51 protein-coding genes are annotated in these 49,775 nt (G+C 70.7%); 25 read left to right on the top strand and 26 right to left on the bottom strand.

Annotation, left to right across the window (positions count from 1 at the left end):
* Together VGV13_12005 and VGV13_12000 are read right to left on the bottom strand one after the other, a co-directional pair.
* Nucleotides 1-934 (bottom strand): branched-chain amino acid ABC transporter permease (locus VGV13_12005; GenBank protein ID HEV8641814.1); only part of this gene is annotated, 934 nt, incomplete at its 3' end.
* The gene (locus tag VGV13_12000) at nt 927-1,805 is read right to left on the bottom strand and encodes a branched-chain amino acid ABC transporter permease (protein HEV8641813.1); all 879 of its coding nucleotides are present in this window, start codon (nt 1,803-1,805) and stop codon (nt 927-929) included. The genes VGV13_12000 and VGV13_12005, both read right to left, overlap by 8 nt.
* Before the next feature lie 146 nt (nt 1,806-1,951).
* On the opposite strand from VGV13_12000, the gene VGV13_11995 reads away from it, so the two are divergent.
* Entirely contained in the window at nt 1,952-2,191 is a 240-nt protein-coding gene (locus tag VGV13_11995) for a hypothetical protein (GenBank protein ID HEV8641812.1), read from the top strand.
* Here VGV13_11995 and VGV13_11990 read toward each other — a convergent pair.
* From VGV13_11990 to VGV13_11970, 5 genes are read right to left on the bottom strand one after another with little or no spacing between them, the layout of a single operon-like run.
* The gene (locus VGV13_11990) at nt 2,175-3,395 is read right to left on the bottom strand and encodes an ABC transporter substrate-binding protein (protein ID HEV8641811.1); all 1,221 of its coding nucleotides are present in this window, start codon (nt 3,393-3,395) and stop codon (nt 2,175-2,177) included. The two genes, VGV13_11995 and VGV13_11990, sit on opposite strands and share 17 nt — an antisense overlap.
* Nucleotides 3,392-4,015 (bottom strand): hypothetical protein, encoded by a 624-nt coding sequence (locus VGV13_11985; GenBank protein ID HEV8641810.1) that lies wholly within the window; start codon nt 4,013-4,015, stop codon nt 3,392-3,394. Before VGV13_11985 ends, VGV13_11990 begins: the two co-directional genes overlap by 4 nt.
* A complete protein-coding gene (locus VGV13_11980) occupies nt 4,012-4,548 on the bottom strand; it encodes a hypothetical protein (protein ID HEV8641809.1) in 537 nt (178 codons plus the stop codon). Before VGV13_11980 ends, VGV13_11985 begins: the two co-directional genes overlap by 4 nt.
* Nucleotides 4,545-5,057, bottom strand: a complete 513-nt coding sequence (locus VGV13_11975) for a hypothetical protein (protein ID HEV8641808.1) — start codon at nt 5,055-5,057, stop codon at nt 4,545-4,547. Before VGV13_11975 ends, VGV13_11980 begins: the two co-directional genes overlap by 4 nt.
* 54 nt (nt 5,058-5,111) lie before the next feature.
* Entirely contained in the window at nt 5,112-5,468 is a 357-nt protein-coding gene (locus VGV13_11970) for a hypothetical protein (protein HEV8641807.1), read from the bottom strand.
* A 127-nt stretch (nt 5,469-5,595) separates the two neighbouring features.
* Between VGV13_11970 and VGV13_11965 the strand changes: the two genes are divergently transcribed.
* From VGV13_11965 to VGV13_11945, 5 genes are all read left to right on the top strand, one after another.
* On the top strand, nt 5,596-8,025 hold the full coding sequence (locus tag VGV13_11965) for a xanthine dehydrogenase family protein molybdopterin-binding subunit (protein HEV8641806.1): 2,430 nt from the start codon (nt 5,596-5,598) through the stop codon (nt 8,023-8,025).
* Complete coding sequence (locus VGV13_11960) at nt 8,022-8,927, top strand: xanthine dehydrogenase family protein subunit M (GenBank protein ID HEV8641805.1); 906 nt, start codon at nt 8,022-8,024, stop codon at nt 8,925-8,927. Before VGV13_11965 ends, VGV13_11960 begins: the two co-directional genes overlap by 4 nt.
* Before the next feature lie 2 nt (nt 8,928-8,929).
* Nucleotides 8,930-9,412, top strand: a complete 483-nt coding sequence (locus VGV13_11955) for a (2Fe-2S)-binding protein (protein HEV8641804.1) — start codon at nt 8,930-8,932, stop codon at nt 9,410-9,412.
* Nucleotides 9,412-10,734 carry a phenylacetate--CoA ligase gene (locus VGV13_11950; protein ID HEV8641803.1) on the top strand — a complete coding sequence of 441 codons (1,323 nt, stop codon included), beginning with the start codon at nt 9,412-9,414 and terminating at the stop codon, nt 10,732-10,734. The genes VGV13_11955 and VGV13_11950 overlap by 1 nt, the downstream gene beginning before the upstream one ends.
* Before the next feature lie 112 nt (nt 10,735-10,846).
* Entirely contained in the window at nt 10,847-13,180 is a 2,334-nt protein-coding gene (locus tag VGV13_11945; protein HEV8641802.1) for a xanthine dehydrogenase family protein molybdopterin-binding subunit, read from the top strand.
* A gap of 22 nt (nt 13,181-13,202) precedes the next feature.
* Here VGV13_11945 and VGV13_11940 read toward each other — a convergent pair whose 3' ends face one another.
* From VGV13_11940 to VGV13_11910, 7 genes are all read right to left on the bottom strand, one after another.
* Complete coding sequence (locus VGV13_11940) at nt 13,203-14,264, bottom strand: DUF4124 domain-containing protein (GenBank protein HEV8641801.1); 1,062 nt, start codon at nt 14,262-14,264, stop codon at nt 13,203-13,205.
* Nucleotides 14,261-15,316 carry a hypothetical protein gene (locus VGV13_11935; GenBank protein ID HEV8641800.1) on the bottom strand — a complete coding sequence of 352 codons (1,056 nt, stop codon included), beginning with the start codon at nt 15,314-15,316 and terminating at the stop codon, nt 14,261-14,263. Before VGV13_11935 ends, VGV13_11940 begins: the two co-directional genes overlap by 4 nt.
* Nucleotides 15,313-16,413: a tetratricopeptide repeat protein gene (locus tag VGV13_11930; GenBank protein HEV8641799.1), complete on the bottom strand. Its 1,101-nt coding sequence runs from the start codon at nt 16,411-16,413 to the stop codon at nt 15,313-15,315. The genes VGV13_11935 and VGV13_11930 overlap by 4 nt, the downstream gene beginning before the upstream one ends.
* Nucleotides 16,401-17,498, bottom strand: a complete 1,098-nt coding sequence (locus VGV13_11925) for a M48 family metallopeptidase (GenBank protein HEV8641798.1) — start codon at nt 17,496-17,498, stop codon at nt 16,401-16,403. Before VGV13_11925 ends, VGV13_11930 begins: the two co-directional genes overlap by 13 nt.
* A gap of 148 nt (nt 17,499-17,646) precedes the next feature.
* Nucleotides 17,647-18,606, bottom strand: coding sequence for a YjgN family protein (locus VGV13_11920; protein ID HEV8641797.1), 960 nt, complete (start codon nt 18,604-18,606; stop codon nt 17,647-17,649).
* Nucleotides 18,607-18,890: 284 nt separating this feature from the next.
* Entirely contained in the window at nt 18,891-19,277 is a 387-nt protein-coding gene (locus tag VGV13_11915) for a Zn-ribbon domain-containing OB-fold protein (GenBank protein HEV8641796.1), read from the bottom strand.
* Complete coding sequence (locus VGV13_11910; protein ID HEV8641795.1) at nt 19,264-20,418, bottom strand: thiolase domain-containing protein; 1,155 nt, start codon at nt 20,416-20,418, stop codon at nt 19,264-19,266. Before VGV13_11910 ends, VGV13_11915 begins: the two co-directional genes overlap by 14 nt.
* Before the next feature lie 43 nt (nt 20,419-20,461).
* Between VGV13_11910 and VGV13_11905 the strand changes: the two genes are divergently transcribed.
* Entirely contained in the window at nt 20,462-21,436 is a 975-nt protein-coding gene (locus tag VGV13_11905) for a Gfo/Idh/MocA family oxidoreductase (protein HEV8641794.1), read from the top strand.
* Nucleotides 21,430-23,193, top strand: a complete 1,764-nt coding sequence (locus tag VGV13_11900; GenBank protein HEV8641793.1) for a hypothetical protein — start codon at nt 21,430-21,432, stop codon at nt 23,191-23,193. The genes VGV13_11905 and VGV13_11900 overlap by 7 nt, the downstream gene beginning before the upstream one ends.
* Here VGV13_11900 and VGV13_11895 read toward each other — a convergent pair.
* The 4 genes from VGV13_11895 to VGV13_11880 form a co-directional block, all read right to left on the bottom strand.
* The gene (locus VGV13_11895) at nt 23,190-23,855 is read right to left on the bottom strand and encodes a cyclase family protein (GenBank protein HEV8641792.1); all 666 of its coding nucleotides are present in this window, start codon (nt 23,853-23,855) and stop codon (nt 23,190-23,192) included. The two genes, VGV13_11900 and VGV13_11895, sit on opposite strands and share 4 nt — an antisense overlap.
* Nucleotides 23,852-25,240 carry a UbiD family decarboxylase gene (locus tag VGV13_11890; protein HEV8641791.1) on the bottom strand — a complete coding sequence of 463 codons (1,389 nt, stop codon included), beginning with the start codon at nt 25,238-25,240 and terminating at the stop codon, nt 23,852-23,854. Before VGV13_11890 ends, VGV13_11895 begins: the two co-directional genes overlap by 4 nt.
* Before the next feature lie 368 nt (nt 25,241-25,608).
* The gene (locus tag VGV13_11885) at nt 25,609-26,832 is read right to left on the bottom strand and encodes an ABC transporter substrate-binding protein (GenBank protein ID HEV8641790.1); all 1,224 of its coding nucleotides are present in this window, start codon (nt 26,830-26,832) and stop codon (nt 25,609-25,611) included.
* A gap of 2 nt (nt 26,833-26,834) precedes the next feature.
* A complete protein-coding gene (locus tag VGV13_11880; GenBank protein HEV8641789.1) occupies nt 26,835-29,159 on the bottom strand; it encodes a xanthine dehydrogenase family protein molybdopterin-binding subunit in 2,325 nt (774 codons plus the stop codon).
* Nucleotides 29,160-29,335: 176 nt separating this feature from the next.
* On the opposite strand from VGV13_11880, the gene VGV13_11875 reads away from it, so the two are divergent.
* The 4 genes from VGV13_11875 (at nt 29,336) to VGV13_11860 (ending at nt 32,373) form a co-directional block, all read left to right on the top strand.
* The gene (locus VGV13_11875; GenBank protein ID HEV8641788.1) at nt 29,336-29,458 is read left to right on the top strand and encodes a hypothetical protein; all 123 of its coding nucleotides are present in this window, start codon (nt 29,336-29,338) and stop codon (nt 29,456-29,458) included.
* Between the two features lie 121 nt (nt 29,459-29,579).
* Nucleotides 29,580-30,218 carry an isochorismatase family cysteine hydrolase gene (locus VGV13_11870; GenBank protein HEV8641787.1) on the top strand — a complete coding sequence of 213 codons (639 nt, stop codon included), beginning with the start codon at nt 29,580-29,582 and terminating at the stop codon, nt 30,216-30,218.
* Nucleotides 30,219-30,242: 24 nt separating this feature from the next.
* Nucleotides 30,243-31,484: an ABC transporter substrate-binding protein gene (locus tag VGV13_11865; GenBank protein HEV8641786.1), complete on the top strand. Its 1,242-nt coding sequence runs from the start codon at nt 30,243-30,245 to the stop codon at nt 31,482-31,484.
* A 4-nt stretch (nt 31,485-31,488) separates the two neighbouring features.
* Nucleotides 31,489-32,373 (top strand): NAD(P)-dependent oxidoreductase, encoded by an 885-nt coding sequence (locus VGV13_11860; protein HEV8641785.1) that lies wholly within the window; start codon nt 31,489-31,491, stop codon nt 32,371-32,373.
* Nucleotides 32,374-32,391: 18 nt separating this feature from the next.
* Here the strand turns inward: VGV13_11860 and VGV13_11855 are convergent, their stop codons facing one another.
* The 5 genes from VGV13_11855 to VGV13_11835 are packed head-to-tail and all read right to left on the bottom strand — an operon-like array spanning nt 32,392 to nt 36,765.
* Nucleotides 32,392-32,592 carry a hypothetical protein gene (locus VGV13_11855; protein ID HEV8641784.1) on the bottom strand — a complete coding sequence of 67 codons (201 nt, stop codon included), beginning with the start codon at nt 32,590-32,592 and terminating at the stop codon, nt 32,392-32,394.
* 13 nt (nt 32,593-32,605) lie between these two features.
* Nucleotides 32,606-33,736, bottom strand: a complete 1,131-nt coding sequence (locus tag VGV13_11850; GenBank protein ID HEV8641783.1) for a DUF1207 domain-containing protein — start codon at nt 33,734-33,736, stop codon at nt 32,606-32,608.
* Between the two features lie 16 nt (nt 33,737-33,752).
* Nucleotides 33,753-34,754: an amidohydrolase family protein gene (locus VGV13_11845; GenBank protein ID HEV8641782.1), complete on the bottom strand. Its 1,002-nt coding sequence runs from the start codon at nt 34,752-34,754 to the stop codon at nt 33,753-33,755.
* A gap of 14 nt (nt 34,755-34,768) precedes the next feature.
* A complete protein-coding gene (locus VGV13_11840) occupies nt 34,769-35,542 on the bottom strand; it encodes an alpha/beta fold hydrolase (GenBank protein ID HEV8641781.1) in 774 nt (257 codons plus the stop codon).
* On the bottom strand, nt 35,539-36,765 hold the full coding sequence (locus VGV13_11835; GenBank protein ID HEV8641780.1) for an ABC transporter substrate-binding protein: 1,227 nt from the start codon (nt 36,763-36,765) through the stop codon (nt 35,539-35,541). The genes VGV13_11840 and VGV13_11835 overlap by 4 nt, the downstream gene beginning before the upstream one ends.
* 135 nt (nt 36,766-36,900) lie before the next feature.
* Here VGV13_11835 and VGV13_11830 point away from each other — a divergent pair, with 135 nt between their 5' ends.
* The 9 genes from VGV13_11830 to VGV13_11790 all read left to right on the top strand — a co-directional run bounded on the left by VGV13_11830 (nt 36,901) and on the right by VGV13_11790 (nt 42,906).
* Nucleotides 36,901-37,155: a hypothetical protein gene (locus VGV13_11830; protein HEV8641779.1), complete on the top strand. Its 255-nt coding sequence runs from the start codon at nt 36,901-36,903 to the stop codon at nt 37,153-37,155.
* 15 nt (nt 37,156-37,170) lie between these two features.
* Entirely contained in the window at nt 37,171-37,554 is a 384-nt protein-coding gene (locus VGV13_11825; protein ID HEV8641778.1) for a hypothetical protein, read from the top strand.
* A 35-nt stretch (nt 37,555-37,589) separates the two neighbouring features.
* Nucleotides 37,590-38,600 carry an ABC transporter substrate-binding protein gene (locus VGV13_11820; GenBank protein ID HEV8641777.1) on the top strand — a complete coding sequence of 337 codons (1,011 nt, stop codon included), beginning with the start codon at nt 37,590-37,592 and terminating at the stop codon, nt 38,598-38,600.
* A 23-nt stretch (nt 38,601-38,623) separates the two neighbouring features.
* A complete protein-coding gene (locus VGV13_11815) occupies nt 38,624-39,415 on the top strand; it encodes an ABC transporter ATP-binding protein (GenBank protein ID HEV8641776.1) in 792 nt (263 codons plus the stop codon).
* A gap of 223 nt (nt 39,416-39,638) precedes the next feature.
* Complete coding sequence (locus VGV13_11810) at nt 39,639-40,406, top strand: ABC transporter permease (protein HEV8641775.1); 768 nt, start codon at nt 39,639-39,641, stop codon at nt 40,404-40,406.
* Nucleotides 40,403-41,176, top strand: coding sequence for an ABC transporter permease (locus VGV13_11805; GenBank protein ID HEV8641774.1), 774 nt, complete (start codon nt 40,403-40,405; stop codon nt 41,174-41,176). Before VGV13_11810 ends, VGV13_11805 begins: the two co-directional genes overlap by 4 nt.
* Nucleotides 41,173-41,490 carry a hypothetical protein gene (locus VGV13_11800; GenBank protein HEV8641773.1) on the top strand — a complete coding sequence of 106 codons (318 nt, stop codon included), beginning with the start codon at nt 41,173-41,175 and terminating at the stop codon, nt 41,488-41,490. The genes VGV13_11805 and VGV13_11800 overlap by 4 nt, the downstream gene beginning before the upstream one ends.
* Nucleotides 41,491-41,527: 37 nt before the next feature.
* Nucleotides 41,528-42,466, top strand: a complete 939-nt coding sequence (locus VGV13_11795) for a TRAP transporter substrate-binding protein (protein HEV8641772.1) — start codon at nt 41,528-41,530, stop codon at nt 42,464-42,466.
* A gap of 113 nt (nt 42,467-42,579) precedes the next feature.
* The gene (locus VGV13_11790) at nt 42,580-42,906 is read left to right on the top strand and encodes a hypothetical protein (protein ID HEV8641771.1); all 327 of its coding nucleotides are present in this window, start codon (nt 42,580-42,582) and stop codon (nt 42,904-42,906) included.
* 81 nt (nt 42,907-42,987) lie between these two features.
* Here the strand turns inward: VGV13_11790 and VGV13_11785 are convergent, their stop codons facing one another.
* Genes VGV13_11785 through VGV13_11775 form a run of 3 tightly spaced genes read right to left on the bottom strand, consistent with a single transcriptional unit; the run spans nt 42,988 to nt 46,094 of the window.
* Nucleotides 42,988-43,890 carry an alpha/beta hydrolase gene (locus tag VGV13_11785; protein HEV8641770.1) on the bottom strand — a complete coding sequence of 301 codons (903 nt, stop codon included), beginning with the start codon at nt 43,888-43,890 and terminating at the stop codon, nt 42,988-42,990.
* Between the two features lie 22 nt (nt 43,891-43,912).
* On the bottom strand, nt 43,913-45,028 hold the full coding sequence (locus tag VGV13_11780) for a Gfo/Idh/MocA family oxidoreductase (protein ID HEV8641769.1): 1,116 nt from the start codon (nt 45,026-45,028) through the stop codon (nt 43,913-43,915).
* A gap of 28 nt (nt 45,029-45,056) precedes the next feature.
* Nucleotides 45,057-46,094, bottom strand: a complete 1,038-nt coding sequence (locus tag VGV13_11775; protein HEV8641768.1) for a Gfo/Idh/MocA family oxidoreductase — start codon at nt 46,092-46,094, stop codon at nt 45,057-45,059.
* Between the two features lie 154 nt (nt 46,095-46,248).
* Here VGV13_11775 and VGV13_11770 point away from each other — a divergent pair, with 154 nt between their 5' ends.
* The 4 genes from VGV13_11770 to VGV13_11755 form a co-directional block, all read left to right on the top strand.
* Nucleotides 46,249-47,205, top strand: coding sequence for a tripartite tricarboxylate transporter substrate binding protein (locus VGV13_11770; protein HEV8641767.1), 957 nt, complete (start codon nt 46,249-46,251; stop codon nt 47,203-47,205).
* 13 nt (nt 47,206-47,218) lie between these two features.
* Nucleotides 47,219-47,671, top strand: coding sequence for a tripartite tricarboxylate transporter TctB family protein (locus VGV13_11765; GenBank protein ID HEV8641766.1), 453 nt, complete (start codon nt 47,219-47,221; stop codon nt 47,669-47,671).
* A 5-nt stretch (nt 47,672-47,676) separates the two neighbouring features.
* Nucleotides 47,677-49,191 (top strand): tripartite tricarboxylate transporter permease, encoded by a 1,515-nt coding sequence (locus VGV13_11760; GenBank protein ID HEV8641765.1) that lies wholly within the window; start codon nt 47,677-47,679, stop codon nt 49,189-49,191.
* Between the two features lie 280 nt (nt 49,192-49,471).
* The coding region (locus tag VGV13_11755) for an aminopeptidase P family N-terminal domain-containing protein (protein ID HEV8641764.1) at nt 49,472-49,775 on the top strand (304 nt) is incomplete at its 3' end.

The raw sequence follows: 49,775 nt of genomic DNA, 5'->3' as shown, positions 1-49,775 counted from the left end.
ACGACCGTGGCCGGAGCGCCCGGGAGAGCCCGAGCAGACCCTTCGGCATGAAGAGCACGATGAGGATCAGCACGAGGCCGATCACGATGAAGTACCACTGCACGTACGACGAGATCTTCTCCTGGAGCACGACGAAAAACGCGCCGCCGACGATGGGCCCGACGAGCGTGCCGATGCCGCCGATCATCACCATGATGAGGAACTCGCCGGAGATGGACCAGTGCATGAGGTCGGGCGTGGCGTAGCCCGCGCGGCCGGGGTAGAGCGCGCCCGCCAGACCCGCCAGCAGCGCCGAGATCACACAGACCCCCCTCTTGTAGCGCTGGACGTTGTAGCCGAGGAAGCGCGCGCGGTCCTCGTTCTCGCGGATGGCGACCAGCACCCGGCCGAAGTGGGAGCCGACGAGCACGCGGCAGGCGGCGTAGGCCAGGGCCAGATACGCGAGGATCAGGTAGTAGTTGCGCTGGGGGGTGTCGATCGCCACGCCGGGCCAGAGGTGGGGGGCGGGCAGGCCCTGGATGCCGTCGGAGCCGCCGAAGGTCTGCGTGTAACGGAAGAAGGTGTAGACGACCTCGGCGAAGACGAGCGTCAGCAGGGCGAAGTAGATCCCCCGGCGGGTGGTGGCGAAGTAGGCGACGATCAGCGCGTAGAGCCCGACCACCAGCACGGCGAAGCCCAGGCAGAGCCAGAGCGAGAGCACGCCCCGCTCGAGCAGCACCGCCGTGGCGTAGGCCCCGAGCCCGAAGAAGGCGGCGTGGCCGAACGAGACCAGGCCCGTATAGCCCATCAGGAGGTCGAGGCTCATGGCCACCGCGCCGAAGAGGAGCGCGTCGAAGGCGAGCAGCATGTAGTACTTCGTCATGAAGGGCGTTAGCGGCAGCGCCGCCAGCGCCGCCAAGACCACCAGGGCGGGCCAGGACCGGGCGCTACTCAAGCACGCCCGCCCGGCCGAAGAAGCCGCGGGGCCGCACGATCAGCACGAGGATCATGATGCCGAAGATGGCGATGGCCACCCGCTGCGGGTTCATCCAGAGGGTGAGCAGGCTCTGGGCGATGCCGATCACGAAGGCCGCGACGACGGAACCACCCAGCGAGCCCATGCCCCCCAGGATCACCACGATGAACGCCAGCAGGATCATCTCGACCCCCATCTGCGGGTAGACGGTGAAGACGGGGGCTAGCAGCAGCCCGGCCAGCGCCGCCAGGGCGGCCGAGCCGGCGAACGTGAGCGTGAACACGCGCGGCACGTTGACGCCGAGCCCGTCCAACATCTCCGCGTCCTGGACGGCCGCCCGCACGACGACACCGGCGCGCGTCTTGGTGAAGAAGAGCCAGATGGCCACCAGCAGCACCGACGCGATCGCCAGCAGGAAGAGGCGGTAGTTCGGGTACGTCATGCCGAGCAGCGGCGTCGAGCCGGTGATGGGCGGCAGGATCCGCCGCATGTCGCCGCCCCATACCTGGCGGGCGCCCTCGCGGAACACCAGGGCCAGGCCGAAGGTCAGGATGAGGCCGTAGAGCGGCTGGCGACGGTAGAGAGGACGCAGGGTCGCGACCTCGGTGAGGGCCCCCAGCGCGCCGACGAGCAGGGGAGCGAGGATCAGGGCCACCCAGAACGAATGCGTGACCCCGATCACCGCGATCCCCGCGTAGGCGCCCAGCATGTACAGCTCGCCGTGGGCGAAGTTCATCACGCCCAACAGCCCGAAGATCACGGTCAGGCCCAGCGCCAGCAGCCCCAGCGCCGCCCCGAACACGAGGCCGTGCAGGAGCTGCGGCAGCAGGACCGCGATCAGATAGTCCACGCCAGTGGTGGCTCCAGGCTTCCGCGGAGGATATCATGGACTTGGCGCGGCCGACCACGAGCCCCGAGCGTATCCGGCGCGAGACTTGTCGAGTTCAGGCGGATCGCTAGCGTTTGAGGTAACAGCGCCTCTTATGAGAACGGGACATGATTGACGCGCAAGTTCTGACCTTCGCGTTGGTGGCCGCGGCCCTGACGCTGAGTCCCGGAGCCGATACGATGTTGGTCGTGCGTAACGTCCTGCGAGGAGGACGTCACGATGGCGTGGTCACGACGTTCGGCATTTGTTCGGGCCTCTTCGTCCCGCCCGCCGCGGACTTTTCTCCACGGCAGGCGGGACATCGGGCCCATCTCGCCGGCGCGGCGCCGATCAGTTCTTCTTCTTGATCTCCCAGGTGAAGCCTTCCACCGGGTCCCGGCCGACCATCGGCGAGCCGATGGTGTCGGGGCCGGCCACGACGGCGATGGGGATGTTCTTGCCACCCTTCACCTGATAGAGGTGCATGTCCATCACGACCTGGTGGTCTTCCTTGCGGATGCACTGGCGGCCGACGTGCGTCCCCTCCAGGCACATGCCCTCCAGGGCCGCGGCCACCTTGTCGGCGTCGAAGCTCTTGACCTTCTCGACGGCCGTCGCCCAGAACATCAGGCCGTCGTAGGCGCCGGCCATGATGTTGGCGTCGACGCCGAACTTCCTTTTGAACTTGGCGTTGAACGCCTGCATGTTCTTGTCCGGGTTGTAGGCCGAGAAGTGGGCGAGCTGGACGAAACCCTCCATGGGCTCGGCGATGGCCGGCAAATCTTGTTGCAGCAGGAAGCAGTCGATGCCCGCCAGCCTGTACTTCTTGGTCATGCCGAAGGAGTGGAGCTGGGTCATGAGGCGCAGCGAGTCGGTGCCGGCGAAGGCCAGGAAAATGACCTCCGGACTCTTGGCGTTGATGTCGCCGAACCACGGGCTGAAGTCCTTGGTGTCCAGCGGCGCCCCCGCCACGCCGACCACCTCGCCCCCGAGCTTCTCGATGGCCGTCTTGAACTGGCGGCCGTCCGATTGCCCCATGGCGTAGTCGGTGTAGAAGATGTAGACGCGCTTGCCCATCTTGGCGAGGATGTACTTGGCCAGGCCGTTGGCCTGCATCCGCGAGTCGGGCTGGTTGGAGAAGTAGTACTTGTGGAACTTGGTCGTGCGCATGAACTCCGCGCACGACACCGCGTTCCAGTGGATCACCTTGTGCTTCTTGGTGACGTCCATCACCGCCATGGTGGCGCCGCTGGAAACGGCGCCCACCAGCAGCTTCACGTCGTCCTGGAGGATCAGCTTCTCGGCCTTGCGCACCGACGGCGCCGGCTTGGTGTCGTCGTCCTCCACGATGACCTCGATCTTGTGGCCGAGGACACCGCCCCGGGCGTTCAGCTCCTCCACCGCCAGCTGGATGGCCATCGACTGGTACTTGCCGTAGCCCTCGAAGACGCCGACCTTGGAGCCCAGGTCGCCGATCTTGACCACCTTCGGCCCCTCGGCCGGGACCAGAGCCCTCGTCCCGCCGAGCACGGCCACCGCCAGGGTGAGTGCGAGCAGCGATTTGACTCTCATGAGTCCCTCCTTGCTGACGTTGACGACGCTTCGATCACGCCCGAGCAGAGCCGGGCGATTTGCTTGAGGGGGGCGCGCATCGTGTCGGGATTGGGCGGGGCCCTCTTCACCGACTCCTCGGCATCCTCGAAGGCCAGGCGGATCGCCGTCGCCGCCTTGGCGTCGTGCTGGGTGACGGCGAAATCGACGAGGTTGTAGTAGCGCCAGATGGCCTCCAGGAACTTCCGGCCGGTGGCCGCGCGAACCTCCAGGGGGGCGCCGGCCTCGGCGAGCTGGCGGTCGGCCTCCAGGGCCAGATCGCGGATCAGGGCGACGAAGAACACCATGAGCCCGCGCTCGGCCGCGGCCGGATTGCCGGCCTGGAGGGCCGCCCGGATCGCCGCGTCGAGGCCGGGCGGCAGCGCGGCGGCCTGGGCGCGTAGCTCCCGGCGCAGGGCTCCCGTCTCGTAGAGCCGCCGGGCCACGTCGAACTTGCGCGCCTGCAGCGAGAACTTGAGCTGCTTGAAGTTCGTGGAGATCTCGTTGTCGCGGGGCGTCCAGGTCCCCACGTGATGCGCCGCCGCCGGCGCCACCAGCGCCACCAGCGCCGCCAGCAGGGCCACGGCCAGGCCGAACGTCATCGCCGCACCAACCTCAGCGCCAGGACGCCGGTGAGCATCCACAGGGCCACGATCGCGGCGCCCCCGAACGGGATCCATACGATCCACTCGGCCAGCGTCTTGCCGCGCTCGATGCCGTAGAAAGGGATGAGCGCGCTCCAGAGCAGGTAGCCCAAGGGATAGCCCGCTCCTCCCACCGTGATCAGCAGGACGATCGCCCGCCGGAGCGCGCCGCCTCGGACCAGCGTCGTGGCCACCATCGTGGTGACGATGATGATCGTGCCCATGCCCTCGGCGTGCAGGTGAAACAGGCGGAGCCCCGCGTCGAACTTCACCAGCGCCTCGTCCAGGATCTGCTCGTCGACGTCCCGGACGCCGACCAACCCGTGCGTGTCGGGGCGCGCCAGCATCGCCCCCCGCGCCCCGCGGGCGAGCTCCAGCTTGAACCTGACCATCGAGGCCCCGCCCACCTCCGCGCAGGCGATGATGAGGACCGCGATCAGGAGCACGGGAACGGGCGGCACGAGCCATGACTCGCCCCGGGCCTCCGTCATGCCGCGCGCGAGTGCCGGCGCCCCAGCACTATGACGAGCCCGACCAGCGCCAGGATGACGGCGCTCCCGAGCGGCGTCAGCACGTACTGCTCGGCCAGCGCCGTGCCCGCGTCGCGTCCCGCCTCCAGCACGGCCACGGCGTAGACGAGGTAGCCGAGCGGGAACAGAGCGCCCAGTGTGAAGAGCGCGTAGAGGAGGGCGCGCATTCGCCGCCAGGGAACGGTGGTCGCGGCCAGGGTGCCGGCCAGCAGGATCACGGGGCCGAGCCCTTCGGCGTGCGTGTGCAGGAACGACAGCCCGGCCTCGGCCGTGAAGACGGCGCGCGATGTCACCTCGGCGTCGTACTCCGCCGCCCCCACCAACCCGTGGGCGGGGGCATTGGCCTTCACCCGCGCCCGGGCGTAGCGCTCGGTCTGCGGGCGCAGCTGCGACATGACGGCGCCGGCGGTCTCGCCGAGCGCGATCATGAGGACCGCGACGAAGACGAGCGCGAGGGGAGGTCGTCTCACGGGCCCCGCTCCCAGTGGGGGGCCGACATTAGCATCCCCGAGGGCCGCTTGTCATCACGCTACTTGCGTGGGTAGTGCCTCAGTGGGCAGCTGTAATTCGCCGCAGGCGGTGAGCCGCGCCGGCAGTTCCGGCACGAATGGCTGTAGGCGCTTGGCCCCCATCTGCCCGGCCGCTTCCCACAGCACGCGGGCCGCCGTCGCGACCGCCGGGCCATACTGCCGCGGGCGGCCGACCGCGCGCCGTCCCGTCCGCCGGCGTGGCGCGTTCGCTAACCGTCGGCTCACGGCTTTGCGGTGATAGCCGGTGACGGCGACGATCTCGTCCAGAAGTGCGCTCCGCTCGGTGCGCGGTAACACCTGGTACCGGCACCGCTGGGCGCCCAGGTACTCCCGGATGCTCGCTCGGGTCACGGTTACCCCCCTTTCGGTCGGTAACCGTACTTCTGCGGCGGACCCCCTTTCTCCGGTAACCATAATTTTGAGGCGACGCGGCGGCTTGACAACCCGCGCGGCGCTGTCTAGCCTCGGACGTTACCGCATGAGCTCCCAGCGCTGGGTCGGCCGCTCCATGAAGCGCGTCGAGGACGCGCGCCTGCTGACGGGACGCGGGACGTTCATCGACGACCACCCGCCCGTCGCCAACCTCTATCACGCGGCGATCGTCCGCTCGCCCCACGCCCACGCGCGGATTCTCGGCTACGACGTGGCCGCGGCGCGGGCCAGGGAGGGCGTGGCGGGCGTGGTCACCGGCGAGGACGTGGCCAGGGCCACCAAGCCCTTTTCGGTCGGCGTCACCGCGCCCGTCCACTACTACTGCGCCGCCACCGACCGGGCGCGGTTCGCGGGGGAGCCGGTGGCCGTGGTCGTCGCCCGCGACCGTTACCTGGCCGAGGACGCGGCGGAGGCGGTCGTCGTCCGGTACGAGCCACTGCCCGTCGTGCTCGACCCCGAGCGCGCCCTCGATCCCGACGCGCCCCTGCTGCACGAGGCCGTCGGCTCCAACCTGGCGGGCCACCGGCGACTGGTCTACGGCGATCCCGATCGCGCCTTCGCGGAGGCGGACGTGGTCATCGCCGAGCGCTTCAAGTTCCCCAAGTACGGCTCGACGCCGATCGAGACCTACGGCATCATCGCCCGCTGGGACCCGCTCGACGGCGTGCTGACGGTGTGGTCCAACTTCATGGGGCCGTTCATCATGCACCCCCTGACGGCCCGCGTGCTGGGGCTGCCGGAGAACCGGCTGCGCTTCATCGTGCCGTCGGACATCGGTGGCTCCTTCGGCATCAAGACGAGCATCTACCCCTACATCGCGCTGATCGGGCTCAGCGCGATGAAGACGGGTGTTCCCGTGAAGTGGATCGAGGACCGCCGCGAGCACCTGCTGGCCTCCTCCAGCGGCACCGACCGCATCGCCTATCGCGAGGTGGCCGCCCGCCAGGACGGCACGGTCCTGGGCATGCGCTTCAAGTGGTTCGACAATGTCGGCGGCTACATCCGCAGTCCGGAGCCCGGCTGCAGTTTCCGCCCCACGGGTAATTTCGTCGGTCCCTACCGATTCCAGGATCTCGAAGTCGATGCGTCGGTGGTGATGACCAACAAGAGCCTCACCGGGCCCAACCGCGGCTACGCCTGCGGGCACCTCTACTTCGAGACCGAGCGGATGATGGACCTGCTGGCCGAGAAGCTGGGCCTCGATCCCGCCGAGGTCCGACGGCGCAATCTCCTCCGGCGGGAGCAGTTCCCCTACCGGACGCCGACCGGTGGCCTCTACGACAGCGGCGATTACCCCGCCGCCCTGGCCAAGGCGCTGGAGATGGCGAAGTACGAGGAGCTGCGGAAGGAACAAGCCAAGCGGCGCGCCGCCGGCCGCTATTTTGGGATTGGCCTGGCGCTGGCCGTCGATCCCTCGGTCTCGAACATGGGCTACGTAGCGACCGCGCTCGATCCGCAGTTTCGCGCCAAGCCCGAGTACCTGCCCAAGTCCGGGGCGGTGGACTCGGCCACGATCAAGATCGACCCGCTGGGGCGCGCCATCGCGATCCTGGGCACGACGCCGCAGGGCCAGGGGCACCAGACCATCGTCACCCAGATCGTCGCCGACGAGCTGGGCCTGCGGCCGGAGGACATCACCGTCGTGGACGAGATGGACACGTTCACGCGCGTGTGGTCGATCTCCTCGGGCACCTACTCGAGCCGGTTCGGCTCCGTCGGCACCAGCGCCGTGGCGCTGGCCGCGCGCAAGCTCAAGGCCAAGCTCCTGGAGTACGCGGCGCACCTGATGGACGTCCAACCCGACCAGGTCGAGTTCCGCGACGGCGCCGTGCGCGTGAAGAGCGGCCAGGGGCCTTCGTACTCCATCAAGGACCTGGCCGGGCGCGCCCACTGGCACACGGAATCGCTGCCCGAGGGCATGGAGCCGGGGCTCCAGGCCACGGCGGTCTTCGGCTTCAGCGTTTCCAAGGCGGTCGACGCGGAGGATCGCGTGAACTCCTCCAACACCTACGGCTTTATCGCCGAGGTGATGGCCGTGGAGGTCGATCCCGAGACGGCGGCGATCGAGATTCTCAAGTACGTCACCGTCCACGACGCCGGCACCATCATCAACCCCATGATCGCCGAGGGGCAGATCTACGGCGGGGCCCTCCACGGGTTGGGCGGCGCGCTCTACGAAGAGCTCCGCTACGACGACCACGGCCAGCTCCTCACCGCCACCTTCATGGACTACCTGGTGCCCACGGCCAGCGAGGCGCCGGTGATCGAGATCGCCCACGTCGTCTCCCCCTCGCCGCTGACGCCGCTCGGCTCCAAGGGCCTGGGCGAGTCCAGCTCGATGACGGTGCCCGCGGTCATCGCCAATGCGGTGAGCGATGCGCTGGCGCCGCTCGGCGTGAGAATCAGCGAGCTGCCGATGACGCCGACGCGGCTGTGGGAGCTGATCCAGGAGGCGAGGGCGAAGCAGAAGATATGAAGCCGCCGAGGTTCGACTACCACGCTCCCACCAGCGTCGACGAGGCCCTGAGCCTGCTCGGGCGTTACGGGGGCGACGCCAAGCTCCTGGCCGGCGGCCAGAGCCTCATGCCGCTGCTGAACTTCCGCCTGAGCCGCCCGGCCGCGCTGATCGACCTCAACCGCATCCCCGCCCTCGCCTATATGAAGGAGGCGGACGGGCAGGTGAGGTTCGGGGCGATGACGCGCCAGCGCGCCGTGGAGTTCTCCCCGGTCGTGCAGGCACGGCTGCCGCTGCTCCAGGAGGCCACCCGCTGGGTCGGTCACCTGCCGATCCGGACGCGCGGCACCATCGGCGGCTCGATCGCGCACGCCGACCCCTCGGCCGAATATCCGGCCGTGCTCGTCGCGCTGGAGGGCGAGGTCGTCGTCCGCGGCCCCGGGGGCGAGCGGACGCTGCGCCCCCAGCAGCTCTTCCGGACCTACCTGACGACCGGCCTGGAGGCCGACGAGATCCTGACCGAGGTCCGCCTGCCCGCCATGCCGGCCGGCGCGGGGTACGCGTTCGAGGAGTTCGCGCGCCGCCACGGCGACTTCGCGATCGTGGGCATCGCGGCGATGGTGGTCGTCGAGGGCCGGCACTGCCGGAAGGCCCGGCTGGCCACGGCGGGAGCCGGCCCGGTGCCGGTTCGGCTCCGCGCGGCGGAGGAGATCCTCGAGAAGGACGGCGTCGGGGACGCAGCCATCGACGCCGCGGCGCAGAGCGCGGGGGAGCTGGTGGAGCCCGACTCCGACATCCACGCCTCGGCGGACTACCGGCGACATCTGACCCGCGTGCTGACGGCGCGCGCGCTCCGGCGGGCTGTCGTGCGAGCCGCAGGACGGCCGGGGGCTGGGGTCCCCGCGTCCGAGGCGAGCCTATGAAAATGACGGACGGAGTCACGGTGCGCCTGACCGTGAACGGGGCGGCCCGCGAAGGGCGCTGCGAGCCCCGCAAGCTGCTGGTGGACTTCCTGCGCGAGGACCTCGGGTTGACGGGCACGCACGTCGGCTGCGAGCACGGCATCTGCGGCGCCTGCACGATCATGCTCAACGGCGAGGCGGCGCGCTCGTGCATCATGCTCGCCGTTCAGGCGGACGGCGCGGAGATCATGACCGTCGAGGGGCTCGCGCAAGACGGCCAGCTCCATCCGCTCCAGGAGGCGTTCCGCGAGCACCATGGCCTGCAGTGCGGCTTCTGCACGCCCGGAATGCTCATGACGGCGCTCGACTTCCTGCGCGTCCACCCCGACCCGACGGAGGCGGAGATCCGCGAGGGGATCTCGGCCGTGCTGTGCCGCTGCACCGGCTACCAGGGGATCATCAACGCCGTGAAGGCCGCCGCGCCCGTCCTCCGCCGCCCGCGCTGATGTCGAGCTATCTCGAGCCCGAGATCGAGACCGCCTCCCGCAGGATGCTGGGGCGGCTGCAGGAAGAGCGCCTGCGGGCCCAGGTCCGGCATGCCTACACCAGCAGCCCCTTCTACCGCCGCAAGCTCGACGCTGCCGGCATCCAGCCCGAACAGATCAAGACCCTGGCGGACCTCCAGCGCCTGCCCTTCACGACCAAGGACGAGCTGAAGCAGGACCAGGCCGAGCACCCGTTGTGGGGCACGCTGCTGGCCGTCCCCTTCGAGCAATGCCTGCGCGTGCACATGACCTCGGCCACCACCGGCCGGCCGCTGGCCTTTCTCGACACCCGAGAGGACTGGTACGGCTTCTATCATTCCTACGCCCGCTCCCTCTACGCCTTCGGCGTGCGCCAGGCCGACGTGGTGATGGCCGCGTTCTCCTACGGCCCCTGGATCGGCTACTGGTCGGGCTTCTACGCCGCCCAGGATCTGGGGGCGCTGGTCTATCCGGCCGGCGGCCTCTCGACGGAGCAGCGTATCGACACGCTCCGCGCGTACCCGATCACCGTGCTGGGCTGCACGCCCTCCTACGCGCTCTTCCTGGCCGAGCAGGCGCAGAAGAAGGGGATCGACCTCGCCAAGGAGACGAAGATCCGGATCACCTGGCACACCGGCGAGCCCGGCGCGTCCATCCCCGCCACCAAGGCCAAGATCGAAGCGGCGTTCGGCGCCCGGGCCTTCGACCTGCCCGGGCTCACCGAGATCGCCGCTTGGGGCTTCGAGTGCGACGCGCGGGCCGGCCTCACCCACGTGCACGAGGACTACTGCTATCCGGAAGTCCTCGACGAGCACGACCGGCCGGTGCGGCCCGGCCAGCGCGGCGAGCTGGTCTTCACGAGCCTCTACCGCAAGGCGATGCCGCTCATCCGCTACCGCACGCGCGACATCGTCCAGCTGGCCGACCGCCCCTGTCCCTGCGGACGGACGCTGGTGGCCTTCGAGGGTGGCGTGCTGGCGCGCCTGGACGACATGAAGAAGGTGCGGGGGATCATCGTCTACCCGCGCCGCATCGAAGAGATCGTGCGGGCGCGGCCGGGCGTGGACGAGTTCCAGATCGTCTTCCGCCGCGTCGAGGGTCTCGACGACATCCTGGTGCGCGTGGACCCGGCGCCGAGCCTGGCGCTCGACGAGCGCACGTGGCTGGCCGGGGCGCTGGCCGACGATTTGCGCGTGGGCCTGGGCATCCGCGTCAACGTGGAGACGACCGAGCCCGGTGGCCTGCCGCGCTGGGACCACAAGGCCCGGCGTGTCCTCGACGAGCGCAGCGAGGTCCCATTCTGACCTGTGCGGTCGAGCGCCGGCTTGGCCGGCGCAATCGAATCCTGGGGGAGGTCTCGGAGGGGGCCGTCGCGCCCCTGCGGGCGCGCCTGTGAAGTCGCCCCCTCCGAATGAAATGATCGGCGCGCCGCTGCGGCGCCGCGAAGACGTCCGCTTCCTCACCGGACAGGCCCGTTACGTGGCCGACCTCGAGCTGCCGCGCATGCTGCACGTGGCCTTTCTCCGCAGCCCCCACGCCCACGCGCGCCTCGTCGGGATCGACGCGGCCCGGGCCCGCGGCGTGCCGGGCGTGGCCGCGTGCCTGACGGGAGAGGAGCTCCACCGCCACGTTCGCCCGCTCCGGGCGCCCTCGCGGATGAAGGACTACCGGCCGACCGACTTCCCCGCGCTCGCCCTCGGCAAGGTCCGCCACGCCGGCGAGGCCGTGGCGGCGGTCGTTGCGGAGAGCCGCTACGACGCCGAGGACGCCGTCGACTTGATCGAGGTGGAGTACGCGCCGCTCCCCGCCGTCGCCGAAGTCGGCGTGGCGATGGCCGAGGGGAGCCCGCTGGTGCACGAGGACGCCGGCAGCAACGTGCTCCTCTCGCGCGCGTTCGGGCAAGGCGACGTGGAGACGGCGCTCCGGGGGGCCACGGCGGTCGTCGGCGATCGCTTCCGGTTCCATCGCCATGCCGGCGTGGCCCTGGAGAACCGCGCCTGTCTGGCCGGCTTCGACGCCGGCAATGGAGCCCTGACGCTCTGGACGTCGACGCAGATCCCCGGCATCGTGCGCGACGCCCTGGCCGAGCTGCTGGCGCTCCCTGCCCAGAGCGTGCGCGTCGTGGCGCCCGACGTGGGCGGCGGCTTCGGGGTGAAGACTGTGCTCTACCCGGAGGAGATCACGGTCGCGGTGCTGGCGCGCCGGCTCGGCCGGCCGGTCAAGTGGGTCGGTGACCGGCGCGAAGATCTGCTCAGCAGCACGCAGGCCTGGGACGAGGTCATCGACGCCGAGCTGGCCCTCGACGCCGACGGCGCCATCCGCGGTCTCCGCGCGCAGGTCGTGGCCGACATCGGCGCCTACTCGATCTATCCGTGGACGGCGAGCATCGAGGTGATCCAGGTCGTGTCGTTTCTGCCGGGGCCGTACCGCGTGCCGCACTATCGCGCCCAGGCCTTCGGCGTGGCCACCAACAAGGCGCCAATGGGCCCCTACCGCGGCGTCGGGCGGCCGGTGTCGGTCTTCGTGATGGAGGCGCTGCTCGACCGCGCCGGCCGGCGGCTCGGCATCGACCCGCTGGAGGTCCGACGGCGCAACGTGATCCGCCCGGACGAGCTGCCCTATCGCTCGCCGTCGGGGATCGTGTGGGACAGCGGCTCCTTCGCCGAGTGTCTCGAGCGCGCCGCCGAGGTCGCCGGCTACACCGGGCTCCGCGAGGAGCAGGAGCGCGGGCGGGCGGTGGGGCGCCGGCTCGGCATCGGGCTGGGGTCCTACGTCGAGCTGACGGGCGTGGGCTCGGCCATTCCCGTCTCACCGGGCGCCGACATCGCGACGGGGACAGAGGGCGCGACCATCCGGGTGGAGCCGGGCGGAGGCGTGACGGCGATCTTCGGGCTGGCCTGCCACGGTCAGGGCCACGAGACGTCGCTCGCCCAGGTGGTGGCCGCCGAGCTCGGCGTGAAGGTGGACGACGTGCGCGTGCTTCACGGCGACACCGGGCTCAGCCCCCATGGCACCGGGACCTACGCCAGCCGCAGCGCCGTGCTGGGTGGGGGCGCCGCCATTCTCGCCGCGCGCGCCGTGCGCGACAAGGCCCTCGCCATCGCGGCCCATCAGCTGGAGGCCAGCGCGGGGGATCTGGAGATCGCCACAGGCGTGATCGGCGTGCGCGGCGTGCCCGACCGCGCCTTGACGCTCGCCCAGGTGGCGGCGGCCGCCTATGCGGGAACGAAGCGCTTGCCGAAGGGGGTGGAGCCGGGGCTGGAGGCGACACGCTTCTATGACCCGTACTTCGGCACCGCCTCCAACGCCACGCACCTGGCCGTGGTCGAGGTGGATCCTGCGACCTGCGCCGTGCGCGTGCTCCGCTACGTGGTGGTCGAAGACTGCGGTCGGATCATCAACCCGCTGATCGTGGAGGGGCAAGCCATCGGCGGCGTCGTCCAGGGCATCGGGGCCGCGCTGCTGGAGGAGCTCGTCTACGCCGCCGACGGCCAGCTTCTCACCGGCACTCTGATGGACTACCTCGTGCCCACGGCGGGCGACGTGCCGGCGATCGAGGTCCACCACGTGGAGCGGCCCTCGCCGACCACGCTGGGCGGCTTCAAGGGCGTGGGGGAAGGGGGAACTATCGGTGCCCCGGCCGCCGTCGCCAACGCCGTGGCCGACGCCCTGGCGCCGCTGGGGATCGAGATCACCGAGCTGCCGGTCACCGGCGAGCGGCTGTTCCGGCTCCTGGCCGCACGGCGCTGAGGGCTGCGACGTCCTTCTGGCGTTACTCCGCCCGCCGCGCCGTGGGACCCCTGAGGGCCGCCGCCGCGCGCTGCTCGGCGATGCGGAGCGCTTCCCGGAGGCTTTCCTCGTAGATCTTCAGCCACCGTACGCCGAGCGGAGACTCGGAGAATTGCGCGTCCTCGGCCAGCTCCTCGTCGGTGAGGCTCCGGTAGGCGAACAGCATCATGGTCACCGCGTAGAACCGCGCCCATTCTTCATTGCGGGGCCGGGTGTCGTCCTCTTCGCCGTTGCGAAAGCGCCCCGTCGACGTCTTGAGCGGGGAGAGCACCCGCGCCATGCTCGCGCGGACGGCGCGGGCCATCTCGACCTGGAACTGCGCGACCTGGCGCTCGCGCTCAAGCCGCTGGATGAGGGCGATGCGGGCGGCGGGCGGGGGAGCGTCGGGCAGCTTGGAGACGAACGTCCGGTACTCCTGCTGGCGCGCCGGCGCGGTCAGCTCGGCCTGGAGCTCCGTGATCTTCCGGGAGAGAGGCGCGCGCAACCAGGCCAGCAGCGGCGCCACGTCGTCGGGCTCGACGGTCCGGAGGAGCACCTGGGCGGCCGTGGCGGCCAGCGCGTCCCGGCGAAACGCCTGCGTCAGCGCAGCCCACGCCGCGTCCGGCTGGCTGATCCGCCACCGGTACCGTCCGAACTCACCCCGCCCCGAGTTCGCCAGGTAATCGATCCAGTGATCGAGCCCGGAGAGGTTCATGATCTCCCGGACGGGTATCCCCGGCGCCACGACCTCGGGGCGCTCAGGCTCGGACGGGAGCGCCGACGACACTGCCGGTGGGCCTGACGGCTCGGGATTCGCGGGCGGCGCCGGCGCAGGCCGCGGCGCGGGCACTGGCTCCCTCGCTGGCTCGGGGCGGATGGGCTCGCTCGGGCGGCCCGCCGGTGGGCTCGCCTGCTCTACCGGCTTCGCCGCGCCCGGCGGGGGCTGGTCGGAGTAATGCACGTTCCCCTGCTCGTCCACCCAGCGGTGCGGCTTGCCGTGGGCGCCATCCTGGGCCACGAGCACGGCGGCGGTCACGAGGCCGAAGAGGAGCGCCCGACGCGTCATGGCTGAACCGCCTGCTCGAGCGCCGCCGCTTCGTTCGGCTGACCGTGCTGGCGCAGCCCTTTGGCGATCAGCAGCACCCACTCTCGGTCACTGGGGTAGGCGCGAAGATGCGCCTCCGCGTGGACCCGTAGCTCCTTCCAGCGCTGCTGCTCGGCGAGCGTGCTGATCAGCCACTTCCTGAGGCCGGCGGCGGTGGGCACGGCCTCCAAGACCTGCTCGGTCTGGCGAGCCTGATCTCGCGCCACCGTGACGACCCACGGGAATCCGAGGAAGCCGGCGCGCACCTCGACGCGCACGGGCAGGCCCGGGAGCGCGCGTTCGCGCCGGGGCTGGTCGCGCTGGGCGATCAGCAGCACGCGCTCGACCTGACCGGGCTCCGTCCAGGAGCGGACGTCCGCCCAGCTGATCTGTCCGAGCCCGAAGGGGCCGGTGACCCCCGACACGGCGACGATCTCCGAGCGGTGCTCGACAGCCGGCGACGTGTCGAGGACGCTGTTGGCGGCGAGCGCGCCGACGGCCACGCAGTAGAGGACGAGCATGGTGACCGCCACGCGGTCGAGCGCGCGGGCCAGGCCGCGGGCCGGTCCCCACCGGAAGACGCGATCGCCGACGCGCAGGACCAGCACCCACGCCAGCACGGCCACGCCGGCGGCGAAGAGCGCCAGCAGCACGTGGCCGGAGAGCTCGCCGGCGACGCCGAACACGCGTTGAACGACCGGGTTGCGCATCGGAGTCAGCGCGATCATCCGGAAGATCGGCGCGAGAAGGCTCACGATGATCAGGTTCACCACGAGGAGAAAGATGAAGTTCTCCGCGTGGCCGGCCAGGGGCCGCACGAAGGAGGGCAGCGTGGCCGTGAAGACCCGCCCCACCACGACGAGCACGCTCACCGCCGAGAGCGCCAGCCCCAGCGCCACGGCGAGGAGGAAGCGAGGGCCCGGCAGGCGATAGGTGAACAGGATGCAGGTAAAGTAGAACGTCAGCGCGGAGAGGACCGCGGCCGTGAGGACCCGTATGGAAACGATCCGGCCGACGAAGCCCCGGGACATCATCGTCCGTTCCGGCTCGGCCTGAGCTCGGTCGCCAGGCGCTTGTGCGTCGACGCCCGCTCGCGGTCGCCGAGCGCCTCGGCGGCGCGGGCCAGGCGCTCGTGCGCGCCGGCGAAGCTGGGATCGCGATCGATCGCCTCTTGCATGAGGGCCGCCATGGTGCGGGCGTCGCCGAACCAGGTCATCACGACCCGCTCGACCGGCGCCAGATAGAAGGGATCGGTCGGCGCCGCCGCGAATGCCGCGCGGATCATGCGGTACTCGAGGGCCGGCTCGTGGAGCCGGCCGGCCTCCACCGCGGCCCAGCGGTACGCCTCGGCGTGCCGGGCGTCGATGGCGATCGCCCGCTGCATGGCCCCCAGCGCCGCGACGTACTCGCCGCGCTTGTCGTGGACGATGCCGATCGTCAGGTAGGCGTCGGCCGGGCGATCGCCGGCCGCGATCGCCTGCCGGGCGTAGGTCATGGCGACGAGCCCGCTGGCCTCATCGAAGATGCGCAGGTAGCGATGGAGATGGGCGAGCAGGCACAGAGGCCTCAGGCCCGGGGGCTCGGCGGCGAGGTCGCCGGCGATCTCCAAGAACCGGGACAGCAGGGTGTCGCGGGTGCCCGCGGTGTTGTGGCGCAGGGCCCGGTTGATCGCGTCGATCGCGCGGCCGTGATCGCCGGCGCGGGCGGAGGCGACGGCCGAGAGCAGGAGCGCGTCGACATGGTCGGGTTGGCGGGCCAGAATCTCACCGAAGTGGACGAGTGCCTGGGGGAACTGCCCCCGCTCGAGCTCGATCTCGCCGAGCGTCACGCGTGGCTCCACCGCCGCGGGAACGAGCATCAGAGTGGTGGTGGCGCGGCGCTGGGCCAGCGCCAGGTCGCCCGCGCGCAGGGCCCAGAAGCCCGACTGATCATTGTTGTAGTCGCCCCACACGTGGCCGCGTTGCCCCTGGCGATAGGCCCGCGCGGCCTGGCCATGCTGCCCGCGGAGATAGAGCGCCAGCGCCCGCGGGGTCCGGTAGAGCGCGCTGCCCATCTGGCTCAGGCGCTGGTAGGCGACGCCCCAGCCCACCATGAGCGCGATGGCCAGCACCAGCATCGTCAGGCGGCGCATATCCGCTTCACGTCCTTCCAGTCGCGGTCGGGCAGCAGCTTCACCGGCGGTCCCGCGCTTCGCGCCAGCGCGCGGAGCGCGGCCACGCGGTCCTGGCTGGGCGGGTGAGTGGAGAGGTAGCGCCACATGCCGTTCGGCGCCGCGCGCTCGAGCGGGTGGAGGGTCCGCTCGAAGAAGGCGATCATGCCGGCGGGATCGACGCGCGCCTGGAGAAGCAGGCGCATGCCCTCGGCGTCCGCTTCCTTCTCGGCGCGGCGGCTGTAGTTGAGGGCACCGACGACGCGCGCCCCCTCCAGCGCGAAGGTCACGATGCCGCTGACGTCGCCGGCGATCGCCGCGACCATCAGCCCCGTGGAGGCGTGCTGGATGATCGCGCGCGTCGTGTGGCGCTGGAGGATGTGCTGCACCTCGTGGGCCAGGACGCCGGCCAGCATCTCCGGGCTGTCGGTCATCTCCAGGAGCCCGCGCAGGACCACGATCTGTCCGCCGGGCAGCGCCAGGGCATTCACGTCCGGGCGGTCCACGACGGCGACGCGCAGCCGATAGGGCCCGGCCCCCCGCACCTGCGTCAGCCGGGCCAGGATGCTGTCGATGGCCCGCTGGCGGTCGGGGTTCTGGCAGCGATGCTCGGGCTCCACCAGCCGCGCGAAGACCTCGTCGCCCAGCCGCGCCTCCCACGCCACCGGGACGAACCGGGTGGCGACGCCGGCCGCCGCGGGAATGCCCCAGCGATAGAGGACGGCGACGAGGCCGATGGCGGCGAGCCCGGCGGCCAGCGTCAGGGGCGTTCGGAGGAGTCGCCACCGTGGGTTGTGAAAGCGCCCGCGCCGCGCGGTTGCCGCCGCCCGCACCGCCGTGATGAACGCGACGTCCGGCATGATGAGCGCCTCGGACATCTCGCCTCCGCGCTCGAGGCGGACCGGCTCTCCCGCGTAATGGCCCTGCGTCTGGCGAATCTGGGAAAACAGCCAGCGGCGCGTCACACCGTCCTCGGTCGTGATCTCGAGCCCGGTCGATGCCACGCGGACCGTCGCCCGGCACCGTTGCGCGCTCTGGCCGTCCAGGTAGTGCCCCTGCCAGGTCATAGATCGGAGAGGGCGCCTTCACAGGCGCGCCCGCAGGGCGCGACGGCCCCCTCCGAGGCCTCCCCCAGCGCCGATTGCGCCGGCGAAGCCGGCGCTCGAAGGAGCAGGGTCGGCGCGCGATGCCGCATTTTGGTCGACACAGGATGGGTCATCCGAGATCCAGGTCGGCCTCGAAGAGGCTCAGCAGCCCTTCGCCGGTGGCCGTGGCTCCCTCGGCTTGCTGCCGGATCGCGTCCAGGTCGAGGGCGCCCTCGAGCATCACGTGCCGGCAATTGAAGCGCGCGGTGCGGATCATGGCGAACGGCCAGCCCAGACCGAGGGTGACGATGATCACCAGGAGATTGCCCAGCTTGAGCCGGAGCAGGCGCCCCCCGGTGACGGTGGACCGGAAGCGGGCGCCCAGGAACGAGGTGCGCTCCCAGAAGTACCGGCGCTTGGCGGCGGCGAACCAGAACCAGGCGAAGCCGAACGTCGGCAGCGTCAGGAGGGCGGCGTAGAGGAAGCTCACCAGGAGGTCGCGCCCGTGACCGTCGAAGTCGAACTTCGCCGTGCCGAAGTACGAGTGCCGCATCATGAACGCGTGGTTGCGCGTGGCAAAGACCGGGTAGTAGAGGCCCAGCGTCACCACCGCCAGCAGCGAGCCGACCACGAACACCCGCACGAACTCGGCGGTGCGCCCGCGGAAGGAGAAGTGGATGCCCCGCCACGAGGACCGGCTCAGCCGGTAGCGCCGGGCCCCGGCGCGCGCCACCGGGATCAGCACCAGCACCAGCGCGTAGGCTGCTAGCGACGTCGCCACCGTGACGGGGGTGCTGGCGTCCAGGATCTGCGGGACGTAATTGAGGGCGGTCAAGGGGATTCCGAAGACGATCACGGCCTTGATGAAGCCGAGCAGCAGCTCGGTGCCGCGCCCGTGGAACGTGAAGCGATCGCCCTCGAACTCCGCCTGGCCGAAGACGTATCGCCGCACGCGCACCTTCGCCCAGAAGTAGTAGATGCCCAGCGTGACCAGGGTGAGGAAGACGTTGACGATGTGGATACCGAAGAGCGACCAGCCCCGGCCGTGGAAGACCAGGCGATGTCCCGTGGCGGCGCCCGTCGCCCGCACCGGGCTCGCGACGTCGTCGGTCGCGACTGAGGCGTTTTCCCCATTCGACGGCGCGCGAGTGATGCCGTCTGGGGAAGGGGCCGGCCCCGTTGCTCTGACGTCCTGGCCCATGCGCGGTACAGGGGCAGGCGAGCAATTCGCGGGCCACGCCCTGAGCTGGGGTGCCGGGGCGCTAAGCCGTTACGAAGACGTGGGATTCCTGCGGGTGACCAGCACCAAAAGCCGGCGGGCGGTGACAGCCCGGGAGTGGGGGTGCCAAGAAGACAAAAGGTGCCGGGCGACGCTCAGGCCGGCCCGAAGCCGAGGGCGGTCTGACTGTTCACGACGAGCGGGCGGAACTTCACGGGCAGGCCGACCTGGAGCTTGTCGAGCGGCAGGTCCACGATGCGCCCCAGCAGCGACACGCCTTCCTTCAGCTGCACGACCGCAACGGCGTAGGGCGCCTCCGCCGCGTGGCGGGCGGGCGCGACGCGGATGATCGTGTACGACGCGATCGTGCCCTGGCCGGAGAGCGCCACCGGCTCCCACGCGCGCTGGTGGCAGGACTCGCAGAACTCCTTGGGGGGGATCGCCAGCGCGCTGCACTTGCCGCACCTGACCGCGGTGAGCGCTCCTTCGCGGGCCCGCTCGAAGAAGTTCTTGAGGGTGATCACGGGCTCAGTCGCGGCCAAAGAGACTCACCAGAACGGTGGCGGTGTTGCCTCCCAGCGTGTGGGTGAGGCCGATCCGGGCGCCCTCCACCTGGCGCGGGCCGGCCTCGCCACGGAGCTGCGTGACGACCTCGACGATCTGCGCGGCGCCCGTGGCCCCGATCGGATGGCCCTTGGCCTTGAGCCCGCCGGAGGTGTTGACGGGGATCTTGCCGCCCAGGCTCGTCCAGCCCTTCTCGGCGGCGAGGCCACCGGTGCCGGGCTCGAAGAGGCCCAGGCCTTCCGTGGCCACGATCTCGGCGATGGTGAAGCAGTCGTGCAGCTCGACGACGTCCACGTCCTCGGGCCCCAGCCCCGCCTGGCGATAGGCCGCCGCCGCCGCGCGCTCGGTGGCGGGCACGCGGGCCAGATCGCGCTTGTCGTGCATCAGCATGGAGTCGGACGCGGCGGCCGAGCCGAGCACCCAGATGCCGCGCCGGCGCTGGCGGGCAATCTCCTCCGAGGCCAGCACCACGGCGGCGCCGCCGTCGGTGAACGGGCAGCAGTCGTAGAGCTTCAGCGGGTCGGCCACGTAGGCGCTCCGGAGGACCTGCTCGAGCGTGATCTCCTTCTGGAACTGGGCTTTTGGATTGAGCGCGCCGTGCCGGTGGTTCTTCACGGCGACGTGGGCCATCTGCTCCTCGGTGGTGCCGTGCTTGGCCATGTGGGCGCGCGCGATGAGCGCGAAGACGCCGGGGAAGGTGAGCCCGACCGGCTGCTCCCACACGGCGTCGGAGGCGTAGGCGAAGTACTCGGTCGCTTCGGCGGTGGGCACGTTGAGCACACGCTCGGCGCCGCCGACCAGGACGACCTCGGAGACGCCCGCGGCGAGCTCCATGACCGCGTGGCGGAAGGCCGCGTGCGACGAGGCGCAGGCCGTCTCGAAGCGCGTCGTCGGCACGGTGGGGATGCCGAGCACGGAGGCCGCCTGCGGTCCCGTGTGCAACTGTTTCTCCGTCTCGCCCCCGACGACGTTGCCGTAGTAGAGGGCCTGCACCGCGCTCGGCGGCAGCTCGGCGTCGGCCAGCGCGTCCCGCGCGGCTTCGGCGAACAGCTCGGCAGACGTCCGGTCGTGCTTGCCGAACTTCGTCACTCCGACTCCGATCACCGCGACGCGTCGCATAGGTCCTCCTTGTAACTATTCCAATGATAGCATTCGAGAAATCATGAACGCCCTCATCCTTGTTGGATGCGGCTGGATCGCGCTGCGTCACGCGGCGGCGGCACGACGCCTGGGCCTGCCGCTGATCTTCGCCAGCCGCGACCCCGGCCGCGCGCGGGCCTACGCCAGGCGGTTTGGAGGCCTGGCGGCCTACGGCTCGTACGAGGAGGCGCTGCGCGACCCCCGCGGGCGGGGCGCCGTCATCTGCACGCCTCACGACCGCCATCTGCCCGATGCGCTGCTGGCGCTCAGGTGCGGCCGGCACGTCCTCGTCGAGAAGCCGATCGCCCGGACGTTCGACGAGGCCGACCAGATGATCGCCGCCGCCGCCGAGGCCGGGCGCGTGCTGATGGTCGCCGAGCAGTTCCACTTCATGCCCGCGTTCCGTCGCGTGAAGGCGCTGCTGGAGGCCGGACGCCTGGGCGACCTGCGCGAGATCCATCTCGTCGCCCGCGGGTTCCACGGACGGCAGGGCTGGCGGCTGGACGCGGAGACCGCGGGCGGCGGCGCGCTGATCGACGGGGGCATCCACTACGTCCACAACTTGCGGTGGTGGGGCGGCAGGGTCCGGCGGGTCTTCGCACTCCGCCCGCCCCAGACCGTCCTGGCCCTGCCCGGCGAGGACGCGGTCAGCCTGCTCGCCGAGATGCCCGGCGGGGCCGTCGGCTTCCTCTCCAATTCTCTTGCCGCCCCGGGCCTGCCGAAGTTTCAATGGACCACAGTGACGGGAGCACGGGCGACCTGCTTCGTGGACAATCGAGGGCGCTGGGTCGCGGTGCGCGGAGGCGGGGGCTTCCGGCTGTGGCTTTGCCGCCGCGATATGCGCGGGTACCGGGCGATGTTGTCCGCATTTCGTGACGCGATGGACCGGGGCAAAGCCGACGAGATGGACGGCGCGGCCGGACGTGACGACCTCGCCGTGGTGCTCGCCGCCTACCGATCGATCGCCGAGCGCCGTCCTGTCGAGCTGACATGCTGAGTGAAGAAGCGCTCATCCTCTTCGCCGCGGCCGGGGCCTGCGTGCTCCTCATCCTCGGCGTGCTGGAGCTGATCGCGCCTACGCGGCCGCGCCGTCTGCGGCGGCGCGAGGCCCGGAGCCCCGAACTTCGACGCCGCGGCTACGTGCCTCGCACGCCCGCCGCGAAGCGCGCGGCGCGGGCCCTCGCGGAGCCCGTCAGGGCGCCGGTGAGGCCGGCCGTCGAGGACGCCGGACCGCCGATCGAGCAGCTCCTGATCTCTCAGGCCGAAGCCGTCAAGCCCCGCGCGAGCGCTCTTCCCGCGCCTCCTCCACCAGTGGAGCGGCGGCCCGCTGAGCCTACCACTACTGTCAGGGAATCGCCGATCGCGCCCGCCCGCGCCGTCGAGCCCGAGCCCACCATCGAGCTCGAGCCTGCCGTCGGGCCCGAACCCGCTGCCGAGCCCGAGCCGGCCGTCGCGCTCGAGCGCGCCCTGGAGCCTGAACCCGACGTTGAACCCGCCCTCGATCTCGAAGCCGCCGTGGCAGCCGCCGACGCGGCGCTATCCTCCGAGCCTGAGGCCTGGCTCGACGCGGCGATCACGCCCGAGCCGGAACCCGAGGTCCTGGCCGCGGTGGAGCCTGCCGCGCCCGAGCCGGAGCCTCCGCCGTCGGTGCCCGACCGCCGTTCGCCGGTCGAGAGCTGTTATGCCCTCTACGAGGCCGAGCAATTTCGCGAGGTCGTGACCCAGGGCGCCCTCGCACTCGAAGCGGTGGCCAGCGGCGCGCTGGACATGGGGTCTCCGGACCTCGCCAAGCTCTGGGGTGTCATGGGGCTCGCGCGGCGGGCGCTCGGAGACCATAACGGGGCGCGCATGGCGTTCCAGGAGGCGATCGCCGTGGCTCCCCGCGCGCACCGGGGAGCATGGGAGCGGCATCTCGCCTCGCTGGCGCTGCACGTCGGCCAGCAGCTGCTGGCGCAGGCGCAGAGTCCGGGCGCCACCGACGCCGAGGAGCGCGTGAGCACGCTCTACGCGGCCATCACGTGGTTCGATCGCGGGGTGGCGGCGGCGCCCGGCGACGACGCGCTGCACGAGGCGGCGGCGGCCGCGCGGGCCGCGCTCTGGCCGACCTACGACCAGGTGACCGCCGAGCTGATCCAGCGCCAGGAGTATCACGCGGCCCGGCGGCTGCTGACCGAAGCGCTCACCGACGTCGACTGCCCGGCGGATCTCCAGCAGACGTTCAGCGAGCTGCTCTCGGCCACCCACAGCGGCGAGGTGGGCCAGCTCACCGCCGAGGCGATCCGCCGGATGCAGGAGGGCCGGGAGGTGGAGGCGCTGGCCACGCTCGATCGCGCCGAGGAGCTGCTGTCGACGATCACCGATGACGGGATACCCGAAAAGCGCCGGCAGGAGCTGGAGCGGCGACTCTGGTGGGGCTACACCAAGGTGGGGATCGGCCGGCTGGAGGCGGGTCTGTACGAGGAGGCGCTGGAGCCGCTGCTACACGGGCTCGGCTTCTCGAGCGTCGGCGCGGCACGCCTGGAGGAGACGCGGCGGCCGGTGGTGCACGCCCTGGAGGGGCTCGTCGAGGCGCGGGGCCCGCTCATCCAGCAACTGGCGGAGGACGGTGATCGTGATGCGGCGCTGGCGGCCGGTGAGAAGCTGCGGACCCTGCTGCACGACGCGATGGAGCGCGGCGTGACGAGAGCCGAGCTGATCGGGGCGCTGGTCAAGGCCGACGAGATCTTCGAGCGCCTGGGGGAGCCCGGCGCCTAGACGGTGGCGAAGAACCTCGCCGGCGCCCCCTCGGTGCCCGCGATCTTGTAGAAGGGCGCGAAGAAGTCCACCCGGCGACGGGGCAGCGCGCCGAGGTTGGTCAAGCCCTCCATGATCACCACGCCCGCGCCCAGGATGACCCGGTGCATGGGGAAGTCCTCGGAGCTGAAGTCGGGCAGGCGGGCGCAGTACTCCTCGAAGAAGTCGAAGCCGATGTTCTTGGGGCCCTTGGCCACCAGCCACTCCGCCGACTCGGGCGGGAAGTAGGGCGACTGGGTGAAGTAGTCGGGCCACTTGCCGTACATCTTGTCGGTCCAGTCGGTGCGCAGCAGCACGATGTCGCCCCGCTTCACCTCGTCGGCGCCGCCCCGCCGGAGATCGTCGATGGTGACCGCGTGGTTGGGGCCCACGAAGGAGAGGTCCACGACCAGCGCCTCCCCGATCACCTGGTCCAGCCCGATGTCCGCGGTGGTGATCCCATCCTTATATACGTGCAGCGGGGAGTCGATGTGGGCGCCGGTGTGCAGGCTCTGGCGCACGGTGGAGACCTGCCAGAACCCCGGTCCCCGCCGGTGCGGCGTGATCTCGAGCCGCATGTTGGTGGACGGCGGGCTCATCGTGCTGTCGTTCACGGTGACCGAGAGATCGATGTAGTGCTTCATGACGGGCGTCCCCCTGACGAGCTGAGTTTGTCCACCAGAGCGCGGGCCCAGGCCATGCGGTCGGGCGCCATGACGAGCTTCTCGCCGAACGGCTGACCGAAGGGGCGGGTGGCGTCGATGCCGAGCTTGGCGGTGATGCCGCGGTCGTCGGCGCTGGGGTCGAGCAGGGCGCCGAGGCTGCCGGAGATGATGAGTAAATCGCGGTCGGCCTGCATCCGTGTCGCGACCGCCCACAGCACGTCCGATTCATCGAACACATCGATGTCGTCGTCGACGACGATCACCAGCTTCAAATAATGGTCCACGCCCAGCACGATGGGGATCACGTGCTTGGCCTCGCCGGGCCGGCTCTGCTTGATGGACACATAGGCGATGAAGGAGGAGGTGCCGGAGAGCGGCACGTGGACCCCGGTCACGTTGGGGATCACGCGGGTGAGGGCGTTGGTGATCTCGGCCTCCCGGATGAGGCCGAGGGTCGTGATGTGGTCGCCGGCGCGGCCCGAGCCGATCGACTGGAACCACGGATGCTCGCGCATGGCGATGGCCCGGGCGACGAACACGTGTTCGGTGCTGCGCCGCGAGAAGTAGCCGGTGAACTCGCCGAACGGGCCTTCCGGCTCGCGCGCGTGCGGCAGGATCTCGCCCTCGATCACGATCTCCGCCGTGGCCGGGACGTGGAGATCGATCGTCGCGCACGGCGCGATTTCCAGAGGCTCGCCCAGGAGACCGCCCACCACCTCGAACTTCCCGACGTCCGGCGGCGGATAGGCCAGTGAGCCCATCGAGACCAGCGGGTGGAGCCCGAGGACGATCGCGCAGGGCAGCGGCTGGTTCTTGGCCTCGGCGCGCCGCTGGTACTCGAACATGCGGCGCCGCGAGTGCAGGCTCACGCCCATCCGGTTGCGCCCCTTGACCTGGAAGCGGTGGTAGCCCTCCGTCTCGACTCCGGTGTCGGGGTCGCGTGCCACCACCATCCCCGCGGTGAGATAGCGACCCGCGTCGCCGGGGAAGTAGACGGGAATCGGAAGCGCCCCCAGATCGACGGCGTCACCGCTCAGCCGGCGGTGCCGGAACGGCGGGTCCGGCACGACGACCGGCTTGATCCGCTCCTTGATGCGCCGGGCGTACTCGGCGGCCAGCCTGTTCGCGGGGACGCCGAGCGCGAAGGCCAGCGCGCGGCGGCTGGCTACCACGTTGGCGACGATCGGGATGTCGTAGCCCTTGACGTGCTCGAAGAGGAGGACCGGGTACCGCCGGCGGCGCTCGTACTCGAGCACGAGCGCCATCACGTCGTGCTCGATCCCCACGGGCTCGGCGATGCGGACGACCTCCTCGGGGTCGGCTCGCTCGTACTCGGCGATGAAGCTCCGGAGATCCTGGCTCATTCGAGAAAATCCGGTGGGAGGCGCACTAGTGCTCCGTCTGGGAAGTCATGTTAACGATCGCCGCGCTCGCGCCGCTGCCAGCGGGGCCGACGGGCACGTGCGGCAGGGATCGCGGGACCACGCGGCACGCGACCGCTGCCCCATGGCGGCTGGGCTCCACCTGGGCACGCGGGGTCCGTGGCCAGCGGGCGGGGACGGGTCCCGCCGACCCCTGCCGCACGTGCCCGTCGGCCTCGGCACCGCGTGCTGGCGGCCTCTTTACATGACTTCCTAGACGGAACCCTAGTGCCGTTCCAACTATTCGCGCCTAGGAAGGCACCGTGTACGTCGTTCGTGGACAGATTTAGTATCAACAAGTTGGAACGGCACTAGCAGTGCTTGCACGGCGGCCAGGCGCGCGAGTAGGGCGGCTGCTTGAGGAACTCGTCTTCGGGATAGGTCCAGAACTGGCTGACGTTCTCGATGGTGTGGATCACGCTGTTCTGCAGGCGCCCCTCCTTGCGCTCGACGCGACGGATGTAGATGTTGTGGATCGGCTGGCCGTACTTGTCCAGGCGGATCGGCCCGCCCGGGGCTTCCGCGATCGCGACCCCCCGCAGGGCCTTGAGGAAGGCGTCGGTGTCCTCGACCTTGCCGCCGACCTTCTCGAGGGCCTGCTTGAGGAAGAGCCCGGCCGTGTAGGCGCCGACCGAGTAGTAGCCGGGATCGGCGCCGAAGGCCTTGCGGTAGGCGCCGGCGAAGGCCCGGTTGGCCGGCGTGTCGAGGGCGGCGCTGTAGTGCATGGTCGAGACGACGCCCAGCGCCTCGTCGCCCATGTTCTTCAATAGGGCCTCGTCCACGGCGGTCTGGTTCGCCAGCACCGGGATCTTGCCCTTCAGCCCGGCCTCCTCGTACTGCTTGAGGAAGCGGAGGGCGGCGACGCCGGCGAAGCCGATGAAGACCGCGTCGATGTCGCGCCGGAGCTGGCCGATGTACGGCCCCTGGTCGGCGGCGCCCAGCGGCGGCCAGAGCTTCTGCACGATCTGGCCCCCGGCGTCCTCGAAGGCCTTGTGGAAGCCCGCGACCACCTCGTGGCCGAAAGCGAAGTCGTCGGCGATGGTCGCGATTTTCCGGTACGCCAGCGTCTTGGCGGCGTAGGTGCCGAAGGGCATGGTGGGCTGGCTGGAGTCCGAGGTCGCGCGCACGAAGAACTGGGTCGCCTTGCGCTGGGTGAGGTCGTCGGCGGCAGCGCTGGGCGAGATGGTCGGGATGCGCTGGGCGTTCACGTACGGCGCGATCGCGTAGGCCTCGAAGGCCGCCAGCGGACCGATGATGACGTGGACCTTGCGCTGCTCGACCAGCTCGCGGGCCCGGGCCAGCGTGCCGGCGGGCTGGCCGCCGCTGTCCACCACGGTCAGCTCGACGCGCCGGCCGGACAACGTCGTCTTTTGCTGCTGCAGGAACAGCTCGATCCCGTTCTCCATGTCCTTGCCGGGCGCCGCCAGCGGCCCGGTCAGGATCGTGACGAAGCCGATCCGGATGGGCTCCTGCGCGGAGGCGGGAGCCCCGGCGAGGACGAAGAGGACCAGGAGCGCGAAGACGCGGAAGATCATGCTCATCTCCTTGAGTGTTGGGCCTGTTGGATCGCCGACCACACGCGCGCGGCGGTGAGCGGCATGTCGAGATGCGTGACACCGAAGGGGGCCAGCGCGTCGATGACCGCGTTGACGGCGGCGGGCGTGGAGCCGATCGTGCCCGCCTCGCCGCAGCCCTTGGCGCCCAGCGGGTTGACCGGCGAGGGCGTCTCGATCCGGTCGAGCTCGTAGGGCGGCAGCGCGTCGGCCTTCGGGACCGCATAGTCCATGAGCGACGCCGTGAGACACTGCCCGGTCTCGTCGTAGGCCACCTGCTCCCAGAGGGCCTGGCCGAGGCCCTGGGCGAGCCCTCCCTGGATCTGTCCCTCGACGAGGAGCGGGTTGATGACGCGCCCGCAGTCGTCCACGGCCACGACGCGAAGCAGGCGGACCCCGCCCGACTCGGGATCGACCTCCACCACGGCCACGTGAGTGCCCGACGGGAAGGTGAAGTTCGGCGGATCCCACACGGTCGTGGCCTCGAGCCCGGGCTCCAGGCCGGCGGGGAGCGTCTTGGCTGCCCAGGCGGCCGCGGCGACGTCGGCCAGCGTCAGGGCCCGATCCGGCACGCCGCGCACCGAAAACCGACCGCCGTCGAAGACGATATCGTCGGCGGCGGCCTCGAGCAGCGCCGCCGCGATCGGCCGCGCCTTGTCGAGCACCTTGTCGATCGACGCGGCGACGGCGGGACCGCCGACGGCGATGGAGCGGCTGCCGAACGTCCCCACGCCCGCGGCCACGACGGCGGTGTCGCCGTGGAGTACGGCCACATCATCCATCGGAAGGCCGAGGCGATCGGCGGCGATCTGAGCGAAGGCCGTTTCGAGCCCCTGGCCGTGCGGGCTCGTGCCCGTGAGCACGGTGACCTTGCCCGACATCTCCACGCGCACGGTGGCGCTCTCCCAGCCGAAGATGGGCGTGATCTTGGACGGGCCGACGCCCGCCGTCTCCATGAAGGTGGAAAAGCCGATGCCGAGATACCGCCCTTCCTCGCGCCCGCGGTGCTGGAGGTCGCGGAAGCGCTTGTAGTCGACCATCGCCAGCGCCCGGTCGAGTGCCGCTTCGTACTGGCCGGAGTCGTAGAGGAGCCCCGACGGCGCGCGATACGGGAACTCCTCGGAGCGGATCAGGTTGCGGCGTCGGACCTCCGCCGGGTCGAGCCCGATCGTGCGCGCGATCTCGTCCATCGTTCGCTCGAGCAGGTACGTCGCCTCCGGGCGCCCGGCGCCGCGGTAGGGCGCGGTGGCCATCGCGTTGGTGAACACGCTGGTCAGCTCGTAGCGCGCTGCCGGGATGCGGTAGGGACCGGTAAGGAGCCGTCCGGTCAGCATGCCCGGATACGGCGTCAGCGATTCCAGATAGGCGCCGAGATCGGCGATCGTCCGGCAGCGGAGCGCCAGGACGGTGCCGTCCTCGGCCACCGCCGCTTCCACGTCGTTGAGCTGGCCGCGCCCCTGGGTGGTCGTCAAGAAATCTTCGCGGCGGGTGAGGACGAGCTTGACCGGCCGTCCCAGGCGCCGGGCGGCCCACGCGCAGAGCGCCTCGTCGGCGTAGAAACCGATCTTGCATCCGAACCCGCCGCCCACGTCGGGCGCGATCACGCGCACCGCGGACTCGGGCAGCCTCAGCATCTGCGCGAGGCCCCAGCGGAGACGATGGGGCGTCTGGGTGCCCGCCCACACCGTGAGCGCACCGCCGCGGAACTCGGCCAGGCAGCCGCGCGGCTCCAGGGCCATGCCGGCCACGCGCTGGTTGCGCAGGCGGAGGCGGACGACCGTCCGGGCGCGGGCGAAGGCGCCGTCCACGTCGCCCTCGCTCCAGGACCAGGCGAGGGCCACGTTGTCCGGGAACTGCGCGTGCACGCGCGGCGCCCCGGGGGCGAGCGCCGCTTCGGGATCGCTCACCGCCGGCAGCGGATCGTACTCGACCTCGACGCCCGCGCAGGCGTCGGCGGCGGCGTAGCGATCTTCGGCGACGACGGCGGCCACGGGCTCACCGACGTAGCGGACGACCTCGCGTGCCAGGAGCGGCCGGGGTGGGCGGTGCGCCGCCGGCGGGATCCCGACGGCCGGCTCGGGATCGACCGTGCCCTCCACGTCGCGCGCGGTGATCACGCGGAGCACGCCGGGCAGCGCCGCCGCCCGCGTGGTGTCGATGCGGAGGACGCGCGCGTGGGCGTGGGGCGAGCGCAGCACGCTCATGAAGGCCAGGCGCGACAGCACCAGGTCGTCCACGAAGCGCCCCGCCCCCTGGACGAGGGCGGGGTCCTCGCGCCGCCGGACTTCGGCGCCGATGAGGCTCGCCATCAAGTGGAGCTGGTGACCATGGGCGCGTCCTCCCTGAACGGGCTCTTAGGCTAGCACATCGGTTCAAACTTGACCGGTCCCGGCGGGCAGACTACGATCGCTCCACTCCTAACCTTGCGGTGCGTTTCCTGGCGAGCGCGCGCCGGTCACCGGACGCGCGTGGTGGGAGGCCAGCGATGAAGCGGTGGGTTCTGTTCCTGGCCGTGGTGGCGCTGCCCACCGCGACGGCCGAGGCGGCGGTGACGCGGAACGAGATCACGCGCCGCGGGCCCTTCGCGGCGGCTCGCTGGTCCCCATGAGCGCGCTGGGATTTCCGAAAGTCTCGGGCCTCGCGCTTCCCGAGCGACCGGCGCCGGAGTGCGTGGCCAGGGTGCGTCAGGCCGCCGCGCAGCGCATCGTGGATCGGGCGACCGCGGCGTCATGGTGAGCCCCCCGATCCGGCTCGACCCCAAGACCACGGCGGTGGTGGCGATCGACATGCACCGCGGGCACCTCGACCCCTCCGTGGCCACGCTGCCGCTGCCGGCCGAGCGCTGCGGCCCGCTCATCAAGCGGGCGGCCGCGCTCTTCGCCGACCTGCGCCGGCTCGGCGTCCCCGTCGTCCACGTCGTCACCGAATATCGTGACCCCGGCGAGATCGCCGCCAACCCCTTCTGGAAGGTCGCGCACGACGATCCGACGAAGGCCCGCCGCGGCATCCTCAAGCACAACCTGGCCGGCGGCGCCGGGGTGGAGGTCATCCCCGAGCTGCGCGACCCGCGCGACCTCATCGTGCGAGGCAAGAAGCGCTACAACTCCTTCCAGGCGACCGACCTCGAGTTCGTCCTGCGCCGCCGGCTGGGGGTGGAGGCGCTGATCCTGGCCGGCATCAACACCACCACGTGCGTGCTCTGCGCGGGCTTCGAGGCGACGAACCGCGATTTCCGCGTCGTCATCGCCGCCGAAGCGGTGGACTCCATGGACGGCGAGGAGATGCATCGCTTCGCGCTCACGCTGATGGCGGCGGCGATCGGCTGGCCGCTGTCGAACACGGAGATTCTTCAGGCGCTCGGCGCCTGATCCCGGTCAGACGAGGAGACCACGATGCGAAGACTCGGGATGGTCGTCGTCACCCTGGCCGCTCTCGCGCTGCTGCTCGTCGGCGAGCGCCCGACGTGGGCGCAGCGGGGGCCGGTCAAGGTCGCGCTGCTGGTGCCCACCAGCGGGCCGCTCTCGGCCAACGGCAAGGACATGATCAACGGCCTGGAGCTGTTCTTCGAGGAGCAGAAGTACCGGTTGGCCGGGCGGGAGGTCAAGCTCATCATCGAGGACGACGAGGGCAAGCCGGCCACCGGGCTCACCAAGTTGCGCGGGCTCGTCGAGGGGCAGGGCGTGCACCTTATCATGGGCCCGCTCAGCGCCGCCGTGGGCTACGCCATCGCGCCCTACGTCGACGGCAAGAAGGTCCCGACGATCTACCCCATCGTCTCGTCGGAGGACATCACCCAGCGCAAGCGCAGCCCCTACATCGTCCGCACGGGCTGGAGCAGCTCCCAGCCCTCGCACCCGTTCGGCAAGTGGGTGTACGACAACCTCAAGTACCGCAAGATCGCCATGATCGGCTATGACTTCGCCTTCGGCTGGGAGGTGGCTGCCGGCTTCCAGCGCAGCTTCGAGGAGGCCGGCGGACAGGTCGTCCAGAAGCTCTGGCCGCCGCTCAACACGCCGGACTTCGCGCCCTACCTGGCCCAGCTGCGGCGCGACGTGGACGCCATCTACTGCGTCTTCTCGGGCGCCGACGCCCTGCGCTTCTCCAAGCAGTTCGACGAGGCCGGCCTGAAGGCCCGGCTGCCCCTCATCGGCGGCGGCACCTTCACCGACGAGCACGTGCTCCGCACCATGGGCGACGAGGTGCTGGGGGTCGTCACCGCGCTCCACTACTCGGCCGCGCTCCCGACCCCCGCCAACAAGAAGTTCGCCGCCGCCTACGAGGCCAAGTTCAAGCAGGTCCCCTCGTACTACTCGGAGGGCACGTACGTGGCCGGCGCCGCCCTCCGGGCGGCCCTGGAGGCGACCGGCGGCGACATCGAGAACGTCGAGAGGTTCCTGGGCGCGCTCCGGCGGGCCGACCTCTCGGACGCGCCGCGCGGGCCCATCCGCTTCGACGACTACGGCAACCCGGTCCAGAACGTCTACGTCCGCAAGGTGGAGAAGGTGGGGGGCCGCCTGCAGAATACCGTCTTCCACACCTTCCCCAACGTCTCGCAGTTCTGGATTTACAAGCCGGACGAGTTCCTCAAGAACCCGGTCTACTCGCGGGACTACCCGCCGTGCAAGCACTGCTGATCGCATGACGACGGTCGGGATCGTCGGCCTCGGGCTTCTCGGCCACGCCGTGGCCTCGCGCCTCCACGCCGCCGGCCATCAAATCGTTGGCTACGACGTGCTGCCCGACCGGATGCAGGCGCTCGGCGCGCTGGGCGGCCAGCCTGCCGCCTCCGCGGCCGCGGTGGCCAAGGCCTCCCAGGCCGTGTGCACCGTCCTGCCGTCGCTGGCCACGGTGGAGGAGGCGATCCTCGGCCCCGACGGCGTGCTGGCCGGGGCGCGCCCCGCGCAGGTCGTCATCCAGATGAGCACGATCTCACCCGCGCTGACCGAGCGCCTGGCCCACGCGGTGGCCGCGCGCGGGCTCGGGTTCCTCGACTGCCCGATCAGCGGCACCAGCGCCCAGGTCGCGCAGGGCGACGGCATCGTCATCGTCGGCGGCGACCGCGCCCTCTTCGAGCAGTGGCGACCGGTGCTGGAGGCCGTGCTGCCGCGGGCCTTCTGGGTGGGGGCGGCGGGGCGGGCGATGTTCGTCAAGCTGGTGGCCAACCTGCTCATCGGCCTGCACAGCGCGGCGGCCGCCGAGGCGCTGGCCATGGCGCGCGCCGGCGGGCTCGATCCCGGCATGGTCCTCGAAGTCCTGGCCGCGAGCGCGGCGACCTCGCGCATGCTCGAGGTGCGCGGTCCGCTGATCGTGCGCGGCGAGTTTCCGCCCCAGATGAAGCTCGATCTCTTCATGAAGGACCTGCACCTGATCCAGGCGGCGGCGGCGAGCGTGGGCGCCCCGCTTCCGCTCACCGACCTGGCCGAGCGCCTCTACGCCGCCGCGCAGGCGGAGGGTCACGCGGGCGAAGACCTCTCGGTGGTGGTGACGGTGCTGGAGTCGCTGGCTAGGGTGCGACGCCCTTGACCGCCCACGCGCGGGCGATCAGGGGGATGGTGGCGTCGGCCCGACGCCCCGGAACAGCGCGGCCAGCGCGCCGGTGCCGCAGCCGATGTCGAGCCAGCACTGCTCCCGCGGCGTCTCCAGCCGGCCGACGAACTCCCGGGCCACCAGCCAGCTCCAGCGGCCCACGTAGGGCTCGTAAGCGGCGCCGCTGGCCCCGACGTCCCTGCGCTCGGGCGTCATACCGATCGGCTCGTCAGAAGTGGACGTGGGCGCCCAGGCCGATGTAGTCGATCTTGTGCCGGTAGAACTGGCCGTTGGGCGAGTGGCCGCGGAAGTACTCCAGGAGGAGCCGGAAGTTCCTCGTCACCAGGAGGCCTTCGAACTGCACACCGGCGCGCAGCGAGAAGTCGGCGTGCCAATCGTTCTGCTCGCGGTTCTGGATATCGACTGCGGCGACCGGGCGCCACCCGGCGGCCGGATCGGGCCACGGACTGCGGAGCTCGGCGCCGGCCTGCGTGAACCCGGGCCGGAGGTTCGACGGGTCCTGGTCGAAGAGATAGCCCCCGCCGCCGTACACGCGGAGGACTTCGCCGAAGTCGTACGAGAGCCGCAGATCGACCGCCTCGTAGCTGAGATTGACCCGGTTGGGCACGCGGCTGCGCAGCAGGAACTCGTCGCCGAGGTGACTCGACTGGTGGAACACGCGGAAGAGCGCCGACAGGTCCTGGTAGCGGTAGCCAGCGACCGCGGCCACCAGGAAGTCCGTGTTGATCAGGTCCTTCGAGGGCGCGTCGAGGTCGAAGATGGAAAAGACGCCGGCCTGAACACCGATTTCCCACCAGCCGGAGCCGATGTGATCGCGGTAGACGGTGAAGGTTTCCCCGAAGCTCACGGCCCCAACGTTCTTCAGTTGAGGATCGTTCAGGTAGTATTGCTGGGAGGCCGCGAAGTGCGGCCAGCGCGGGTCGGCGATCAGCGGGTTGAAGAGCTGGCCGCCCGGCAGCAGGCCGGACTCGAGCTGTCTCAGGATGCGCAGGGGCCGGGGCTCGGCGGGCCGCGCCGGCTCGGGCGCGGTCGGCGACGCCCCCACGCTTGGTCGGGCGCCGGGCTCGACGACCTCGACCCGCGCGACGCCGCGGATGCGTTCGAGCGCCGCCACTACCCGCGCGCGATCGACGCCGACGAGGTCGGCGGCGCTCACGGTGATCACGCCGTGCTGCACGCGCAGCGAGGGCGTGGTGAGCTTGAACTCGCGCTCGAGCAAGGCGGCGGCGTAGCCTTCGATGTAGGCATCGTCGCCCGGCGCGGCGTCCCCTGGCCAGGGAACGGCGGCCGCGCCGACGGCGAGCACCAGGACGACGATGCCGATCTTCCAAAAGGTCATGGGAATTCCCCGCCGATCACCCGGACTCGCCGGTCAGGAGGCTGTGGGCGTTGGCGCCGAGGATTCGCTCCCGGTCGCCCTCGGGCAGGAAGCTGAGCCCGCGGATCGAGGCCACCGAGCGCGCCAGGTCGCCCACGGCGAAGGGCGCGTCACTGCCCAGAACGAGCCGGGCGATGCCGACGCAGGCGAGCCCGGCGAGGAGCGCCGGCTCGTAGTACGAGACGGTGTCGAGGTAGAAACGCTCGAGATACGGCTCGGGGCTCCGCGCGATCCCGAGCGCGGCCCCGAAGTGCTCGCGCCCCACCCGGTACCCGATGACGACGCGCTCGCGCAGGAAGGGCAGCGCTCCGCCCAGATGGGCCAGGCAGACCCGGAGCCTCGGGAACCGCTCGAGCACGCCGCTGTAGACGAGGCGGACGGCGGCCAGGGTGGTGTCGAACGGGAAGCCGACGACGAGGTCGAGGCGGTAGTCGTGGATGTCTCCGTGGCCGGGAGGGTTGATCGGGTGGACGAAGAGAGGGATCCCGAGCGCCTCCACCCGCTCGTAGAATGGCCAGAGGCTCGGGTGATCGAGCGGCTTGCCCTGGATGTTGGAGCCGATCGCCACGCCGCGCAGCCCTAGATCGCCCACGGCGCGCTCCAGCTCCGCCAGGGCCAGATCGGTCGCCTGCAGGGGCACGGCCGCGAACCCCACGAAGCGGTCGGGGTGGCTGCGGACGAGCTTGGCGATCTCGTCGTTGAAGATGCGCGCCAGTCGCAGTCCGAGGTCGGGCGGCGCCCAGTAGACCATGGGCGGGCCCAGGGAGAGCACCTGCCGGTCCACGCCGGCGCGGTCCAGCTCGGCCAGGCGGAGCGCGTCGTCGTGGAAGGCCGGCGTATAGCGCCAGAAGCGGATCCCCTCGAAGCAGAGGAACGGCGGCGCATCCGCCGTCAGACTCACGTGGTGAGCGGGCCCCTGGGCCGCCAGCTCCTCCATGAAGGCACGGGGGTAGAGATGGGCGTGAACGTCGATCACCATGGGCTTCCGCCTGGCTACTTCACCCCGTCCAGGAACCTCCGGAGCAGCCGGGTGAACTCGTCGGCGCGCTCGACGACGGAGCAGTGGGCGGCGTTCGGCAGGACGACCAGCTGGGAGTCGCGGATGCGCTCGTGGAGGACGCGGGCCATCGCCGGGGGCGTGCCGGGATCGCGCTCGCCGACGACGATGAGCGCCGGGCACGTGATGGCGTGGATCCGCTCGCTGAGATCCGCCCCGGCGATGGCCCGGATGGCCGCGGCGTAGCCCCGCGGGTCGGTGTTCAGGAGCATCTGGCGCATGCGGTCGACGACCGCCTTGTGGGACTCCCGGAACGGCGCCGTGAACCAGATCTCCATCGTGCGCTCGATGAGGGCGTCCGTCATGCCCTGCCGCTCGGCGGTGGCGATCCGCTCCTCCCACATCGGCTGGAGCCCCGGGCCGTACGAGCTCGTGGTATCGCACAGCACCAGGCTCCGGATCGTCGCGGGCGTGGTGAGCGCGGCCATCATGCCGATGAGACCGCCAATCGAGAGCCCGACGAAGTGGGTCCGGTCGATCTCGAGTGATCGGAGCAGGTCGCGGAGATCGTCCACCATCTGCTCGAGCGTGTAGGGGCCCGGCGGCACGGCGGAGGCGCCGTGGCCGCGCACGTCATAGCGCAGGACGCGATACTGGCTGGTGAGGATCGCCGCCTGGGCGTCCCAGAGGTCGAGGGTGGCGCCGAGGGCGTGGCTCAGCGTGACGACCGGGGCACCGGCCGGGCCGTCGAGGCGGTAGTGGGTCTTCATGGTTTCACCGGGGGATAGTTGCGATCGTAGGGCGGCGTCTTGAGGAACTCCTCGGCCTTGTACGTCCAGAACTGCGACACCATCGGGTACGTGTGGATGACGGTGTTCTGCAGGCGGCCGCCGACCTTCTCGACCTTGAGGATATAGACGTTCTCGGTGGGGTTGTTGTACTCGTCGAGCTTGATGGGCCCCCGCGGATCCTCGGTCTTCTCGATCGCCGCGCGGAGGGCGCCGAGGAACTGCTCGCGGTCCTCCACCCGCCCGTCGAGCGCGCGGGCGGCCTCGGTGATCCAGCGGCCGGCGCTGTACATGACGGCGGTGAAGTAGGCCGGCAGCGGGTTACCCCTGGCGGCCGCCAGCTTCATGAATTCCCCGTTGGCCCTGGTCGGGAGCGACGGCGCCCAGATGAGCGAGCTGATGATCCCGATGGCCTCGTCGCCCATCGACTTGAGGGCCGACTGGTCGGTGAACACGCCGCTGCCGATGAGCGGCAGCCGCTCCTTGAGCCCCGCCTCTCCGTACTGCTTGGCGAAGCGGACGGCCTGGGCGGCGACGAAGACCTGGGCGACCGCGTCCACGTCCCGGCGGATCTGGGCCAGGTACGGCGCGAAGTCCAGGGCGTTGAGCGGCACCCAGATCTTCTGCACCACCTTGCCGCCGCTGTCCTCGAAGACGCGCTGGAAGCCGCCGATGCCCTCGTGGCCGAAGCCGTTGTCCATGGCGATGGTGGCCACGCGCTTGTAGTTGAGCGTCTTGGCCGCGTAGTCGCCGAGCGCGTGCATGGGCTGGCTGGCGCTGAAGTTCGAGCGCATGATCCACTGCGGCCGCCGGCGCTTGGTGAGCTCGTCAGGCGTGGTGAGGAAGAGCGTCGGGATCCCGTCCCGCTCGATCGGCGCTACCAGGGACACGCCGACGTTGGTCAGGAGCACGCCGGCCAGCACGTGGATCCGGTCCTGCTGGGCGAGCTTGCGGTACTTGGCCTGGGCCGTGGCCGGGTTGCCCTCGGTGTCCTCCTCGAGCAGCTCGATCTTCCGCCCGGCCGCCTGGTAGCCGGCCTGCTCGAAGCCCATCTTGAGGCCCTCGAGCATGTCCTTGCCGGCCTGGGCGAAGATGCCCGTGAGCGGCCCCAGGTAGCCCACGCGGATCGGCTCGGCCGCGGTGGCGCGGACCGGTGTCGCCAGCGCCAGCGACACGAGCGCGATCGAGATCGCGATGAAGCGCATTGTCGCACCTCCGGACGGGATTGGACGGCGGAGGCGCGCAGCCTAGCACGCGCGCGGAGGCCCCGCAAGGACACGCGGGTTGTGGTATCAAGTGGGGCGCGCCGGCCCCCGCCGGGGCCGGGCGGGGAGGCGAGCATGGCGCAGCGGATCCGGGGCATCACCGACGAGGAAGCGACCGGCCCGGTGGCGGAGGTGTTCGCGGCGTCCACCGAGATGCTGGGGCGGGTGGCGAACCTCTTGCGGATCGTGGCCCACAGCCCGGGCCTGGCCAAGTGGTTCCTGCCGCTGGTGGCGGCCATCCGCCAGCCCCGGGCCGGGGCGGTGTCATCGCCGCGGCTGAGAAACCTCGCGGTGCTGAAGACCTCGACCGTCAACGGCTGCCGCTACTGAACCGAGCACAACCGGGTGCTTGGTCAAGCCCTGGGACTGACCGATGCCGAGTTCGCCGCCCTGCAAGGCGATTATGCGGCCAGCGCGCTCTTCGACGCGCGCGACCGGGCCGTCCTCCGCTGGGCGGAGGCCCTGACCCTCAACACCGCCAAGAACGACGACGCGGCCTGGGCGGAGATGCGCCGGCACTTCACCGACGCGGAGATCGTGGAGATCTCGATGGCCGCGGCGCTCTTCAACATGATCAACCGGCTCAACGACTCGTTCCGCACCGAGCTCGAGCCGGACGAGGTGAACCGCCGTCAGCATCGGGCGGTCGGCGTGACGGCGCGTGCGCTGGACGAGTATGCTTGCCGCGTATGCGGCGGGGCGCGCGCCGGCGGCGTGGAGGGACGGTGATGGTGACCGATCACTCAGCCAAGGAGACAAGAGCGATGAACCGAGTCCTGTCCGTGGGAGTTCTGGTCGCCGTCCTGGCGATGGCCGGGCCGACACCGGCGCAGCAGCCGGCGCCGATGGCGGCCGCGGTGGGCGGCAACATGAACCACGTCCCCAGCTTCGTGGGCGTGGAGAAGGGCATCTTCCTCAAGCACGGCATCGACCTGAAGCTGAAAGTCCTGAACACCGGCCAGGAGATGGCCAAGGCGCTGCAGGCGGGGGAGGCCCAGATCATCGGCTCCGCCTACTCCAACTTCCCCGTGGCCGTCGAGCGCGGGATGGGCGCCCGGGGCGTGGTGGGGCTGATGGGCGACCGCAACAGCCGGTACTCCGACGACCCCGTCAGCATCTGGACCCGGAAGGGCACGGGCATCACCAAGGTCGAGGATCTGGCCGGCCGCAAGATCGGCACGCCGGTCGGCGGCACCGCCGACGAGTACCTCGGCGTGGTCCTCAAGCGCAAAGGGCTCTCCCGCGAGAAGGTGAACCTCCTGAACGTCCCGCCCGGCAACCTCGTGTCGGCGCTCCAGGGCGGCGGGGTGGACGCGGTCGCCTGCTGGGAGCCGTTCGGATCGCTCGTCCAGGCGCGGGTCGCGGATGCCGTGCTGGTGTCGCGCGGCGGGGGGCACATCGGCTACTACATCAACATGGCCATCCGCAACGACGTCATCGACAAGAGCCCCGAGCTGGTGGAACGCTACGTCGTCGCCATGGCCGAAGCGGCCCAGTACACGCGGCAGCATCTCGACGAGGCGGCGGAGATCGCCACCCGCTGGGTCACGGGCCTGGACGCGGCCGTCGCCAAGCAGGCCATCCGCCACATGACCTTCGATCCCCGCATCACCCCGCACACGGTGGCGGCCTGGGAGGAGAACGTCGGGATCCTGATCGAGCAGAAGAAGCTCCGGGCGGCGATCCCCTGGCAGCAGGGGATCGAGCTGCGCTTCATCGAGAAGGTGATGAAGTCGCACCCGCAGCTCTTCTCGGACCTCAAGCCGGTGCCCTGAGCCTAAGGGCGCGGCGAGCCGGCGTGCCTCCGAAGATCACGCTCCGGGGCGTCGGGCACGAGTACGTCAACCCCTTCACGCGCGAGCGGGTGGTCGCGCTCGACGGGCTCGATCTGGAGGTGCCGGAGGGCGAGTTCCTCACCGTGGTGGGCCCCAGCGGGTGCGGCAAGACGACGCTGCTCAACATCCTGGCCGGGCTCATCCCGCCCACGCGGGGGCAGATCCTGCTCGACTCCCAGCCGGTGACGGGCCCGGGCCGCGACCGCGGCGTCGTCTTCCAGGAGTTCGCCATCCTGCCGTGGCGGACGGTGGAGCGGAACATCGCCCACGGCCTCGAGATCCAGGGCGTTCCCCGGGCCGAGCGCGCCGCCGCCGTTCGGCGCTTCGTGGACCTGATCGGGCTGGCCGGCTTCGAGCAGAAGTATCCCCACGAGCTGTCCGGGGGCATGAAGCAGCGCGTCGCCGTGGCCCGGACGCTGGCCGCCAACCCTCAGGTGATGCTGATGGACGAGCCCTTCGCCGCGGTGGACGCCCAGACCCGCATCACGCTCCAGGAGGAGTTGAACGCGATCGCGCTGGCCACCCGCAAGACGATCCTCTTCGTGACCCACAACGTCGAGGAGGCCGTCTTCCTGGGCGACCGCTGCTGCATCCTGTCGCGCCGGCCCGGCCGGGTGAAGTCGCTGGTGCCGGTGAAGATCCCGCGGGAGGGACGCACGTGGAAGATGTTCACGTCCGATTCCGCCTTCGCCGCCACCAAGGAGCACGTGCTGCGGCTGGTGCGCGAAGAAGTGGGCGGCGAGGAGACGGCCTAGTGTCCGTGCCCGCGCGCCGAGCCCGGCGGGCACACGCGGCAGGGGTCGCGGGACCACGCGGCCGGCGTCCGCTGCCCCGTTGCGGCTGGGCTCCACCTCGGGACGCCAGGTCCGTCGCCGGTGGGCGGGAACGGATCCCGGCGACCCCTGCCGCGCGTGCCCGCCGGCCCCGGAGCCGCGTGCTGGACAGACTCCTGAGATGACTTCCCAGACGGAGCACTAGGTGGCGCGCTGGGAGCTCGCCGCCACCTGGATCGTCGTCCTCGCCGGCGCCCTGGGGGCGTGGAGCGTGGCGGCGGCGACGCTGCCGGTGCCCGACTACTTCCTGCCCCCGCCCTCGGCGGTCCTGACGGCGGCCGCCGATCTGGTCACCAAGGGCATCCTGCCCGTCTACGTGGCGGAAAGCCTGCGGCGAATTCTGCTGGCGGCCGTGCTCGGCCTGCTGGTGGGCGTCCCCGCCGGGCTCGTGCTGGGGCTCAGCCGCCGGGTGGCGGACTTCTTCTACCCGCTGCTGAACTTCTTCCAGTCGGTCTCGGGCATCGCCTGGCTACCGCTGATGCTGGTGTGGTTCGGGTTCGGCGAGCGGACCATCCTGATCGCGGTCAACTACACGGTGCTGTTCCCGGTCATCTTCAACGTCCTGCTGGGGGTGCGGAGCGTGCCGCGCATCTACGTGAGCGCGCTGCGGACCCTGGGGGCCTCCCGCTGGCGGATCGTGCGCGACGTGCTGATCCCCGGCGCGCTGCCGAGCATCGCCACCGGCATGCGTCTGGGCCTGGCCTTCGGCTGGCGGGCGCTGATCGCCGCCGAGATGCTGGTGGGGGCCAACGGTCTGGGCTTCATGATCTTCAACGCCCAGAACTTCCACCTCACCGCCCGCATCATGCTCGGGATGGCCATCATCGGGCTGCTGTGGCTGCTCCTCGACTACTTCGTGCTGCGCCCGCTGGAGCAGGCGACGTTCGCGCGGTGGGGCCTCGTGCAGCGATGACGCGCGCCGCCACCGCGGCCCGGGGCGCGTTGCCCTTCGCCACCCTCGTCGTCGCCTGGGCCCTGCTGACGCGGGCGGGCGTGGTGCCGGCGCTCTTCCTGCCGCCACCCGGCGACGTCGCGCGGACGGCCTGGGAGATGCTCGGCGACGGCTCCCTCTGGATCAACATCGGCGCCAGCCTGGGCCGCGTGCTGATCGGCGTGGCCGTGAGCCTGCCGCTGGCGGTGGGCCTCGGCGTCGCGGTAGGGCTGAGCCGGCGGCTGGCCCACGTGGTGGAGCCGATCGTGGGCTTCTTCAACGCGCTGTCGGGGATCGCTTGGCTGCCCCTGGCCATCACCTGGTTCGGCCTGGGCTGGACCAGCGTGACGTTCATCATGTTTAACACGATCTTCTTCCTCGTGTTCTTCAACACCCTGGTCGGCGTGCGCACCGTGCCGAAGATCTTCGAGAACGCGGTGCTGACGCTGGGCGGCTCGCGCCGGCACGTCATCTTCCACGTCCTGATCCCCGGCGCCCTGCCCAGCATCGTCACCGGGGTTCGCATGAGCATCGGCTTCGGCTGGCGCGCGGTCATCGCCGCCGAGATGATCGCCACCAGCACCGGGCTCGGGTTCCTCATCTACAACGCCGCCAACTTCCACCAGACCGACGCGATCCTGGTCGGGATCCTGACGATCGGCGTCCTCTGGCTCGCCACCGACCGCCTGGTCCTGCAGCCCCTGGAGCGCCGCACGATCGAGCGCTGGGGCCTGGTGTCCACGACGCCGTGATCGCGGTGCCGCGCCGCACGCTGGCGTTCCTCCTCGTCGTCGCCGCGCTGTGGGGCGCCGGCGAGGCCTTCGTCCGCCTCACGGCGCCCGGACGGATCGATGCCGCCCTCGCGCGCGCGCTGGACCGGGAGGCCCTGGTGAACATCGTGGTCACGCTCCCGTTCGTGCCCGAGGACTTCCACATCCGGCTGTTCCAGGGCTACGGCGTGGTGAGCGGGGTGCGGGGCACCTCCGTGCTGATCAACCGCGTCCGCGCGGACGACGTCTGGCGGATCGCGCGCCATTACTGGGTGCGGCGGATCGCGCCCCAGTGATGGGCCCGGCGGGCCTGCGCTACACGCGGTACCACTGATGGCCCCGGCGGGCCTGCGCTACACGCAGTACCACAATCAACCGGCCGCGAGCCCGCTCCACCGGTGGCTCACCGAGATGTGGGCGGCCGTCGGCGCCGAGACCGGGGGCCGCTTCGAGGTCGAGACCTGCGCGCAGAACAACGGGATCCCCGGCGGCGATCCCGCCGCGCTCCAGCTCCTGCTGGCCGGCGAGCTCCACTTCTTCACACTGATGGGCGGCCTCATCGGGGCCGTGGTGCCGGTCGCCGAGATGCAGGGCCTGCCCTTCGCCTTCCGGAGCCACGCGCACGTGTTCGCGGTCATGGACGGCGCGTTCGGCGACTACCTCCGCGGGGAGATGGCCGCCCGGGGTCTCTGGGCACTTCCCCGCGCGACCTTCGAGAACGGCTTCCGCCAGATCTCCACGCGCACGCGCCCCATCCGCGACGCCGACGACCTCGTCGGCCTCACCATCCGGACGCCCGCCGGGAGGCTCTTCATCGACTTCTTCGAGTCCCTGGGGGCCAAGCCCAGGGCCATCAACCTCAACCAGCTCTACGGGGCCCTGCAGGCGGGCGTCGTCGAGGCCCAGGAGAATCCGCTCGTCGTCATCGAGTTCAACCGGCTGTGGGAGGTCCAGCGCTACGTGAGCGTCACCAACCACATGTGGTCCGGATTCAACCTCCTGGCGAACCTGGCGGCCTGGAAGGCGATCCCTCAGGACGTGCGGGTGGTCATCGAGCGCACGGCGGCGCAGTACGCGATCCGGCAGCGCCGCGACACCGACGCGCTCAACCTCGCGCTCGCCGAGCGGCTGGCCCGGCGGGGCATGGTCTTCAACGAGGCCGACGCGGCGAGCTTCCGCCCCCGGCTCGGCCCCTTCTACGCCCGCTGGAAGACGGTCTTCGGGACCAGGGCGTGGAGCCTGCTGGAGGCCCACGCGGGACCGCTGGGCTGATACCTCAAAAATCGCTGGCACAAATCCAGCCCCGGCAACCAACGTGCCGCATGCAGCCTCCTGGTTCATCGCCAGGAGGTTGTCGTGCTTACGTGCCCCCGGATCTTGAACGCGTGCCCGACGCCGGCACGCCCTTGGCGGGCTTCCCTGTGATAGCCGAGGACGGCGTCGGGCGCCAGTCGACTAGCTACGAGAAGAAAGTCGACCGGACTCTTCGCGGCCGTTTCTCCCGGGCCGGCGACGAAGAACACCCCTCGCTTCACCCGCCCGATCCTGCCAGCGCGCAGATAGCGGCCCAGGTGCGAATCGACGGTCTGGCTCGAAGCCTTCCGCCCGTCAGCCACCGCGCGGGCGAACTCCTCCCGAGTGAAGACGGGATGAACCGAAAAGAAGTCCAAGGGCTTCACTTGATGATGTCCTCCATAACCGCCAATATTTAGCCAGTTATGGAGGTAACTATCAAGTACGCCTCGGAACCCGGCTACCGGGACCGGGCTGAGCCAGGCCGGTGGCGCCCGGCATCACGGACCTGGTGTCCTGGCGTCCGGGGCGTCGCTCGCCAGAAGACGGTCGCACCACGCCTCGATCGCCTGGCGCATCTCGATCGGACACTCGGTGGGGATCCAGTGCCGGGCCTCGAGCATCCGCGTTTCGCACCGCGGGAGGTCCGCGAGGATCCGGGCGGTCACCGCGGGATCGCCGAACCGCCCACCGCGCGAGAGCAGCGCCAGCGCGGGCGTCCGGATGACGCTGAGGTCGGGCAGCGGTTCCGTCAGTGCGAGGAGGCCGGCCAGATACACCGCCGTCGGCGCGGACTTTAGATCTTCCAGCGGCGAGCCGTAGCGGGCTTCGGGGAACGCCTCGGGCCCCGCGGCGGCGATGGCCGCCCGGGCGTCGCGGTCGAGCTGCTGGAGGTCGAGCGTCTCCAGGCGTCGCCGGTGCAGGCCGAGCGTATTGAAGCCGCGAACCAGTTGCACCAGCGCAGCCATCAGCGGGCGGAGCCGCGTGGCCCGGCGCAGGGAACCCGTCAGCGCCTGGCGGAACATCGGCTCGATCAGCACCAGGCCTAGGGTCGCCGCGGGGTAGCGGGCCGCGAAGTGGAGCGCCACGTTCGCCCCCAGGCAGTGCCCTACCAGTACCGCCCGCGGCGGCCCCTCGGCATCGAGGATCGCCGCCAGGTCCCGGCACCACTCGTCGAGCCCCACGCGGCCCCGATAGAGCGAGCCCCCGAACCCCCGGAGATCCAACCTCAGGAGGTCCCAGGATTCGCGGAGCCGCGTCGTCGCCACGAACTCGGCCCAGCGCGTGAGGTTGCTGGCGAGTCCGTGTATCAGGACGATCAGCCGACGCGGCCGGCCCGGCCGCCAGAGCCGGTAGGCCAGCGTCGCGCCATCGGGCCTCAGGAGGGTACGCGCGATCTCCAAGGGCGGGCGGCGAGTCCCAGGTTCACTCCCGCTCGTTTTCGGGCGTGATCGGCAGCGTGACGGCCCGCTTGCGCCGGGCCGAGAGGTCCAGCGCCTTGGTCAGCGTCAGGCGGTCGTGGGCCTCGGCGGCAGTGGCGTGGGGCGTCGGGTGGCCCAGGGCCACGCGCGAGAGCCAGGCGTTGGTCTCCTCGCGCATCGGGCCCCACAGCTCGCCGAGGGCGATGTCGCCGGGAGGGTAGCTCCCGAGGAAGTCGACGTGCCGGGTGGCGTCGGGCGTGTAGCCTGCCGGCTGGGCGATGGTCGTGGCCATCACGACGTCGCGGTGGGTATCGTCGATGGTGAGCACGCCCTCCGTTCCCACGATGCCGATCTCCAGGCTGTAGACGGAGCCCGGCCACACGACCGGCAGGGCCCAGGAGATGTTCAGGTGATAGAGCGTGCCGTCGGCCATCGTGATGACGCCGGCGGTGGCGTCGATGCCCCGGTAGGTCGGGCCGAGAACTCTGTCCACCGAGCGCGCGTACACTTCCACCGGCCGCTTGCCTTCCAGCAGCCACATCACGACGTCGAGCGCGTGGGTGCCCGAGATCACCATCGGGGAGATCGTCTCGGGCTTGTCCGTCCGCCGGTAGTTGTCGATCGCCACCAGCCGGTTCATGAAGGCTCGTGAGGTCACGAGGGTGACGTCGCCGAGCTGGCCCGTCCGCACCTTCTCCTTGGCCACCAGGAAGCGCCGCCGAAAGCGCTGGGTGTAGCCGACGACGGCGTCGATCCCCGCCTGTTCGATGGCCCGGAGCACGCGGGCGGACTCGGCGAGCTCGGTGGCCAAGGGCTTCTCGATCATGAGGGGGAGCCGCCGCTCGACCGCGGCGAGGATAGGATCGACGTGCAGGTGCTCGTCCGTCGCGATCACGGCCGCGGTGATCTCCGGCCGCCCCAGCAGCTCCCGATAGTCGGTGGTGACGAAGTCGGCGCCGAGCCGGGCGGCAACCTCCTTGGCACGATCCGCCTTCACCTCGGCGATGCCGATCCATCCCACGCTGGGATGCCTGGCGGCGATCTCGCCCCGGATCAGCCCGATCCGCCCCGCTCCCACGATGCCGAGCCCGATCGTCCCGGCCCCCGGCTTGGGTCCCATGACCTGCGCCTCCTTGGCGCTCGCGCGCTCAGACCCCATCGAGGGGGAGGCTGACCGGCGCGTGACGCTCGGCCGAGAGGTCGGCGGCCAGCGTCACCTCCATCACCTGCCGCGCCTGCTCGGGCGTCACCAGCAGCGGGCGGTCGAGGGCGACCGCCTCGATGAAGTGGACCGTCTCGGCCTCCATGGGGCCCTGATAGACGTGACGGACCTGCTCGCCGGGCATCGTGGAGAGCGGCAGTACCATGCCCTTCTGCATCGTGTTGAGCACGATGTCGCGGTGGCTGTCGTCGATGAGCAACGCGCCTTCGGTCGCCACGAACTCGATCGTCGCCACGGAGAAGTGCGGGTATCCCGGCGGCAGCGCCCACCCGGCGCCGATGGTGAAGACGGTGCCGTCGTCCATGGTGACGACGATCCACTGGCAGTCGGGCACGCCGTGCTCGTGCTCCATGATGCGGAAGACCGCCTCGGAGTAGACGCGCACCGGGCGGGCGGGCAGGAGGCACCAGAGGATGAAGTCGAGATCGTGGGTGGCCTCCATCACCGCGGGGGACAGCCGCACGCGCCCGCCGATCTTGTGCCCGATCGAGCGCGACACGTTCCGGCTCACCAGCGCGGTGACCGGCCGGCCCAGGGTGCCGTCCTCCAGGCACTTCTTGACGTAGGCGTACTTGGGGTTGAAGCGCTGCGTGTAGCCGATGGTGAGCTTGAGGTTGGCCGCGCGGGCCAGCTTCATGAGCTCGTCGGCCTCCTTCAGCTCGAGGCCCATGGGCTTCTCGAGGAAGGTGTGCTTGCGGGCCAGCAGGCAGTCCCGCGTGAACGGGTAATGGGTCGTCTCGGGCGTGGTGGACACGATGATGGCGTCGATCTCCCGGCGGCGGAGCAGCTCGCGGTAGTCGGTGGTCGCGGTGCGGGCGCCCGTCTCCTTGGCCACGCGCGCGAGCTTCGCCTCGTCGATCTCGGCCAGGTGCAGGCTCTCCACCAGCGGGTGCGCCGCGCACACCTTGGCCCTGATCTCGCCGATCCACCCCGTCCCGATGATCCCGATCTGGATGCGCTTCATGCGGTCCGGTCCTCCTGGGAGTCGGCGCGCTCCCGGCGCGCCGCGCTGCCGCACTCTACCCGATGTCGGTAGTGCCGGCAATGCCGCGGCCAGCCCGTTGCGTTCGACGCGGCCAGCGACTAATGTTGTCGCCACTTCGGCTAGGAGGGCCACCATGTTGAGATACCGGATGTCCGTGCTCCTGGCGGTCGCGCTGGCGCTGATCGGCGTCCCCGCCGCCGCGTCGGCCCAGGAGTTCCCCACGAAGCCCATCGAGCTGGTGATCCCGTTCGGTCCCGGCGGCTCACACGACCTGACGGCGCGGGCCGTGGCCAGCGTGGCCCACCAGTACCTCGGCCAGCCGCTGCTGGTCGTGCTCAAGCCGGGCGGCGGGGGTGCCGTCGGCTCCCAGCACGTCATCCGGTCGAAGCCGGACGGCTATACGCTGCTGTTTGGCGGCAGCGGTCCCAACACCACCTTCGCCCTCGTGCAAAAGGCGCCCGTCGGCCCCGATCAGTTCACGCCGGTGGCGCGGATCAACTACAGCGCGCCGCTCCTGGCGGTCCGGGCCGACGCGCCCTGGAAGTCGCTCCGCGAGCTCGTCGACCACGCGAAGAAGAATCCGGGCAAGCTCAACTTCGCCAACAGCGGGCCGTGGGGCGCCGCCGACCTGCCCATGCGCATGCTCGCCAAGGCGGCTGGCTTCGAGTACAACAACATCCCGCACGACGGCGGCGGGCCGTCCATGCTGGCCGTCCTCGGCGGCCACGCCGACGCGACGTTCGGCTTCACCGCCCAGCTGGTGCCCCAGATCGCGGCGGGGAAGATGCGGGTCCTCGCCGTCACCGACGTCAAGCGGCATCCCGACCTCCCGAACGTCCCCACGGTGAAAGAGGAGGGGTACGACGTCGTCTTCACCATGTGGCGGTCGGTGCTGGCACCGAAGGGCACCCCGCAGGCGATTCTCGACAAGCTCGAGACCGCCTTCAAGAAGCTCAGCGAGGATCGATCCTTCAAGGCCCTGATCAAGAGCCTCGGCGACGAGGTGCACTTCCAAGGGGGCAAGGACTTCGAGAAGACCTGGGCCGATGAGTGGGAGCAGCATTCCAGGGTAGCCTCCGGCGCCAAGTAGGCCGCTCCTTCTGATGGCCAGACGCGACGCGGTCGCGGCGGCGGCGCTGCTGCTCTTCGCCGTCGTCGCGGCCTTCGAGTCCGCGCGGCTCCTGCCCTTCGGCGTCGTCCGGAACCCCGGGCCCGGCTTCTTCCCCTGGTGGATGAGCCTGGCCCTGGGGTTTCTCGCGCTCGTGCTCCTCGGCCTGTCGCTGCTGGTGCGTGCGGCGCCCCAGCTCGACGAGCAGCGGGGCCGTTTCCTCAAGGTCGCGGGCGTCCTCGCCGTCCTCGCCCTCTATTCTCTCGCCCTGGACGTGATCGGCTACCCGATCGCCACCTTCTTCTTCGTGCTCTTCATGCTCCGGGTGACCGAGCCCCAGCGCTGGCCGCTGGCGCTGGGGATGGCGCTGCTCGCCGCCGGCGGATCGTACGTGGTCTTCGCGGTCTGGCTCGACGTGCCGCTGCCCGCCGGCCTCTTCGCGCGCTGACCGGCATGGACATCCTGGGCAGCCTGGCCCAAGGGTTCGCGGTCGCCGCCACGCCGATCAACCTGCTCTACTGCTTCCTCGGCGCGCTGATCGGCACGGCGATCGGCGTGCTGCCCGGGCTCGGCCCCCCGGCGACGATCGCGCTCCTCCTGCCCGTCACCTACGGCATCGCGCCGACGTCAGCCGTCATCCTGCTGGCGGGCATCTTCTATGGCGCCATGTACGGAGGCTCGACGACGTCGATCCTGCTCAACATTCCGGGTGAGGCGGCGTCGGTCGTCACCTGCCTCGACGGCTACCAGATGGCCCGCCAGGGGCGGGCCGGCGCCGCGCTGGCCGTCTCCGCCATCGGTTCGTTCGTGGCCGGCACCCTCGGCATCATCGGGCTCATGCTGCTGGCGCCGCCGCTCGCCAACTTCGCGCTCAAGTTCGGAGCGACCGAGAACACCGCGCTGCTGGTGCTGGGGCTCATGATGGTCGGCTATCTCGGCGGGGGCTCGATGACCAAGGGCCTTCTGATGGCCGCCCTGGGGCTCCTGCTCGGCACCGTGGGGCTCGACCCGATCGTGGGCAGCCCCCGGTTCACCTACGGGGTCTTCAAGCTCGCGGAGGGCTTCCAGTTCATCCTGGTCGCGATGGGCCTCTTCGGGATCGGCGAGGTGCTCGTGAACGTCGAGCGCTCGATCAAGCCGGAGGTCCTCCAGACGAAGATCAAGGGGTTGCTGGGGAGCCGGGAGGAGTGGCGGCAGGCGACGGCGCCGCTCGCGCGCGGCTCCCTGCTCGGGTTCCTGATCGGGGTGCTGCCCGGCGGGGGCGCCATCATCTCGTCGTTCATTTCCTACGCGCTCGAGAAGAGGCTCTCGCGGCATCCCGAGCGCTTCGGGCGGGGCGCCATCGAGGGTGTGGCCGCGCCGGAGGCGGCCAACAACGCGGCCGCCACCAGCTCGTTCATCCCGCTCCTGACCCTCGGCATCCCCGGTAACGCGTCGATCGCCCTCATCTTCGCCGCGCTCCTGATCCACGGCATCCGGCCGGGGCCGCTGCTCATCCAGGAGCGGCCGGAGATCTTCTGGGGCCTGATCGCCTCGATGTACCTCGGCAACGCGATGCTGCTGGTCCTCAACCTGCCGCTGATCCGGCTCTGGGTGAAGCTGCTCCAGGTCCCGTACCCGCTGCTGGCGCCGTTCATCGTCGTCTTCGTGCTGGTGGGCGCCTACAGCGTCAACAACAGCGCGACCGACGTCGGCTTCACCGTGATCTTCGGGCTCCTCGGGTACCTGATGCGAAAGTTCGAGTTCGAGCCGGCGCCGCTGGTGCTGGCCATGATCCTGGGGCCGCAGCTGGAGGCCTCGCTCCGCCGGTCGCTGATCTATTCGCGCGGCGATCTGCTGGTGTTCTTCGAACGCCCCATCTCGGCGACGCTGCTCGCGCTGGCACTCCTGATGGTGCTTTCGCCCTTGATCCGCCGGCTGCTCCAGCGCAAGTTCTGGGAGATCGTGGGGCCGGTGCCGGAGAAATGATCGCCGTTCGAGCGCCGGCTTGGCCGGCGTCATCGATGCCTGGGGGAGGTTTCGGAGGGAGCCGTCGAGGCCCCCTCCGACGAAGATCGTGGGGCCGGTTGAGAGGCCCGAATGACCGCACGTGTGGTACAAGCGGATTCGAGCGCCGGCTTGGCCGGCGCAATCGGAGCCCGCAGGGAGGTATCGGAGGGGGCGTCGCGCCCCCTCCGATGAGGTTGATCGGCGCGATCCTTGGGGGGAGGGTTCGGAAGGGGGGCAAAGCCCCCCTCCGAGTGAAGACATGGCGAACTTCGGCACCGTCGGCGTCGACTGGCAACAGCGCATCAACTGGGATCGGCTGAGGAAGTACCGGCTGGAGCGCGCCCGGGAGCGGATGAAGGCCCACGGGCTGGGGGCGCTGCTCCTCATGTACGACGAGAACGTCCGCTACGTCACCAGCACGCTCACCCCGGGCTGGAACCGGCTCAAGCCGGGCCTGCGCTACGCGCTCCTGTGCGGGGACGGCGCCCCGGTCCTCTTCGAGCAAGGGGACATCGGCTTCCAGATCCAGCGCCACGCCCCCTGGATCCCCGAGGAGAACGTCC

It is taken from the genome of Candidatus Methylomirabilota bacterium, assembly GCA_036001065.1.
Classification (GTDB): domain Bacteria; phylum Methylomirabilota; class Methylomirabilia; order Rokubacteriales; family CSP1-6; genus MNEF01.
Note: the sequence above shows the minus strand (reverse complement) of the source record. Positions and strands in the feature narration are given on the sequence as shown.

Bases quoted from the DNA above. Each gene is read 5' to 3' on its own strand.
- VGV13_11995 (HEV8641812.1), top strand. From the start codon at position 1,952: ATGATTGACGCGCAAGTTCTGACCTTCGCGTTGGTGGCCGCGGCCCTG.
- VGV13_11990 (HEV8641811.1), bottom strand. From the start codon at position 3,395: ATGAGAGTCAAATCGCTGCTCGCACTCACCCTGGCGGTGGCCGTGCTC.
- VGV13_11985 (HEV8641810.1), bottom strand. From the start codon at position 4,015: ATGACGTTCGGCCTGGCCGTGGCCCTGCTGGCGGCGCTGGTGGCGCTG.
- VGV13_11980 (HEV8641809.1), bottom strand. From the start codon at position 4,548: ATGACGGAGGCCCGGGGCGAGTCATGGCTCGTGCCGCCCGTTCCCGTG.
- VGV13_11965 (HEV8641806.1), top strand. From the start codon at position 5,596: ATGAGCTCCCAGCGCTGGGTCGGCCGCTCCATGAAGCGCGTCGAGGAC.
- VGV13_11960 (HEV8641805.1), top strand. From the start codon at position 8,022: ATGAAGCCGCCGAGGTTCGACTACCACGCTCCCACCAGCGTCGACGAG.
- VGV13_11955 (HEV8641804.1), top strand. From the start codon at position 8,930: ATGACGGACGGAGTCACGGTGCGCCTGACCGTGAACGGGGCGGCCCGC.
- VGV13_11950 (HEV8641803.1), top strand. From the start codon at position 9,412: ATGTCGAGCTATCTCGAGCCCGAGATCGAGACCGCCTCCCGCAGGATG.
- VGV13_11945 (HEV8641802.1), top strand. From the start codon at position 10,847: ATGATCGGCGCGCCGCTGCGGCGCCGCGAAGACGTCCGCTTCCTCACC.
- VGV13_11940 (HEV8641801.1), bottom strand. From the start codon at position 14,264: ATGACGCGTCGGGCGCTCCTCTTCGGCCTCGTGACCGCCGCCGTGCTC.
- VGV13_11935 (HEV8641800.1), bottom strand. From the start codon at position 15,316: ATGATGTCCCGGGGCTTCGTCGGCCGGATCGTTTCCATACGGGTCCTC.
- VGV13_11930 (HEV8641799.1), bottom strand. From the start codon at position 16,413: ATGCGCCGCCTGACGATGCTGGTGCTGGCCATCGCGCTCATGGTGGGC.
- VGV13_11925 (HEV8641798.1), bottom strand. From the start codon at position 17,498: ATGACCTGGCAGGGGCACTACCTGGACGGCCAGAGCGCGCAACGGTGC.
- VGV13_11910 (HEV8641795.1), bottom strand. From the start codon at position 20,418: ATGCGACGCGTCGCGGTGATCGGAGTCGGAGTGACGAAGTTCGGCAAG.
- VGV13_11905 (HEV8641794.1), top strand. From the start codon at position 20,462: ATGAACGCCCTCATCCTTGTTGGATGCGGCTGGATCGCGCTGCGTCAC.
- VGV13_11900 (HEV8641793.1), top strand. From the start codon at position 21,430: ATGCTGAGTGAAGAAGCGCTCATCCTCTTCGCCGCGGCCGGGGCCTGC.
- VGV13_11895 (HEV8641792.1), bottom strand. From the start codon at position 23,855: ATGAAGCACTACATCGATCTCTCGGTCACCGTGAACGACAGCACGATG.
- VGV13_11890 (HEV8641791.1), bottom strand. From the start codon at position 25,240: ATGAGCCAGGATCTCCGGAGCTTCATCGCCGAGTACGAGCGAGCCGAC.
- VGV13_11885 (HEV8641790.1), bottom strand. From the start codon at position 26,832: ATGATCTTCCGCGTCTTCGCGCTCCTGGTCCTCTTCGTCCTCGCCGGG.
- VGV13_11880 (HEV8641789.1), bottom strand. From the start codon at position 29,159: ATGGCGAGCCTCATCGGCGCCGAAGTCCGGCGGCGCGAGGACCCCGCC.
- VGV13_11875 (HEV8641788.1), top strand. From the start codon at position 29,336: ATGAAGCGGTGGGTTCTGTTCCTGGCCGTGGTGGCGCTGCCCACCGCG.
- VGV13_11870 (HEV8641787.1), top strand. From the start codon at position 29,580: ATGGTGAGCCCCCCGATCCGGCTCGACCCCAAGACCACGGCGGTGGTG.
- VGV13_11865 (HEV8641786.1), top strand. From the start codon at position 30,243: ATGCGAAGACTCGGGATGGTCGTCGTCACCCTGGCCGCTCTCGCGCTG.
- VGV13_11860 (HEV8641785.1), top strand. From the start codon at position 31,489: ATGACGACGGTCGGGATCGTCGGCCTCGGGCTTCTCGGCCACGCCGTG.
- VGV13_11855 (HEV8641784.1), bottom strand. From the start codon at position 32,592: ATGACGCCCGAGCGCAGGGACGTCGGGGCCAGCGGCGCCGCTTACGAG.
- VGV13_11850 (HEV8641783.1), bottom strand. From the start codon at position 33,736: ATGACCTTTTGGAAGATCGGCATCGTCGTCCTGGTGCTCGCCGTCGGC.
- VGV13_11845 (HEV8641782.1), bottom strand. From the start codon at position 34,754: ATGGTGATCGACGTTCACGCCCATCTCTACCCCCGTGCCTTCATGGAG.
- VGV13_11840 (HEV8641781.1), bottom strand. From the start codon at position 35,542: ATGAAGACCCACTACCGCCTCGACGGCCCGGCCGGTGCCCCGGTCGTC.
- VGV13_11835 (HEV8641780.1), bottom strand. From the start codon at position 36,765: ATGCGCTTCATCGCGATCTCGATCGCGCTCGTGTCGCTGGCGCTGGCG.
- VGV13_11830 (HEV8641779.1), top strand. From the start codon at position 36,901: ATGGCGCAGCGGATCCGGGGCATCACCGACGAGGAAGCGACCGGCCCG.
- VGV13_11820 (HEV8641777.1), top strand. From the start codon at position 37,590: ATGAACCGAGTCCTGTCCGTGGGAGTTCTGGTCGCCGTCCTGGCGATG.
- VGV13_11805 (HEV8641774.1), top strand. From the start codon at position 40,403: ATGACGCGCGCCGCCACCGCGGCCCGGGGCGCGTTGCCCTTCGCCACC.
- VGV13_11795 (HEV8641772.1), top strand. From the start codon at position 41,528: ATGGCCCCGGCGGGCCTGCGCTACACGCAGTACCACAATCAACCGGCC.
- VGV13_11780 (HEV8641769.1), bottom strand. From the start codon at position 45,028: ATGGGACCCAAGCCGGGGGCCGGGACGATCGGGCTCGGCATCGTGGGA.
- VGV13_11775 (HEV8641768.1), bottom strand. From the start codon at position 46,094: ATGAAGCGCATCCAGATCGGGATCATCGGGACGGGGTGGATCGGCGAG.
- VGV13_11770 (HEV8641767.1), top strand. From the start codon at position 46,249: ATGTTGAGATACCGGATGTCCGTGCTCCTGGCGGTCGCGCTGGCGCTG.
- VGV13_11765 (HEV8641766.1), top strand. From the start codon at position 47,219: ATGGCCAGACGCGACGCGGTCGCGGCGGCGGCGCTGCTGCTCTTCGCC.
- VGV13_11760 (HEV8641765.1), top strand. From the start codon at position 47,677: ATGGACATCCTGGGCAGCCTGGCCCAAGGGTTCGCGGTCGCCGCCACG.